Source organism: Idiomarina aquatica (assembly GCF_003987185.1).
In the GTDB taxonomy this organism is placed as follows: Bacteria; Pseudomonadota; Gammaproteobacteria; order Enterobacterales; family Alteromonadaceae; genus Idiomarina; species Idiomarina aquatica.
The window spans coordinates 1-57,671 of sequence record NZ_PIPS01000004.1; the positions used below are offsets into that span (position 1 = coordinate 1).

The 57,671-nt window shown below is 50.0% G+C and carries 55 protein-coding genes and 2 tRNA genes (1 of these 57 running past the window's edge); 29 read left to right on the forward strand and 28 right to left on the reverse strand.

Annotated features, from left to right (window positions below; all coding sequences use genetic code 11):
- Positions 1 to 512 precede the first annotated feature (512 nt).
- Positions 513 to 1,616, forward strand: a complete 1,104-nt coding sequence (trmA, locus tag CWE23_RS11065; protein WP_105307335.1) for a tRNA (uridine(54)-C5)-methyltransferase TrmA — start codon at positions 513 to 515, stop codon at positions 1,614 to 1,616.
- Here the strand turns inward: trmA and CWE23_RS11070 are convergent.
- From CWE23_RS11070 to efp, 3 genes are all read right to left on the reverse strand, one after another.
- Complete coding sequence (locus CWE23_RS11070; protein WP_105307336.1) at positions 1,597 to 2,019, reverse strand: MerC domain-containing protein; 423 nt, start codon at positions 2,017 to 2,019, stop codon at positions 1,597 to 1,599. The two genes, trmA and CWE23_RS11070, sit on opposite strands and share 20 nt — an antisense overlap.
- A 96-nt stretch (positions 2,020 to 2,115) precedes the next feature.
- Positions 2,116 to 3,087: an elongation factor P--(R)-beta-lysine ligase gene (epmA, locus tag CWE23_RS11075; RefSeq protein WP_105307337.1), complete on the reverse strand. Its 972-nt coding sequence runs from the start codon at positions 3,085 to 3,087 to the stop codon at positions 2,116 to 2,118.
- Between the two features lie 12 nt (positions 3,088 to 3,099).
- Positions 3,100 to 3,669: an elongation factor P gene (gene efp, locus CWE23_RS11080; RefSeq protein WP_126820295.1), complete on the reverse strand. Its 570-nt coding sequence runs from the start codon at positions 3,667 to 3,669 to the stop codon at positions 3,100 to 3,102.
- A gap of 105 nt (positions 3,670 to 3,774) precedes the next feature.
- On the opposite strand from efp, the gene epmB reads away from it, so the two are divergent.
- On the forward strand, positions 3,775 to 4,824 hold the full coding sequence (gene epmB, locus CWE23_RS11085; protein ID WP_316042234.1) for an EF-P beta-lysylation protein EpmB: 1,050 nt from the start codon (positions 3,775 to 3,777) through the stop codon (positions 4,822 to 4,824).
- Positions 4,825 to 4,837: 13 nt separating this feature from the next.
- Positions 4,838 to 5,158, forward strand: a complete 321-nt coding sequence (locus CWE23_RS11090) for a hypothetical protein (protein WP_105307340.1) — start codon at positions 4,838 to 4,840, stop codon at positions 5,156 to 5,158.
- Here CWE23_RS11090 and CWE23_RS11095 read toward each other — a convergent pair.
- The 3 genes from CWE23_RS11095 to CWE23_RS11105 all read right to left on the reverse strand — a co-directional run bounded on the left by CWE23_RS11095 (position 5,133) and on the right by CWE23_RS11105 (position 7,822).
- Positions 5,133 to 5,669 carry a DUF3016 domain-containing protein gene (locus CWE23_RS11095; protein WP_105307341.1) on the reverse strand — a complete coding sequence of 179 codons (537 nt, stop codon included), beginning with the start codon at positions 5,667 to 5,669 and terminating at the stop codon, positions 5,133 to 5,135. The two genes, CWE23_RS11090 and CWE23_RS11095, sit on opposite strands and share 26 nt — an antisense overlap.
- Positions 5,670 to 5,820: 151 nt before the next feature.
- Positions 5,821 to 7,464, reverse strand: a complete 1,644-nt coding sequence (groL, locus tag CWE23_RS11100) for a chaperonin GroEL (protein WP_105307342.1) — start codon at positions 7,462 to 7,464, stop codon at positions 5,821 to 5,823.
- A gap of 67 nt (positions 7,465 to 7,531) precedes the next feature.
- Positions 7,532 to 7,822, reverse strand: coding sequence for a co-chaperone GroES (locus CWE23_RS11105; RefSeq protein ID WP_105307343.1), 291 nt, complete (start codon positions 7,820 to 7,822; stop codon positions 7,532 to 7,534).
- Between the two features lie 236 nt (positions 7,823 to 8,058).
- On the opposite strand from CWE23_RS11105, the gene cutA reads away from it, so the two are divergent.
- The 12 genes from cutA (at position 8,059) to CWE23_RS11165 (ending at position 20,620) form a co-directional block, all read left to right on the forward strand.
- A complete protein-coding gene (gene cutA, locus CWE23_RS11110) occupies positions 8,059 to 8,361 on the forward strand; it encodes a divalent-cation tolerance protein CutA (RefSeq protein WP_241970626.1) in 303 nt (100 codons plus the stop codon).
- Positions 8,358 to 10,091, forward strand: a complete 1,734-nt coding sequence (locus CWE23_RS11115) for a protein-disulfide reductase DsbD (protein WP_105307345.1) — start codon at positions 8,358 to 8,360, stop codon at positions 10,089 to 10,091. The genes cutA and CWE23_RS11115 overlap by 4 nt, the downstream gene beginning before the upstream one ends.
- A 163-nt stretch (positions 10,092 to 10,254) precedes the next feature.
- Positions 10,255 to 10,713 carry a type II 3-dehydroquinate dehydratase gene (aroQ, locus tag CWE23_RS11120; protein WP_126820296.1) on the forward strand — a complete coding sequence of 153 codons (459 nt, stop codon included), beginning with the start codon at positions 10,255 to 10,257 and terminating at the stop codon, positions 10,711 to 10,713.
- Positions 10,714 to 10,731: 18 nt separating this feature from the next.
- Complete coding sequence (accB, locus tag CWE23_RS11125; protein ID WP_105307347.1) at positions 10,732 to 11,187, forward strand: acetyl-CoA carboxylase biotin carboxyl carrier protein; 456 nt, start codon at positions 10,732 to 10,734, stop codon at positions 11,185 to 11,187.
- A 49-nt stretch (positions 11,188 to 11,236) separates the two neighbouring features.
- Entirely contained in the window at positions 11,237 to 12,586 is a 1,350-nt protein-coding gene (gene accC, locus CWE23_RS11130) for an acetyl-CoA carboxylase biotin carboxylase subunit (protein ID WP_105307348.1), read from the forward strand.
- Positions 12,587 to 12,590: 4 nt separating this feature from the next.
- Complete coding sequence (gene prmA / locus CWE23_RS11135; RefSeq protein ID WP_105307349.1) at positions 12,591 to 13,472, forward strand: 50S ribosomal protein L11 methyltransferase; 882 nt, start codon at positions 12,591 to 12,593, stop codon at positions 13,470 to 13,472.
- Between the two features lie 140 nt (positions 13,473 to 13,612).
- A complete protein-coding gene (gene dusB, locus CWE23_RS11140) occupies positions 13,613 to 14,584 on the forward strand; it encodes a tRNA dihydrouridine synthase DusB (RefSeq protein ID WP_105307350.1) in 972 nt (323 codons plus the stop codon).
- A 7-nt stretch (positions 14,585 to 14,591) separates the two neighbouring features.
- On the forward strand, positions 14,592 to 14,885 hold the full coding sequence (gene fis / locus CWE23_RS11145; RefSeq protein WP_105307351.1) for a DNA-binding transcriptional regulator Fis: 294 nt from the start codon (positions 14,592 to 14,594) through the stop codon (positions 14,883 to 14,885).
- 80 nt (positions 14,886 to 14,965) lie between these two features.
- Entirely contained in the window at positions 14,966 to 16,528 is a 1,563-nt protein-coding gene (purH, locus tag CWE23_RS11150) for a bifunctional phosphoribosylaminoimidazolecarboxamide formyltransferase/IMP cyclohydrolase (protein WP_105307352.1), read from the forward strand.
- 86 nt (positions 16,529 to 16,614) lie between these two features.
- Complete coding sequence (locus CWE23_RS11155; RefSeq protein ID WP_126820297.1) at positions 16,615 to 17,478, forward strand: class I SAM-dependent methyltransferase; 864 nt, start codon at positions 16,615 to 16,617, stop codon at positions 17,476 to 17,478.
- An 8-nt stretch (positions 17,479 to 17,486) separates the two neighbouring features.
- Positions 17,487 to 18,767 (forward strand): phosphoribosylamine--glycine ligase, encoded by a 1,281-nt coding sequence (gene purD / locus CWE23_RS11160; protein WP_126820298.1) that lies wholly within the window; start codon positions 17,487 to 17,489, stop codon positions 18,765 to 18,767.
- A 125-nt stretch (positions 18,768 to 18,892) separates the two neighbouring features.
- Positions 18,893 to 20,620: a bifunctional diguanylate cyclase/phosphodiesterase gene (locus CWE23_RS11165; RefSeq protein WP_126820299.1), complete on the forward strand. Its 1,728-nt coding sequence runs from the start codon at positions 18,893 to 18,895 to the stop codon at positions 20,618 to 20,620.
- 6 nt (positions 20,621 to 20,626) lie between these two features.
- Here the strand turns inward: CWE23_RS11165 and CWE23_RS11170 are convergent, their stop codons facing one another.
- The 3 genes from CWE23_RS11170 to CWE23_RS11180 all read right to left on the reverse strand — a co-directional run bounded on the left by CWE23_RS11170 (position 20,627) and on the right by CWE23_RS11180 (position 24,409).
- The gene (locus tag CWE23_RS11170; RefSeq protein ID WP_105307356.1) at positions 20,627 to 20,998 is read right to left on the reverse strand and encodes a MaoP family protein; all 372 of its coding nucleotides are present in this window, start codon (positions 20,996 to 20,998) and stop codon (positions 20,627 to 20,629) included.
- A 109-nt stretch (positions 20,999 to 21,107) separates the two neighbouring features.
- Complete coding sequence (locus CWE23_RS11175) at positions 21,108 to 22,322, reverse strand: Nramp family divalent metal transporter (protein WP_126820300.1); 1,215 nt, start codon at positions 22,320 to 22,322, stop codon at positions 21,108 to 21,110.
- Positions 22,319 to 24,409 carry a tetratricopeptide repeat-containing diguanylate cyclase gene (locus CWE23_RS11180; RefSeq protein ID WP_126820301.1) on the reverse strand — a complete coding sequence of 697 codons (2,091 nt, stop codon included), beginning with the start codon at positions 24,407 to 24,409 and terminating at the stop codon, positions 22,319 to 22,321. Before CWE23_RS11180 ends, CWE23_RS11175 begins: the two co-directional genes overlap by 4 nt.
- A 106-nt stretch (positions 24,410 to 24,515) precedes the next feature.
- Here CWE23_RS11180 and CWE23_RS11185 point away from each other — a divergent pair, with 106 nt between their 5' ends.
- Positions 24,516 to 26,360, forward strand: a complete 1,845-nt coding sequence (locus tag CWE23_RS11185) for a GNAT family N-acetyltransferase (protein WP_126820302.1) — start codon at positions 24,516 to 24,518, stop codon at positions 26,358 to 26,360.
- The gene (locus tag CWE23_RS11190; RefSeq protein ID WP_126820303.1) at positions 26,360 to 27,292 is read left to right on the forward strand and encodes a histone deacetylase family protein; all 933 of its coding nucleotides are present in this window, start codon (positions 26,360 to 26,362) and stop codon (positions 27,290 to 27,292) included. Before CWE23_RS11185 ends, CWE23_RS11190 begins: the two co-directional genes overlap by 1 nt.
- A gap of 4 nt (positions 27,293 to 27,296) precedes the next feature.
- Here the strand turns inward: CWE23_RS11190 and CWE23_RS11195 are convergent.
- The 3 genes from CWE23_RS11195 to orn all read right to left on the reverse strand — a co-directional run bounded on the left by CWE23_RS11195 (position 27,297) and on the right by orn (position 28,136).
- Positions 27,297 to 27,372: transfer RNA gene (locus CWE23_RS11195), tRNA-Gly, on the reverse strand.
- Between the two features lie 38 nt (positions 27,373 to 27,410).
- Positions 27,411 to 27,486: transfer RNA gene (locus CWE23_RS11200), tRNA-Gly, on the reverse strand.
- A gap of 83 nt (positions 27,487 to 27,569) precedes the next feature.
- Positions 27,570 to 28,136, reverse strand: a complete 567-nt coding sequence (gene orn / locus CWE23_RS11205; RefSeq protein WP_105307360.1) for an oligoribonuclease — start codon at positions 28,134 to 28,136, stop codon at positions 27,570 to 27,572.
- Positions 28,137 to 28,208: 72 nt separating this feature from the next.
- Between orn and rsgA the strand changes: the two genes are divergently transcribed.
- Genes rsgA through CWE23_RS11220 form a run of 3 tightly spaced genes read left to right on the forward strand, consistent with a single transcriptional unit; the run spans position 28,209 to position 30,868 of the window.
- The gene (gene rsgA / locus CWE23_RS11210) at positions 28,209 to 29,252 is read left to right on the forward strand and encodes a small ribosomal subunit biogenesis GTPase RsgA (RefSeq protein WP_105307361.1); all 1,044 of its coding nucleotides are present in this window, start codon (positions 28,209 to 28,211) and stop codon (positions 29,250 to 29,252) included.
- A 14-nt stretch (positions 29,253 to 29,266) separates the two neighbouring features.
- Positions 29,267 to 30,136 (forward strand): archaetidylserine decarboxylase, encoded by an 870-nt coding sequence (gene asd, locus CWE23_RS11215; protein WP_420809962.1) that lies wholly within the window; start codon positions 29,267 to 29,269, stop codon positions 30,134 to 30,136.
- Positions 30,137 to 30,868, forward strand: a complete 732-nt coding sequence (locus CWE23_RS11220) for a glycerophosphodiester phosphodiesterase (protein WP_105307363.1) — start codon at positions 30,137 to 30,139, stop codon at positions 30,866 to 30,868.
- Positions 30,869 to 30,885: 17 nt separating this feature from the next.
- On the opposite strand, the gene CWE23_RS11225 is transcribed toward CWE23_RS11220, so the two are convergent.
- From CWE23_RS11225 to nudC, 4 genes are all read right to left on the reverse strand, one after another.
- Entirely contained in the window at positions 30,886 to 33,984 is a 3,099-nt protein-coding gene (locus CWE23_RS11225) for an efflux RND transporter permease subunit (protein ID WP_126820305.1), read from the reverse strand.
- Between the two features lie 3 nt (positions 33,985 to 33,987).
- Positions 33,988 to 35,043: an efflux RND transporter periplasmic adaptor subunit gene (locus CWE23_RS11230; RefSeq protein WP_126820306.1), complete on the reverse strand. Its 1,056-nt coding sequence runs from the start codon at positions 35,041 to 35,043 to the stop codon at positions 33,988 to 33,990.
- A gap of 127 nt (positions 35,044 to 35,170) precedes the next feature.
- Positions 35,171 to 36,247 (reverse strand): uroporphyrinogen decarboxylase, encoded by a 1,077-nt coding sequence (gene hemE, locus CWE23_RS11235; protein ID WP_126820307.1) that lies wholly within the window; start codon positions 36,245 to 36,247, stop codon positions 35,171 to 35,173.
- A 44-nt stretch (positions 36,248 to 36,291) separates the two neighbouring features.
- The gene (gene nudC, locus CWE23_RS11240) at positions 36,292 to 37,098 is read right to left on the reverse strand and encodes an NAD(+) diphosphatase (protein ID WP_105307367.1); all 807 of its coding nucleotides are present in this window, start codon (positions 37,096 to 37,098) and stop codon (positions 36,292 to 36,294) included.
- 93 nt (positions 37,099 to 37,191) lie between these two features.
- Here nudC and rsd point away from each other — a divergent pair, with 93 nt between their 5' ends.
- Positions 37,192 to 37,668 (forward strand): sigma D regulator, encoded by a 477-nt coding sequence (rsd, locus tag CWE23_RS11245; protein ID WP_105307368.1) that lies wholly within the window; start codon positions 37,192 to 37,194, stop codon positions 37,666 to 37,668.
- Positions 37,669 to 37,722: 54 nt separating this feature from the next.
- Here rsd and fkpA read toward each other — a convergent pair whose 3' ends face one another.
- Positions 37,723 to 38,487 (reverse strand): FKBP-type peptidyl-prolyl cis-trans isomerase, encoded by a 765-nt coding sequence (fkpA, locus tag CWE23_RS11250; RefSeq protein WP_105307369.1) that lies wholly within the window; start codon positions 38,485 to 38,487, stop codon positions 37,723 to 37,725.
- Positions 38,488 to 38,581: 94 nt separating this feature from the next.
- Between fkpA and CWE23_RS11255 the strand changes: the two genes are divergently transcribed.
- Genes CWE23_RS11255 through CWE23_RS11265 form a run of 3 tightly spaced genes read left to right on the forward strand, consistent with a single transcriptional unit; the run spans position 38,582 to position 40,759 of the window.
- Entirely contained in the window at positions 38,582 to 39,571 is a 990-nt protein-coding gene (locus CWE23_RS11255; protein ID WP_126820308.1) for a WD40 repeat domain-containing protein, read from the forward strand.
- Between the two features lie 3 nt (positions 39,572 to 39,574).
- On the forward strand, positions 39,575 to 39,805 hold the full coding sequence (locus tag CWE23_RS11260) for a SlyX family protein (RefSeq protein WP_105307371.1): 231 nt from the start codon (positions 39,575 to 39,577) through the stop codon (positions 39,803 to 39,805).
- Between the two features lie 54 nt (positions 39,806 to 39,859).
- Entirely contained in the window at positions 39,860 to 40,759 is a 900-nt protein-coding gene (locus CWE23_RS11265) for a phosphoribulokinase (protein ID WP_105307372.1), read from the forward strand.
- A 12-nt stretch (positions 40,760 to 40,771) separates the two neighbouring features.
- On the opposite strand, the gene CWE23_RS11270 is transcribed toward CWE23_RS11265, so the two are convergent.
- The 10 genes from CWE23_RS11270 to rpe all read right to left on the reverse strand — a co-directional run bounded on the left by CWE23_RS11270 (position 40,772) and on the right by rpe (position 49,838).
- Positions 40,772 to 41,632 (reverse strand): 23S rRNA (adenine(2030)-N(6))-methyltransferase RlmJ, encoded by an 861-nt coding sequence (locus tag CWE23_RS11270; protein ID WP_105307373.1) that lies wholly within the window; start codon positions 41,630 to 41,632, stop codon positions 40,772 to 40,774.
- Positions 41,629 to 42,048 carry an OsmC family protein gene (locus tag CWE23_RS11275; protein ID WP_126820309.1) on the reverse strand — a complete coding sequence of 140 codons (420 nt, stop codon included), beginning with the start codon at positions 42,046 to 42,048 and terminating at the stop codon, positions 41,629 to 41,631. Before CWE23_RS11275 ends, CWE23_RS11270 begins: the two co-directional genes overlap by 4 nt.
- A gap of 7 nt (positions 42,049 to 42,055) precedes the next feature.
- Positions 42,056 to 42,397: a DUF3802 family protein gene (locus tag CWE23_RS11280; RefSeq protein ID WP_105307375.1), complete on the reverse strand. Its 342-nt coding sequence runs from the start codon at positions 42,395 to 42,397 to the stop codon at positions 42,056 to 42,058.
- Between the two features lie 12 nt (positions 42,398 to 42,409).
- Positions 42,410 to 43,879 carry a succinylglutamate-semialdehyde dehydrogenase gene (gene astD, locus CWE23_RS11285; protein ID WP_105307376.1) on the reverse strand — a complete coding sequence of 490 codons (1,470 nt, stop codon included), beginning with the start codon at positions 43,877 to 43,879 and terminating at the stop codon, positions 42,410 to 42,412.
- Between the two features lie 15 nt (positions 43,880 to 43,894).
- Positions 43,895 to 44,917, reverse strand: coding sequence for an arginine N-succinyltransferase (gene astA, locus CWE23_RS11290; RefSeq protein WP_126820310.1), 1,023 nt, complete (start codon positions 44,915 to 44,917; stop codon positions 43,895 to 43,897).
- A gap of 12 nt (positions 44,918 to 44,929) precedes the next feature.
- Entirely contained in the window at positions 44,930 to 46,135 is a 1,206-nt protein-coding gene (locus CWE23_RS11295) for an aspartate aminotransferase family protein (protein WP_105307822.1), read from the reverse strand.
- Positions 46,136 to 46,369: 234 nt separating this feature from the next.
- Positions 46,370 to 47,545 (reverse strand): HDOD domain-containing protein, encoded by a 1,176-nt coding sequence (locus CWE23_RS11300; RefSeq protein ID WP_105307378.1) that lies wholly within the window; start codon positions 47,543 to 47,545, stop codon positions 46,370 to 46,372.
- Positions 47,546 to 47,563: 18 nt separating this feature from the next.
- Positions 47,564 to 48,145: an anthranilate synthase component II gene (locus CWE23_RS11305; RefSeq protein WP_126820311.1), complete on the reverse strand. Its 582-nt coding sequence runs from the start codon at positions 48,143 to 48,145 to the stop codon at positions 47,564 to 47,566.
- A gap of 6 nt (positions 48,146 to 48,151) precedes the next feature.
- A complete protein-coding gene (gene trpS, locus CWE23_RS11310; RefSeq protein ID WP_105307380.1) occupies positions 48,152 to 49,159 on the reverse strand; it encodes a tryptophan--tRNA ligase in 1,008 nt (335 codons plus the stop codon).
- 1 nt (position 49,160) lies between these two features.
- Complete coding sequence (gene rpe, locus CWE23_RS11315) at positions 49,161 to 49,838, reverse strand: ribulose-phosphate 3-epimerase (RefSeq protein ID WP_105307381.1); 678 nt, start codon at positions 49,836 to 49,838, stop codon at positions 49,161 to 49,163.
- A 145-nt stretch (positions 49,839 to 49,983) separates the two neighbouring features.
- Here rpe and CWE23_RS11320 point away from each other — a divergent pair, with 145 nt between their 5' ends.
- Positions 49,984 to 50,310 carry a hypothetical protein gene (locus CWE23_RS11320; RefSeq protein ID WP_126820312.1) on the forward strand — a complete coding sequence of 109 codons (327 nt, stop codon included), beginning with the start codon at positions 49,984 to 49,986 and terminating at the stop codon, positions 50,308 to 50,310.
- Positions 50,310 to 50,522 (forward strand): DUF2970 domain-containing protein, encoded by a 213-nt coding sequence (locus CWE23_RS11325; protein ID WP_105307383.1) that lies wholly within the window; start codon positions 50,310 to 50,312, stop codon positions 50,520 to 50,522. Before CWE23_RS11320 ends, CWE23_RS11325 begins: the two co-directional genes overlap by 1 nt.
- A 9-nt stretch (positions 50,523 to 50,531) precedes the next feature.
- On the opposite strand, the gene prlC is transcribed toward CWE23_RS11325, so the two are convergent.
- Positions 50,532 to 52,577 carry an oligopeptidase A gene (gene prlC / locus CWE23_RS11330; protein WP_126820313.1) on the reverse strand — a complete coding sequence of 682 codons (2,046 nt, stop codon included), beginning with the start codon at positions 52,575 to 52,577 and terminating at the stop codon, positions 50,532 to 50,534.
- A 180-nt stretch (positions 52,578 to 52,757) separates the two neighbouring features.
- Between prlC and CWE23_RS11335 the strand changes: the two genes are divergently transcribed.
- The 3 genes from CWE23_RS11335 to CWE23_RS11345 all read left to right on the forward strand — a co-directional run.
- Positions 52,758 to 55,046, forward strand: a complete 2,289-nt coding sequence (locus CWE23_RS11335) for a S9 family peptidase (protein ID WP_126820314.1) — start codon at positions 52,758 to 52,760, stop codon at positions 55,044 to 55,046.
- 125 nt (positions 55,047 to 55,171) lie between these two features.
- On the forward strand, positions 55,172 to 56,524 hold the full coding sequence (gorA, locus tag CWE23_RS11340) for a glutathione-disulfide reductase (RefSeq protein ID WP_126820315.1): 1,353 nt from the start codon (positions 55,172 to 55,174) through the stop codon (positions 56,522 to 56,524).
- Positions 56,525 to 56,693: 169 nt separating this feature from the next.
- On the forward strand, positions 56,694 to 57,671 hold the beginning of the coding sequence (locus CWE23_RS11345; RefSeq protein ID WP_126820316.1) for an insulinase family protein. 1,908 nt of this gene lie beyond the right edge of the window; only the first 978 of its 2,886 coding nucleotides appear in the window; the start codon lies at positions 56,694 to 56,696; its stop codon lies beyond the right edge, outside the window.

Consider the following 57,671-nt stretch of genomic DNA (forward strand, 5'->3'; position numbering starts at 1 on the left):
TCAAACTCTTCAATTAAAAGTAGTTCAATCAACTCAATGAATTACGCGTTTTTGCTTAGCTTCAAATTTGAAACCTTGCTGAACACTCATTCAAAAGTTGCAATACATAGTTCGTTTTGCTTAACTTCTGCAAGTGCCCACACAGTTTGCTTGGCTTGATATATTGTTAAAGAGCGTTTCTCAGCAGCGCTGCTGCGAGAGGTGCGTATTCTACACACCTGAAGTTTTCCGTCAACACTTTTTTGAAAAAAGATTTTTTAGAAAACTTCTGTTTTCGGCGGCTTCGTTGCCTGCCTCGAACGTGGAGCGCATTTTAGAGATTTATCTCGCACCGTCAAGGCCTTTTTTGCAATTTTAACTGGTTTTATTGCCGTTTGATTACTTCATCAGCAAATGTGATCAAAATTAACATCATTCGCTGTTTTATTGCTCGTTTACGCCACTCGCAGCGGCCTTTTATATACCTTACAATAGACTGATATTAATTCGCTTTATCACAGCAGGCAGGAATAATGACGCATAAAGCCATTGGCGAGCTCGACTATCAGCAACAACTAAATGCTAAGCGCGACAGCATGCGCCAACAGTACCGCAAAGTCGGGGTAACGGATTTTGAGGTGTTTCCATCCGCTCCCGTCCATTACCGTATGCGTGCCGAGTTTCGGCTTTGGCACGAAGGGGACGACCTCTACTACATTATGTTTAACCCAGAGACGCGTGAAAAAGTGCGTATGGATCAGTTCCTGCCGGGCAGTGAGCTCATTAATCGTTTGATGCAGGCCGTACGCGATTACGTCATCGATAAACCATTACTCCGGCGCAAACTGTTTCAAGTCGACTTCTTAACCACGACCACTCAACAGGCTATTGTCTCTGTTCTCTATCACCGTCCTCTCGATGACGAGTGGCAAGCAGCCGCGGCAGGATTACACCAACACTTACAAAGCTATGCCGATGTTGTTCATCTGATTGGCAGAGCACGAAAGCAGAAAGTGGTATTCGGTGAGGAGTCCGTTACCGAACGCGTTACTGTGAATGGCAGAGATTACCAATCGATTCAAACCGAAAACAGCTTTACCCAACCGAATGCCGGTATCAATCAGCAAATGATTGAGTGGGTAAGTCGGCATGCGGGTAACGCCCAACACGATTTATTAGAACTTTACTGCGGTAATGGCAACTTCACGTTGCCGTTAGCACAGCAATTTCGGCAGGTACTGGCAACCGAAATCAGCAAGAGTTCTGTGCACGCGGCACGCGAGGGTGCAAGGCTTAATGAGATCGATAATGTTACGGTGGTAAGAATGTCGGCGGAAGACTTTAGCCAGGCCATGCAGGGAAAACTTGCGTCCAAACGCGCTGCCGACGCACAACTTGAGCGGTTTAATTGCCAGACCGTCTTAGTAGATCCCCCGCGCGCAGGGCTTGATCAGTTGGCCTTAGAGCTAGTCGCCCAGTATTCACGGATCATATACATATCGTGCAATCCGGAGACGTTAATTGAAAACATCGAGGCGTTAGGTGAACAGTTTGAAGTAACCGCAGCAGCGATATTTGATCAGTTCCCGTACACTGACCATATTGAAGCTGGTGTCATTATAGAGAAGAAGAGCTAACTTCTGGCATCGCGCCGGTTGCGGCTGCGATGCGACTCTGCTTTCGCGAGCGTTGCAGGTTGCTCCAATGAGCGTAAATGATAAGACCTGCACCGAACAAAATAATGAAAGGTTCGCCGATATGGCCAAATACGTCCCGCTGGGAATAAATGACGGCTCCTGCCAGCAGTGGAATCAATAGGCGCCATTCACCATGTTGGCGAGCCCCTCCGACTAAAGACCACAAGCCAACCACAACGCTTAAACCCAGTATGGTGTTTTCCAACAGGTCTTCACCGATGAATGCCATACCGGTCAGTGCCAACAAAGGCAAAATAAGAGGCAATAACAGACAGTGGATCGCGCAAAGTGTGGTGATCCACATCCCCGCCCTGTCCAACTTTTTCTGTTTTGATAGTGTCATAACCGCCTCGCTTTACTTAATGCTGTTATATTATAACATACGCTTTCGACTGCCAAGAGGATCGGTTAAGTTTTTATCGAAGTGTTTGATCTGGCGCTAACAATTAGCAACAGAAAACGGCTGAACTTGAGCAATATGATCGGCACCGGTCGCAATCATCAACAACCGGTCAAAACCGAGGGCAACCCCAGCACACGTTGGCATGCCGTGTTCTAATGCCGCCAATAATCGTTCATCCGGTGCTTTCATCAATTTCGAATGCGCTTGCCTGAGCTCATTATCCTGAGCAAAGCGTTGTGCCTGCACGGCGGAATCGATCAACTCATCATACCCATTAGCCAGCTCAATCCCCTGGTAATAGATTTCGAAGCGGAGCGCGACTCGATCATCGGTTTCACTTAACCGAGCTAGTGCCGCCTGTGTCGCAGGAAAGTGAGTAATCGCAACCGGACGATCAGCGGGTAAGTTCGGTTCAACCCATAAATAAAACGCAAGTTGCAACATGGTATCGGTGTCTGTTTCCGCCTGCATCCAGCTTGCCGTGTCATCGCGTTGTTTTAACCGCTGATGTAACGCATCTCGACCAGCGGCCGTCAGTGGATCACACTGTGTGTGTTCAAGAAACGCCTGTTGGTAGGTGATGATATCAGTCGCAGGCGCATTAATGCAGTCGGTTAATAGCTCGGCCACTTCAGCGATCAAATCATTCATCGAGAAACCGATGCGATACCACTCCAGCATCATAAATTCAGGGTTATGGTGTCGGCCAATTTCGTCATCCCGAAAAACATGACTTAATTGGTAAATGCTGGTTTTATACTGAGCTAAGAGACGCTTCATAGCGTACTCTGGCGATGTTTGTAAGAACAGCTCGAGCGCCTGGCCGGTTGCATCGGCAGAGAGGGTTGTCACGAGGTTTTCCAAATGACAGTCGGTTACTCCCCGTTGACTCAGCGCTGGCGTGTCAACTTCGAGCACCTTTCTGTCATAAAAAAACTGGCGAACTCGGCGCATCAGCTCTGCACGCTGTTGCAGAACCTCAATTGATGCCTGAGATCGCCAGTCCATTATCCGCAACGCTTATTTCTGTACACGCGAAACGTATTCACCTGAACGGGTATCAACTTTTATCACTTCACCAATTTGCACGAACAGCGGAACACGGACCACCGCACCTGTGCTCAAGGTTGCAGGTTTACCACCAGTACCCGCCGTATCACCTTTCAAACCAGGATCGGTTTCGGTCACTTCCAGTTCCACGAAGTTCGGCGGCTGGACATTAATTGGGTTACCTTCCCACAGCGTCAAAGTACATACGTCCTGTTCAACCAGCCACTTTTCTGCCTCACCAACCGCTTTGGCATCTGCAGCAACTTGTTCAAAGGTCTCATTATTCATGAAATGCCAAAACTCGCCGTCGTTGTACAGATACGCCAGTTCCAGCTCAATAACGTCCGCGCCTTCAACCGACTCACCGGATTTGAAGGTCTTCTCAACCACTTTGCCGCTAATCAACTTACGGATTTTTACGCGGTTAAATGCCTGACCTTTACCAGGTTTCACCATTTCATTCTCGATAATGCTGCACGGCTCGCCGTCCTGCATGATCTTAAGACCACCTTTAAACTCGTTGGTACTATAATTTGCCATGATATCGTTCCTTTAATCGATAACTCTGTTGGCGGCAATAATAAAACAATCAAGGAAAATTTTCAGGTAAAATAATGACCCAGTCGATCAAATAATGGGGGAATTTTGAATCAAGCTCGACTTTTGACTCGTCCGGACTGGCGTATGGAGCTGCAGCGGGCTTTCACTCGCCCTGACGAACTGTTACGCGCGGTCGCGTTAGATCCTGCCGATTTTTCCGCCGACGTTAAAGCTCGGCAACTGTTTCCGTTGCGTGTTCCACGCCCGTTCGTACACTTAATGGAAGCCGGCAACCCCCACGACCCACTGCTGCGTCAAGTGCTTCCGCTGCGGCAGGAATTTCATGCGCCAGCAGGCTATAGCACTGACCCGCTGCATGAGCAGTCTGCTGATACCGCTAAAGACGAAGCTAAAGGGCTGCTGCATAAATATCGTTCTCGGGTTTTGATCATATTAAAGGGCGGCTGCGCGATTAACTGTCGTTACTGTTTTCGACGGCACTTCCCGTATGACGAGGTTCGTTTTGACCAGCATCAGTTAGAACAGACACTGGCTTACCTGTCTAACCACCCCGATGTCAACGAAGTCATCCTGAGCGGGGGCGATCCTTTGATGGCCAGCGACCACCAATTACAACGAATCATTGCAGCGCTAGCCGACATACCAACGCTGAAGCGAGTCCGGATTCACAGTCGTCTGCCGGTCGTTATTCCAGCACGTATCACTCAGGAACTGGTGGTCGCTTTAACCGCGACAAGATTAAAAGCATCGTTGGTGATTCATGCTAATCACGCGAACGAAATCTCGCCCTCACTGGGCGAATCGATGGCTGTACTCCGTCAGGCAGGCGTTCATTTGTTCAATCAGAGCGTCCTGTTAAAAGGCGTCAATGACACTCCGGACGCCTTGGTTAACCTGAGTGAACGTCTATTTGATATTGATGTGTTACCCTATTACCTGCACCAACTGGACAAGGTAATCGGTGCTGCGCACTTTGAAGTTACGGATACTAAAGCGCAATATTTATGGCAACAAATGAACATTCGTTTACCCGGCTTTTTGGTACCAAAACTTGTACGAGAGGTCGGTGGAGAACACAGTAAGACGCCCATCATGCCAGACGGCAACGTAACTAAGTTATCAGCTTTTGAATAAATGAAGGAATGTTATGAGCGAAGCAATGAATCAAGTCGAGCAAAAACTGCAGCAACATTTACAGGTTGTTTACCGCCAGACGGTGGACGCTGATGCCTATCTCGACGGACTGCGCCAGCAAGGTAAAGCGAAGTTTCAGGATGTTTTTGCTGAACAGAGTTGTTTCAAAACCAAAAGCAACCGGTTCCAGCCGTACCTTCAGGAAGTTACCGAGAACGTTGAGTTATGGCAACAACAGAAAAACGATGAAGAGCTGCTGCAAACAATCGTACAGCAGCTCCAGTTAATGACCGAGACGCTCGCCCGCCTTAAGCAGATTCGCCAGGCTGGTTAGTCTTTAGATGCTCAGAGAAGGTTTCATCAAACCAGCTTTTGAGCATTTTCTTCTCATAGTATAAGTCGTCGTTTTGCGAGCGTTTGGTTGCCATACTGCCAAAATCGAAACTCATGTCTTTTAATTTAACCTGATCTTCTTTTATGACAGCGCCATCTGCGCCATGCAACTGATAGTTAAAATGTAACACCGGGAAGTCGATCGAACGGACAACCCGGATGAAATTCGAGCCACCTTCGCCAAAAGTTGGCTCCAGACGTCCAGTCAAATCAATATCCGTTACCGTTACGTTTAGCACCTGATCTTTCGGTAGTTGCTGTGACAGCTCGTTAAAATACGCCGTTAATTCGTCCATTTGACGCTTTTGAAAACGTTCCTCAATACCACTGGCCGGCTCGAAGTCGGTATAATCTTCTACTTTTTCAAAACTTACTTTCGCTTCTCCCGCGATAGCTGTGGTCGACAGTAGTGCGAGCGCAGCGGTAGCGGCAATCATTGGAATTGTTCGCATAGTCACCTCCTGACTAAACTTGTTATCACTCCTAAGACAAAGAGATAGCATAAAAATTCCACAGCTCAAGGGAATTAACTGAAGATTTACGGTTGCCAATAAAAAAGGAGCCCGCAGGCTCCTTTTTAGAGATAAGGCCAGTAGGCCGGCATTACATCATGCCGCCCATACCACCCATACCGCCCATGTCGCCGCCCATAGCGCCGGCGTCATCGTCTTTTGGCAGGTCAGCAACCATTGCTTCGGTGGTGATCATCAGCGCACCAACAGAAGCAGCGAATTGCAGTGCTGAACGAGTTACTTTGGTTGGATCCAAGATACCCATTTCCAGCATGTCGCCATAAGTGTCGTTACCCGCGTTGTAACCGAAGTTGCCTTCGCCGTCACGAACGTTGTTAGCGACCACAGAAGCTTCTGCACCAGCGTTAGTCGCGATTTGACGCAGAGGCGCTTCCATCGCGCGCAGTGCCAAACGGATACCAACGTTCTGCTCTTCGTTGTCGCCACGCAGGTCAGCCAGTTTGCTGGCCGCACGTACCAGTGCGACACCGCCACCTGGGACTACGCCTTCTTCAACCGCAGCACGGGTAGCGTGCAGTGCATCTTCAACGCGAGCTTTCTTCTCTTTCATCTCAACTTCGGTAGCAGCACCAACTTTGATGACCGCAACACCGCCAGCCAGTTTCGCCAGACGTTCTTGCAGCTTCTCACGGTCATAATCAGACGTGGTTTCTTCCATTTGCTGCTTGATTTGCGTTACGCGGCCTTCAATCGCTGCATCGTCGCCGTTACCGTCAACCACGGTGGTGTTATCTTTAGTGATAACAACGCGCTTCGCCGTACCCAGGTCTTCCAACTGAGTTTTTTCCAGCTCCATACCGATTTCTTCAGAAACAACGGTACCGCCAGTCAATACAGCAATGTCCTGCAACATGGCTTTACGACGGTCGCCGAAGCCAGGCGCTTTAACCGCAGCAACTTTAACAATGCCACGCATGTTGTTTACCACTAAGGTTGCTAACGCTTCGCCTTCAACATCTTCAGCGATGATCAGCAAAGGCTTACCGGCTTTTGAAACGCCTTCTAATACCGGCAACAACTCACGGATATTAGAGATTTTCTTGTCAACCAACAGGATGAACGGGTTATCCAATTCAACCGAACCGCTCTCCTGGTTGTTAATGAAGTAAGGAGACAGGTAACCACGGTCGAACTGCATACCTTCAACAACGTCCAGTTCGTCAGTCAGTGCCTGACCTTCTTCAACAGTGATAACGCCTTCCTGACCCACTTTATCCATCGCTTCAGCAATGATTTGACCGATGGTTTCATCGGAGTTAGCAGAAATAGTACCTACTTGAGCGATAGCTTTGCTGTCGGCACATGGCTGAGAAATTTTCTTCAGTTCTGCAACCGCGGCGATGACGGCTTTGTCGATACCACGTTTCAGGTCCATCGGGTTCATGCCTGCCGCAACGGCTTTCAGGCCTTCATTGACGATGGCTTGTGCCAACACGGTAGCAGTAGTCGTACCGTCACCGGCTTCGTCGTTTGCTTTAGACGCAACTTCTTTCACCATTTGTGCGCCCATATTTTCGAACTTGTCTTCCAGTTCGATCTCTTTTGCAACAGAAACACCATCTTTAGTGATGTTCGGAGCGCCAAACGACTTGTCCAAAACAACATTGCGGCCTTTCGGACCTAATGTAACTTTTACTGCGTCAGCCAGAACGTTGACGCCTTTCAGCATTTTTTGACGCGCTGTGTTACCAAACTTAACTTCTTTAGCTGCCATTTTTGCTTTCCTCTTAAATACGGTTTAACGATTGTGCGTGTAACTTGCTACGACCCAAGACAGCGGCTTACTCTTCTACCGCCAGAATGTCGCTTTCGCTCATGATTAAGTACTCTTCACCGTCGATTTTTTCAGTTTTCACACCGTAACCTTCGTTGAACAGTACTTTGTCGCCGACTTTTACGTCCAGCGCGCGCACTTCACCGTTATCCAGAATGCGGCCATTGCCTACTGCAACAACTTCACCGCGAGTAGACTTTTCTGCCGCCGAACCGGTCAATACAATACCGCCCGCCGATTTTGCTTCGACTTCGATGCGTTTAATAATGACTCGATCGTGTAAAGGACGAAGTTTCATCGTTGATAACTCCTCAACCTGTTATGTTTGTGGTTAATACCCCTTCGGGGCGTTTAAAAATGAATGTGCACTATAGATGGGGTAAGAAATTGCGTTATCAAGGTCTTGATGAAAATTTTTATAAAAAATTTGTGCCTGAGCACGAACCCCTTCTGTAACTGTGTTATTTTGACGGCGTGCGTTTTTGGCTATTGACCGGACTTGAGTAGAGGTAAACCATGTCACATGCAACCCGAATGCTATTTTGCACATGTGCCGATAATGATGAAGCCGGCCGCTTGGCTCATCTGCTGGTTGAGCAGCGTGTTGCGGCCTGCGTGAACATTGTGCCGCACGTTCGTTCGGTTTACGAATGGCAGGGAAAAATCGAAGACGATAGCGAAGTCCTGCTGATCATCAAAACCTCGAAACTAAAACTTGAGGCGTTAAAAGAAGCGATTCAGACACATCACTCCTATGAGTCTCCTGAACTCATAAGCTTTGAAATTGACGATGGTTTACCGGCGTATTTGGATTGGGTTGAGGCACAGACAAAATGAAGAAGTGGTTTTGGGTATTCGGAATTTGGCTCGTTTTAGGAGTCTGCTCTGCCGCACAGGCACAATCGGAGTTTTCACAGTCCAATAACCCGTTCCAGTCGGAGCCCGAATTTTTGCCCGTTGAAGAGGCTTTTTCACCAGAACTGCGTGAAGATAAGGGTGAGCTTACCGTAAGTTTCAACGTTCAACCCGGCTACTACTTGTATAAGCATCAATTCAAAGTAAAGCCAGCGGATGCGTTAGCTCAGCCCATTAATTTCCCGCCCTCGGAATCTCATGTCGATGAGTTTTTCGGCGAAAGTCAGATCTTTCGTGATTACCTTGAATTCCAGGTACAGCTGTCGTCAGACTACCAAGGCAGTAGGGTTGAACTACAATATCAGGGCTGTGCTGACGCCGGTTTATGTTATCCACCGACCACAATCACTCTGGCCGGGGCGGACCAACAACGTTCTGCAGCGGCACCGGCTGCCGCACCTGCAACCTCGTCTGGACCAGGCTTGTTTGGCCTTGAACAACAGTCGTTATTGCTATCGCTGGCATTGTTTTTCGCGCTCGGTATTGGTTTGGCCTTCACCCCTTGTGTGTTCCCGATGTATCCGATTTTGTCATCGGTGGTGATCGGCGACAAGCCGCGCACCTTCAAAAACGCATTATGGCTTTCTTTTATTTACGTACAGGGCATGGCGATCACTTACTCATTATTGGGGTTACTGGTTGCGATGGCCGGAATGCAGTATCAAGCCTACTTTCAACATCCCGCCGTGTTGATCGTTTTGAGCGTTGCGTTTGGTATCTTTGCACTTAGCATGCTGGGCTTATTTACCCTGCAGTTACCAAGTTCATGGCAGAGTAAATTACAGCAAATCAGTGGTCAGCAGCGCGGTGGTAACGTCGCCGGTGTCTTTGTCATCGGCATGATTTCCGGTCTGGTTGCCTCACCCTGCACAACGGCCCCATTATCCGGTGCGCTGCTCTATATTGCGCAGTCCGGCGATGTCATGTCCGGCGCTGCAATCTTATACGCACTGAGCCTGGGCATGGGCGTCCCACTGATGATCTTCGGGGTATCCGGCGGTAAGTTATTACCCAAAGCCGGTGCCTGGATGACCGCCATCAAGCACGCCTTTGGTTGGTTACTACTGGCGGTGGTGGTGGTGCTGATAGAGCGACTGCTGTCCACACAACAAGCATTCTGGTTATGGATTGGTTATTTTGTCGCACTCGCCGTTTTTATGGGTCAGCATTTACAAACCCTGACTCATCGCGGCGCCCAAACCATACTGTTTGTGGTTTTGGTCAGTGGCACCGTCGGCGGTATTTTCTGGCAGGTTGATAAACTCGAGCGCGCTGAACAGTCTCACGCCTTATTCACCGCCGTTAACTCATTAGGCGATATTGAACAGCAGCTTGCCAAGGCAACGGAAAATGGTCAGTGGGTGATGCTGGATCTCTATGCGGACTGGTGTGTCGCCTGTAAGGAGTTTGAACAATACACGTTCAGCAACGCCGAAGTACAAGCTGAGCTCAGCTCGATGCGACTACTCCAAGCCGACGTCACCAAAAACGACGCCGTCGATCAGCAAATCCTGACGCACTATCAGGTTATGGGTCTACCCACGGTGCTGTTCTTTAATCCACAGGGAACTGAGTTAACCGGTTGGCGTGTCACAGGCTTTCAGGACGCCGAGCGATTTTTAGAGCACCTCGAAGCCATGAAAGCCGATTAATAATCGGGAACTTGCGGCTAAAAGCGGTGATAAGACCAGTATTTTACTGCAATCACCGCTCAGTGTTCTATAATGCGGAACATAGAAACTTTTTTTGTTTTGAATAGTCGACATGTTAACCATAGACTATTAAGTCGACACGTTCGCAACATTTGGCAGCAAAATGAACCCAAAAACGTCTCAAAAAGCTAATATCCTGGTGCTTAACGGACCCAACTTAAATTTGCTGGGCACACGTGAGCCGGGCATTTATGGTGCCGAAACGCTGAGTGACATTCAGCAGCAACTGGAATTACTCGCACAACAGCACTCGCTGACCCTCAGTTGCTTTCAGTCCAACAATGAAGCCGAACTGATAGACGCCGTTCATGCTGCGCGTGGCACTGTTGATTACATTATTATTAATGCGGCAGCCTACTCGCATACCAGTATTGCGTTGCGCGACGCCCTGACGGCGGTTGCCATCCCCTTTTATGAAGTACATATCTCTAATATTTACCGACGCGAAAGCTTTCGTCACCATTCGTATTTAGCCGATGCCGCAGAAGCCACGTTAAGTGGTTTTGGCAGCTACGGTTATTCGTTGGCGTTACTCGCGATCATCAAACAATTACAATCCTAATTGAGGCAAACGGTTATCATGGATATTCGTAAAATTAAAAAACTGATCGAACTTGTAGAAGAATCCGGTATCGCAGAGCTTGAAATCACTGAGGGCGAAGAGTCGGTGCGCATCAACCGCTACAGCGCACAACCTGCACCTATGCAATATGCGGCACCACAACCAGCACCCGCAGCAGCTCCTGCGGCGGCACCGGCAAACCAGGACGCTGCAGCAGCTCCGGCAACGGAAGAACCAAGCGGTCATATCGTGCGCTCACCCATGGTTGGCACCTTCTACGAAGCTCCTTCTCCTGACGCCAGCCCGTTTGTCACTGTAGGTTCAAAAGTGAATGTCGGCGACACACTGTGTATCGTTGAAGCAATGAAAATGATGAACCAAATCGAAGCCGATAAAAGCGGCGTTGTTAAGCAGATTCTGGTCGAGAACGAAGAGCCGGTTGAGTTTGACCAGCCTCTGTTCGTCATCGAATAAGCCAAGCAACATTAACCGCTAAACAACGACCAACGTTCAGGAATTTATCATGTTAGATAAAGTGGTTATCGCCAACCGTGGCGAAATTGCCTTACGAATCTTGCGGGCGTGTAAGGAGCTAGGGATTAAAACCGTAGCCGTGCACTCGACCGTAGACAGAAATTTAAAGCACGTACTGCTGGCTGACGAGTCCATATGCATCGGTAAAGCACCGGCATCGGAAAGTTATTTGAACATTCCACGCATTATCAGTGCCGCCGAAATCACCGATGCGGCAGCCATCCACCCAGGTTACGGTTTCCTTGCAGAGAACGCGGACTTTGCCGAGCAAGTTGAGAAATCCGGTTTCGTTTTTGTCGGACCGACCGCTGACGTCATTCGCTTGATGGGTGACAAAGTATCCGCCATTAAAGCCATGAAAAAGGCCGGTGTTCCTTGTGTACCTGGCTCAGACGGTCCTCTCGATGACGACGACGAGCGCAATATTAAGTTGGCCAAACGCATTGGTTATCCGATTATTATCAAAGCGGCCGGCGGCGGTGGTGGCCGTGGTATGCGTGTTGTGCGTCAGGAAAGTGAACTGTTGAGCGCGATCACCATGACCCAGAACGAGGCGCGGGCAGCGTTCGGTAACCCTGTGGTTTATATGGAGAAGTTCCTGGAAAACCCTCGTCACGTCGAAGTTCAGGTGTTAGCCGACGGCCAGGGCAACGCGATTCACTTGGGCGAACGTGACTGTTCTATGCAACGTAAGCACCAAAAAGTCGTGGAGGAAGCTCCAGCACCAGGTATCACGCCGGAAATGCGTAAATTTATTGGTGAACGCTGCGCGAAAGCCTGTATTGAAATTGGCTACCGGGGTGCCGGTACCTTCGAATTCCTGTATGAAAACGGCGAGTTCTACTTTATCGAAATGAATACCCGAATTCAGGTAGAGCACCCGGTCACTGAGATGGTGACAGGTATCGATCTGATCAAAGAACAACTGCGCATCGCAGCCGGCCGTCAGTTGTCGATTAATCAGGAAGATGTGGTGATTCGTGGTCACGCGATTGAGTGCCGTATCAATGCTGAGGATCCCGATACGTTCATTCCTTCACCGGGCCAAATCACTCGCTTCCACTCGCCAGGTGGATTTGGTGTACGCTGGGACTCTCACGTTTATGCCGACTACACCGTGCCGCCTAACTACGATTCAATGATCGGTAAGCTGATCACATACGGAGAAAACCGTGATATCGCTATCGCTCGTATGCGTAACGCACTGAGCGAACTTATCATTGAAAACATTAAAACCAACGTGCCGTTACAGAAAGACATCATGGCCGATGAAAACTTCCAGCATGGTGGTACCAACATCCACTATCTTGAGAAAAAACTCGGTCTTGGAGGGCATTAGGCCGGTGCCTTGGATCCAACTTACCCTATCAAGTACTGAAGAGCATGCCCCGCAGGTCGGGGACATGCTCATGGCTAATGGTGCTCAGGCCGTCACGTATCGCGATGCGGCGGATAATCCCATTTTCGAACCGCCGCTTGGCAAAGTGTTATTGTGGAAGCACAGTCTGGTTACCGGGCTGTTCGACGCCGCCGTCGATATGAAACCGGTTATCGCCAACCTCGAAAAGGCGAAAGTGCTACCCTCACCGCTACAATACAAACTCGACGGTCTGGAAGACAAAGACTGGGAACGAGAATGGATGGACAAGTTTCACCCGATTCAGTTTGGTGAAAGGCTTTGGATTTGCCCCAGTTGGCGAGAGGTTCCTGAGCCGAGTGCCGTCAATATTTTGCTCGATCCCGGCATGGCTTTTGGTACCGGTACGCACCCCACTACGGCCATGTGCTTACGTTGGCTCGATGGAAACCCGCCAACGAACGCAAGTGTGGTCGATTTCGGGTGTGGCTCAGGCATTTTGGGCATCGCTGCGTTGATGCTTGGCGCCAAGCACGCGATTGGCATTGATATTGACCGTCAGGCACTGATCGCAACCGTTGAAAATGCGGAACGTAATGGCGTCGCTGATGCGTTTGATGTGTACCTACCGTCTGAACAACCGACCGCGAAAGCGGAGCTGGTGCTGGCAAACGTGCTGGCAGGGCCTCTGCGCGAGCTTGCTGCAGTCATCCTTGACTATGTAGCACCAAAGGGTCGCTTAGTGATGTCAGGCATCTTAGAACGCCAGGCTGACGATGTTATGGCGGCGTATCAGCATGCCATTGACTTTGACCCTGTGGTTGTCGATGGCGATTGGGTGATGTTATCGGGAGTACGCTCTCGCTAGGCGTTATGGCTTAGCCATCCTCTATTTTTGTCAATAGTAAAAACTTAAAAAAAGGCTAAATTTGCATACTTTTTAGCCTTTTCTTTAGGCGTTAAATTCCATAAAATTCTTCACCCTTTTCGCTGCGTAGTTTTTGACCGATGCGGATTGGCCAATACCAATTAATCAACAATGTGATCCTTGCTCCGATGGCCGGTGTGACTGACCAGCCGTTCCGGCAGTTATGCCATGAACTGGGGGCTGGAATGACCGTTTCGGAAATGCTTTCCAGCAATCCGAAGGTTTGGCATACCGACAAATCGCGGCAACGCATGGATCATTCTGGTGAGCTAGGTATTCGAGCTGTTCAAATAGCGGGTTCTGAGCCGCATTTGATGGCCGAAGCTGCGCGCGTGAATGTCGCGATGGGCGCCCAAATTATTGATATCAATATGGGCTGTCCGGCGAAAAAAGTGAATAAAAAACTGGCAGGGTCTGCGTTAATGCAACATCCAGCGTTGGTTGAGAAGATTCTCACCGCGGTGGTCGAGGCAGTTGATGTTCCGGTGACCTTAAAAACCCGTACAGGGTGGGATCCAGAGCATAAGAACGGCATCGAAATCGCACAAATCGCAGAACGTTGTGGTATTCAGTCACTTGCCATACATGGTCGCACACGCGCCTGTATGTACAAAGGGAACGCTGAATACGACACCATCCGGGCGATAAAACAAGCGGTTTCCATTCCGGTTGTTGCAAACGGAGATATTACCTGTCCGGAACAAGCAAAATCGGTATTAGATAATACCGGAGCAGATGCCATTATGATTGGTCGCGGAGCCCAGGGAAACCCGTGGTTATTCCGTGAAATTGATCATTACCTCCGACACGGAGAGCACCATCCAAAGCCATCAAACGATGAGGTGGCTGAGACAGTGCTCAAACATGTCAAACGATTGCACCAGTTTTACGGTGATTATCAAGGGGTCCGTATTGCCCGTAAGCATGTGGGATGGTATCTGAATGAACGCCCTGGCGGTCGCGAAATGCGCCAACAGTTTAACCAAATCGAGCAGCCTAACGAGCAGCTCGATACGCTAGAACATTATTTTGTCACTGTAGAGAAGAGATAAGCGCACTATGTTTGATCAAAATCCTAACCGTGAGAACACATCACCTTTAACTACCATTGGTAATAACTCACAGCCGAAGCCTTTACGCGATTCGGTAAAGCAAGCGCTCAACAGCTTTTTACGTCAACTTGACGGTCAAGACCCTGAAGAATTGTATGAGCTGGTGCTGTCTGAGGTAGAAGCTCCGTTGCTGGAAGAAGTGATGACTTACACTCGCGGCAATCAAACCCGCGCCGCTACTATGCTAGGCATTAACCGTGGTACGCTTCGCAAAAAGCTGAAGAAATACGGAATGAACTGATCCCTGTGATTAAGAGCGCCTTTTGGCGCTCTTTTTTTTATAATGTTTTTAATATTACGACAGAAAGTTAAGGTTAAGTGATGCAAAGCCAACCGATTCAACGCGCTCTCATAAGTGTTTCTGACAAAACTGGTATCGTCGAATTCGCGACGCAACTGGCGGCAAAAGGCGTAGAAATCCTCTCAACCGGAGGTACTGCTAAACTTCTTCGTGACGCCAACATCGATGTTAAAGATGTATCAGAACACACTGGCCAGGTAGAAATCATGGGGGGGCGTGTCAAAACACTGCACCCAAAAATTCACGGCGGTATCTTAGGGCGTCGTGACGTCGACCAGGATGTCATGAAAGAGCAGGGAATCGCTGCCATCGATTTGGTTGTGGTTAATTTGTATCCCTTTAAAAAAACCGTCGCTGCGCCTGACTGCACCTTAGCGGATGCCATTGAAAACATTGATATCGGTGGCCCAACCATGGTTCGCGCAGCGGCTAAAAACCATAAAGACGTCACCATCGTGGTTAACAGCGATGACTATCAACGCGTACTCGACGAAATGTCAGAGAACGCCAACGCGGTATCGGCGGAAACACGCTTCAAGCTGGCCGTTGCCGCGTTTGAGCACACCGCTCAATACGATGGCATGATCGCCAATTACCTAGGTGGTAAGTTAAGCGGTGAAGCTGATTTCCCCAACACTTATAATATGCAGTTTCAACACAAACAAAGCCTTCGTTATGGTGAGAACAGCCACCAAAAAGCAGCTTTTTACACCGAAGCGGAGAGTCCATCGGGTACGGTTTCCAGCGCCAAGCAATTGCAGGGTAAAGCGTTATCCTTTAATAACATCGCCGATACCGATGCCGCACTGGAATGCGTGAAAAGCTTTACGCAGCCGGCCTGTGTCATCGTTAAACACGCCAACCCATGCGGTGTAGCCATTGGCGAAAGCATTGCCGATGCCTATCAACGCGCATTTATGACCGACCCGACTTCGGCTTTTGGCGGTATTATCGCCTTCAACCGAGAACTTGATGCAGCCACCGCAAAAGCCATCATCGATAAACAATTTGTCGAAGTGATCATCGCGCCTAAAGTGACCGACGAAGCCGTTCGTATCGTTGCCGAGAAGAAAAACGTGCGCTTACTGGAGTGTGGGCAGTGGCAACCAACTGACGCTCAGTGGGACTTTAAGCGGGTTAACGGTGGCTTATTGGTACAACAAGCCGATCTCGAAGACTTTAACCCGGACGAACTAAAAGTCGTCAGTAAGGTACAGCCGACCGAGACACAGCTGGCGGATCTTAAGTTCTGCTGGAAAGTCGCCAAGTTCGTCAAATCAAATGCGATTGTGTATGCCAAAGACGGCATGACCATCGGCGTTGGTGCCGGTCAGATGAGCCGTGTCTACAGTGCCAAGATTGCCGGCATCAAAGCCGCTGATGAAGGCTTACAAGTCGAAGGCTCCGTGATGGCTTCGGATGCGTTCTTCCCGTTCAGGGACGGTATTGATGCCGCCGCCGCAGCGGGTATCAAAGCCATCATCCAACCCGGTGGCTCAATTCGGGATGAAGAAATCATTGCCGCCGCGGATGAACATGGTATCGCGATGGTCTTTACCGGAATGCGCCATTTCCGTCATTAATGCGTAGTGATAAGTGATGTTATTTGCCGCCCCGAACATTCGGGGCTAATCTTACCAACACTTATAACAACTAAAGAGGCAGTTATATGAAATATTCTGCAATCGCATTAACCATGACGTCATTGCTCGCTTTATCAGCCTGTGACTCGGCGCCACAATCTGCGGCGCCCGCCAGTACCGAACAGGGCGCCGCCATGACCATTGAACAGGCGGTCAGCCACAGTGACCGTACGCCGGCATTCGTTCAACGAGACGCTTTCCGGCATCCCGCTGAGACGCTCGCATTTTTTGAACTGGAACCCTCCATGACTGTGGTAGAAATTTGGCCCGGCGGTGGTTACTACAGTGAAATCCTGGCTCCTTACCTAGCCGAGGAAGGTACATTTTATGCGGCTCACTTCCCTGAAGAGAGCGACAGCAACTACTATCAGCGTTCACTCAGCAAGTTTAAAGAACGCCTTGCCAGCGAAGCGGTGTTTGGTAATGTGCAATTAACCCAGTTTTCACCGGTGACTCAGCTGAGCTCGGATATCGCACCGCCAAACAGTGCCGACCGTGTATTAACCTTCCGTAACCTGCACAATTGGTACATGAATGGTGGCGAAGAAGCGGTATTAAATGCCTTCCGTCAATTCCATCAGGCTCTGGTACCAGATGGCATGCTTGGTGTGGTTGACCATCGCTTACCGGAGTCAGCCGACGATGAGGCCATGGCAAACAGTGGTTACATCAAAGAGAGCTGGGTGATTGAACTGGCGCAACAGGCGGGCTTTGAGCTGGTCGAGCGCAGTGAAATTAACGCCAATCCGAAAGATACGGCAGACCACCCCAATGGGGTTTGGAACTTACCACCGACACTGAATGTGGAGGAAGGTGATGACGCAGAAATTTATAAGGCGATTGGTGAGAGTGATCGCTTCACATTAAAATTCAGAAAACCGATAGAATAAGGATACCCATGAAAGTTTTGGTTGTCGGCGGTGGTGGCCGCGAGCACGCCCTGGCGTGGAAAGCGGCGCAGTCGCCAAAAGTGGATGAAGTCTTTGTTGCTCCCGGCAATGCAGGTACCGCAACAGAGCAAGGCTTGCAAAATATTGACATTAACGCAGAAGATGTCGATGGGTTACTGGCATTTGCACAACAGCAGGCGGTTGATCTGACCATCGTCGGTCCTGAGGCGCCGCTTGTCGCCGGTATTGTTGATCGCTTTACCGAAGCGGGCCTTGCGATTTTCGGGCCGACTGCAGCAGCGGCTCAGCTTGAAGGCTCAAAAGCGTTCAGTAAAGACTTCCTGCAGCGTCATAACATTCCAACCGCCGCCTACCAGAACTTTACCGACCGTGATGCTGCTAAGGCTTATGTTCGTCAACAACCGTTACCGATCGTCATTAAAGCCGACGGTTTGGCTGCGGGTAAAGGCGTCATCATAGCCGAAACGCTTGAACAAGCCGATTCCGCCATTGACGATATGTTGGCCGGTAACCGTTTCGGCGAAGCCGGTCACCGTGTGGTTATTGAAGAATTTCTACAGGGTGAAGAAGCATCGTTTATTGTCATGGTTGACGGTAAAGACGCCGTTGCTTTTGCCTCCAGTCAAGATCACAAAGCACGTGACAACGGCGACAAGGGTCCCAACACAGGTGGTATGGGCGCTTACTCTCCTGCCCCTGTCGTTACCCCGACGGTACACGATTGGGTGATGCAACACGTGATTAAGCCAACCGTTGATGGTATGGCAGCGGAAGGTCATCCCTATACTGGCTTTCTGTACGCTGGCTTGATGATTGCCGAAGATGGCAGTGCCAAAGTGCTTGAATACAACTGCCGTTTCGGAGACCCGGAAACTCAGCCAATCATGATGCGCCTGCAGTCCGACCTGGTTGAACTGTGTCAACTGGCGATTAACGGTGAGCTTAAGCAAACACCAGTTGCGTTTGATAACCGCGCCGCGGTTGGTGTGGTCATGGCCGCAGGAGGCTATCCAGAGAGCTACAACAAAGGCGATGTGATAACCGGTATTCCGGCCGCTACCGAAGACAGCAAAGTATTCCATGCCGGCACGGCCATCAAAGACGGTCAGGTCGTTACCAGCGGCGGACGTGTTTTATGTTGTACCGCACTTGGTGATAACGTAACCCAGGCGCAACAGCGTGCTTATCAACTGGTGCAACAGATCCAGTGGGATAACGTCTACTTCCGCACCGACATTGCCCATCGTGCCATTGCCCGCGAACAATAATCAACACCTCCGGCACAGCCTTTGCTGCTGTGCCGGCCTCGCCTTTACCTTTAGCTGTAACAGCTCTGTCACAGAAATTAAGTAAACTGCCCTCTGCCATTAAATTAACAAACCGCCTGAGGGTTATGAATTCTGCGCGCGAACTGCTCAAACTTATTGAATCCAAACAGCTGTTTCCGCTGTTCCAGCCAATAATCGATACCGCAGAAGAACACATTATTGGTTATGAAGCACTGATTCGTGGTCCGCAGGGTCATCCCCTCGAATTTCCTGATGCGCTGTTCAGTGCCGCGCAACAGCATGATTTACTGTCAGAGCTGGAGCTGGCCTGCCGCGAAGCCGCAATAAGGGAATTCTTACTGTTAGATACCGACGCGCGCTTATTTCTGAACGTAAATCCTAATGTCTTACAGGATAGTGATCATCCTCACGGTACCACGCTGAGGCTCTCCCAGCAGCTGGGGATTGACCCTCGCCGTATTGTCATTGAATTATCTGAACGCTACCCAATACAGCAGCCTGAGCTGCTAAAGGAGGCGGTACTCCATTACCAACAATTAGGTTTTTTAGTCGCCATTGACGACTTAGGCGCGGGCTATTCGGGCCTTAAACTGTGGTCGGAAATTAAACCTGATTTTGTCAAAATCGACCGCTACTTCATCAGTGACTTAAACAACCAGCCGACCAAGCGTGAATTTGTACAGTCGATTACCTCTTTAGCCCGCAAGGTAAATGCGAAAGTCATTGCTGAAGGTATTGAAACCATCGAAGAGTTTCACCAACTGCACCACCTTAATCTTTTCCTTTGTCAGGGTTTTTTGTTTGCCAGACCCACCAAAAATCCACCACAAACATTGCCCGTTGAGCACTTATTGCCGCAAGCCCGTAACACCATTGCGCCCAACCCGGATACCATTGCCAGCGTTACTCGCGATGCCATTACGTTATCGCCTTTTGACAAAGCCCATAATGCGTTGGAGTTGTTCAGTAACCGTAGGACCTTGTGTTCAATTCCGATCGTTGACAATGGCAAAGCGGTCGGCATGTTACGTCGGGAGTCATTAATGGAGCTGTTTTCAGGCTCCTATGGGCGGGCGCTTTATGCGAACAAGGAGGTTTCAAGGGTGATGGACAGCAACCCGGTTGTCGTTGACTGTAACACCCCCATTGATACCGTATCGACCATTATCACCGATGACGATGACGTCGATATATTCCGCGAGTTTATCGTTACTCAAAAGCAACAGTTTTTAGGCGTTGCATCCGTTCGGGATCTGTTAAAGCGCATTACTGAACTGCGCATACAGAACGCGCGTTACGCTAATCCACTGACGTTACTGCCGGGTAACGTTCCCATTCATCAGCACCTGGATGAACTGCTGGCCGCTCGCCAATCGTTTGCCATCGCTTACTTTGATATTAATCACTTTAAGCCTTTCAACGACAATTATGGCTATGCCAAAGGTGACGAAGTCATTCGTCAACTCGGCCAACTACTGGTTCAGTATGCGGACAGCCCGTATACCTTTATTGGCCATATCGGGGGTGATGATTTTGTGGTGATTTTCCGTAAAACAGAGGTCGCCGAAGTCATATGCAAACAGGTCATCGACGCCTTTGAACAACACATTACGACCTTTTATTCAACGCAGGATAAGCAACGAGGGTATGTGTTGGCGACCGGCCGTAACGGTCAACAGCAGAGTTTTCCGCTAACGTCATTGGCGGTTGGGTTGGTGATTGTCAGTGCTGACACGATTCAATCGCATCATCAGGTAGCGGCTCTGGCCAGCGAGGCCAAAAAGCAGGCAAAACAGGAAAGCGGCAGTTACTGTTACGTTGACTGCCGCTGACCTCAATTAATCTTCAACGATCAAATCGTCTTCACTGTCCTCAGCGGAACCCGAACCAAAACTCTCATCGGCAAACTTACCCCGGCCATACATGCTGGCCACTTTGGGGCGATGAATGCGCGCCTGATATTTGGCCCACGCTTTTTCAACCAATGTCTGTGGCGCCTGTTCACCGCGAGCCGAAGCCAATAAAGCCTCATCCTCTTGGTTCTGAGGCTGGTAATCACCGTTCAGTAATGCCGTAATCAGACAGCCGTATTGGGTCAAAGCATCACTTTCGCGAATAGAGAAATCACCGGAGCGAGAAAAGCCGTAAGGATAATTACGAAAGTCATTAAATGATCTCTTTAACAGAGACTCACGAGTCATAGTGGTCATGGCAAGCCCTTCCTACAGACTAAAACCGAACAAAAAGTCTGTCGCTCAGAAACGACAAAGACGATATAGAGCGATATTCAGACTTTGTCAATTAAAATATGTGAAGGACCTAAAAAAAAGCCGCCATCAGGCTCTTACCACTGAGTAGCAGTGACACCAACATGATAACGCCAGCCAATAGATTCTGCCGGGTATTGTTGCGGTAACTGCCCAAATGTGGCTTATTGCATAACCACCAGATGAAGCCGGCCATTACTGGCAGCAAAATGCCGTTAGCTACCTGCGCCAGCCAAATCACGCTGACAGGCTTGATGCCTGCGCTACTGATAACAATCCCGATCAGTAAGATAATACTCCAGGTGGCCCGGAACGAACGGCTTTTTAAGTGACCTGACCAACCCATAATACCGCTGAGGGCGTAGGCCGATGCCAACGGCGCCGTGGTAGCAGAGGAGATCCCAGCCGCAAACAGCCCTATCGCCATCAGATACTGAGCTCCGACGCCAAACAGCGGTTCCAACGATTGCGCCAGATCAGCGGCGCTGTCGATGGTGCTCTCGCGACCAAAGAAAGCCGATGCCGCAGTCGCCAACACCGCCATCGAAATTAACCCGCCCAACGGAATCGACAGCAGACTGTCTTGTTGTGCCTGTTTCAGCTGTGACGCTGTTTGCCACTTTTTAGCGGCACTGGATGCGTGCAGAAAAAGGTTGTAAGGCACCACTGTGGTACCAATCAACGCCACTACCGTGAGCGTTGCGCCGCTTGGCATTGACGGGATAAAAAGTCCTTTCAACAGCCCCATCACGTCAGGCTGGGTTAATACGAAGGTGCCAATAAAAGCCAGACTCATTAGCAGTACTAAACCAATAAGTGCTTTCTCAATGAGCCTCGCACTACCACTCCACAGCACCGCGAACGCTACCGCACCTACCGCCACTGGCCATGCATTTTCAAGCCCTAACGACGTTAAGCTGAAATCCCCCAACAGTCCGGCCAGGCCCAGGCTGGCGCCCGATAAGTTACCGCCCTGATAGACGCTGTTACCAACGACAACGGCCGCAAAAACCAAGGCGATGAAAAAACCGCGACTGGCGGGATGCGTTAAATTTTCCCGAATATTCTCACCCAGCCCTTTTTGCGTAATCACACCAACACGTAACGCCATCTCTTGCAGGATCAGACAGGCGAGCACGGAAAACAGCAAAGCCCATAGTAGCGCGTAGCCGAAATTGGCGCCCGCCAACGACGCCGTTACTACCGTTCCCGGACCAATGAAGGCTGCCGCTACCAGCGCGCCCGGACCAAACTGCGACAGTTTCATTGTTGTGGCCCTTCGATCACCGTCAGCGTGATCCAGTTGTTGTTCATGGCTTCATTTAAGTCGTGTTCGAGTGCATTGCACGCCGTATCATAATCAACCAGCAACTCGGTAACGCCACACGCTCGATTACGGCCTCTTGCCTTGCAGGTGTAGAGCGCCATATCGGCAATCTGTAGTGCGCGTTCCCAGTCCACTTGCTGTTCGCTGAGATCAGCAAACGGCAGTTCAATAAACCCTATGCTGGTGGTGATACTGATCAACTCATCATTTATTTTAATTGGGTTCTCGGCAACCGTACGCAAAATACGTTCGGCCAGTTGGAGCAGGCTACTCTGTTTAATGCCTTTCACATAAAACAGAAATTCCTCTCCACCCCAGCGCACCAGAATGTCTGAATCGCGGCAGATGTTTTGTAACCGCTTGCTTAATTCGGTGAGAACCTTGTCACCACCGGCGTGGCCATGCCGATCATTAATCTGCTTAAAACGATCAATATCAAGCAACAGTAAGCCATCCTGACTCTTGTCTAGGGAACGAGCGCGGTCGAGCATGCGCTCTTGCAGCGCTCGTCGGTTCCAAAGACCGGTCAACGGATCCTTCAATGATTGATCGGCCAGTTGCTCATTAGCGCGATTTAACTGTTGATTGGCACGCTTCGATTTGCGGTACAACAAAAATACCAGCACCAGACAAACGGCAGAAAATGCGGTAAACAAGATCCATACAATGCGTTGTTGTTCACTATTTTTAATGATTTGCTCTTTTAATTCATTCTGCTGTTCCAACAGCTCAATCTGCTGTGCATCGTCGCGTGATTTGTAGACGGCTTGCAACTCCGTCATTTTTTCTAATTGCGCGTCCTTCAGAATGCGCTCTTTCAACTTGATACGCTCACGCAAAATCTCAGCCTCGGCTGCATAGTCACCTATCAATGCATAGGCCTGAGCTAATTCACCGAGCACCATCTCGAGTTCCGATTGCGACAAGCTGTCACGAAAGATCTGGGTCGCTTCTTCCATCTGCTTGATGCCCAGACTGTCTCCCTGTTTCACTGCAATGAAACCAAGATTAAAATCGATGGTACTGAGCATTTCATCAAATCCCAGTGCTTCCGCCTTATCACGAGCTTCCAGCAAATGCTCACGCGCCTGCTCAAACCGATCCAGCCGGAGATAAGTATCACCGAAGTTATTGAGAATGATGACTTCCTGGTAATCAGCTTCCAGTTCCTGCGCCAGCTGGTAAGCCCGTCTTAATGACTGCAGTGCCCGCTCGTAATCGCCAATCGAAATTTCGGCATAATATTTCGAAAACCACAAATCATAAGCGAGGCCCTGATAGCCTTTTTCCACGGCTTCTGGCACGGTTTCCTCAACCGTTAAAATAGCAGCATCCCACTGTTCCAATGAGATTTGAATGTTGGCAATGCGACTGAGCAAATACAGCCGCCGGCCCTCATTCAGCGATGAATCCATTTCTCCCAACGCCTGCTGCGCCTGCAGTAAGTGCTGAAGCGCTGAATCAAAACGCTCCCAGTCAACATAGATAGAGGACAGCAAGTTATGGCCGTAATAGCGAATCCGTGGCGTGCGTGTCTCGTCCAGCAGTCGTTCCAACCTGGGCACCAGTAAAAAAGCATCGCCGCGTTTACCCTCCATCACCAGGAAGTCTATGCGTGAGGCCAGTATTTCGGCTTGAGCATCTGCCAACCCAACTTGATTAGCCGCCTGTCGGAGGTCATCCAACAGCGCATAGGCCTGTTCAAAACGCTCTTCATAAGCCAGTTCGCTCGCTTGATAAGCTATCGCTCTTACGCGCGTAATCAGCGGCGTATCCGTAGAAACCTGCGCCACAATGTCTGCCAGTAAAGCTTTCGCCTGCGCTTCAGACTCGCCTGCCACGGCAAGATAGTTATCCAGCTTATCTTCCAGACGTGCATCAAGAAATTGCTCGTGTACGACTTTTTGGGCATAGCCATACATACTGAACAGGAGTATAAAAATGTAGAGTAATGACTGCGTGACTGGACGCAGCCGTGAGCCGTGCAAAGGGGGCTGGTGGAGCCTGTTTATTGTTTTTATTGTCATTGGCTCTTCTCGAGTGGCATTTGCGCTTTGATTAAAGTATCAGCAAATAATAACCGATTTTTAACATCATCACCAAGTACTCTAAACAGAATACTCTGAGGCTTATATGGCAGACAAGAAGCTCGATTGGTCAAAAATACTGAAGTCCGGACAGCGCATCTTTATTGGTTCCCATGCCGGCGTACCGACAGCGCTCATTAAAGACCTGATTGCCCACTCGAAAAACTTGCATGATATCGAAATCGTCCAGCTAATGACGTTGTCCGATAACGAATGGGCCAAGCCAGAACATCAACAGTTGTTCAAGGTAAATACGTTTTTTATTGGTGGTGAAACAGTTAGAACCGCGGTTAATGAAGGGCGCGCTGATTACACACCCTGTTTTATCTCCGATATTCCTAACTTGTTCGAGAATGGCATTTTGCCCCTCGATGCGGCATTGATCATGGTCAGCCCGGCCGATCAATACGGCTATCACTCGATGGGCGTTTCCGTGGATGTGGTTTCAGCAGCGGCCAAATTCGCCAATACGGTTATCGCGCAGGTCAATCCGCAGATGCCAGTCACTTACGGCCAGTCCTTTCTGCACAAACGTCAAATTGATTACTTTTGGGAACATGAAGAGCCATTACCCACGCTTGAACCACCGGCGACGGAAGACAGCAAGATCATCGAGCGTATCGGACAATATATTGCCCTACTGGTGCGTGATGGCTGCACCTTGCAAATTGGTGTCGGGCGCGTCTGTGCAGCGGCATTAAGATACCTCAGTAACCATAAAGATTTGGGTGTACACAGCGAACTGATTACCGACGACATCATGGAACTGATGCTAAAAGGGGTCATCAATAACCGCAAGAAGACATTTCACCCCAACAAAATCGTCACCAGTTTTTGCATGGGCACAAAAAAGCTCTATGATTTCGTACATCAAAACCCACATGTCGGCTTTTACCCGAGCGAATACGTTAATTCACCCACCAATGTTGCTCGAAATGACAATCTCATTGCCATCAACAGTGCCATTGAAGTGGACTTAACTGGGCAGGTCGTGTCCGACTCCATCGGTCACCAATTTTACAGTGGTATCGGCGGACAAGTTGACTTTAGCCGTGGTGCGTCACTGAGTAAAGGTGGAAAGCCTGTGGTTGCGCTACCTTCTACAACGGCGGATGGTAAAGTGTCTCGTATCGTTGCACACATCAAGGAAGGTGCCGGTGTGGTTACGTCACGCGGCCACGTTCATTATGTGGTAACCGAGTTCGGCGTCGCCTCACTGCGCGGCAAAAGCATCCGCGAGCGGGCGTTGGAGCTTATTCGTGTTGCCCATCCGAAGTTCCGCCAACAGTTGCTGCAACAGGTACGCCAACATTACTGGGTACCTCATTATCAGCAACAGACACCGGTCGACGTGCCTGAACTGGGCGCAATAGGTTTTAAAAAGATCCAGTTTAAAGGGGAAGAATTTGATCTGCGACCACTGTACCCGTCGGATGAACGACGCTTGCAGGAGTTTTTCTATTCGCACACCAAGGAAACCCTGCAGCTCAGGTACAACGCCGTACCAACCAGCATGAGCCGGGAGAAGTCCTGCACCCTGGTCAGCATCGATCAGTCAAAGGATCTCGCCCTCTGCATTGTGCGCCAAAAAGGCTCGGCCGCCAAAATTATGGCCGTTGGTCGCTATTACTTCATCGAATCACAAAACAGCTGTGAGGTAGCCTTCGTAACCCGTGAGCATTACCAGGGACAAGGTATGGCCAGCATGTTACTGCATGAGATGATACGTATCGCCAAATCTCGCGGCCTGCAGAGTATGCAGGCAGTCGTACTGGCAAATAATACGCCCATGCTTAACGTCTTTGAGAAAGCCGGGTTTAAACGTTTACCGGCTGATGAGCCCGGCGAAGTTTTGCTGAAACTGTCGTTGCATGATGACAAGGAAGAGTAATGTCAATTACGTTGTTTTCTCATAAAGATTGTGCGCTGCATAATCCTGACCCACACCATCCGGAATGTCCCGCTCGACTGGATGCCATTAACGATCAAATCATTCGTTCTGGCCTTGATTTTGTTATCGTCCGCGAACAAGCAACCGCCTCCGGTTTGGCGCCCATCTATCAGGTACATGATCGTGCTTATGTTGATGGCCTATTCGCTAAAGTTCCTGCCGACGGCCACATCTGGCTCGATCCAGATACACCAATGACGTCCCAAACCCTGACGTCGGCATTGATGGCGGTCGGCGCCAACATCAATGCGGTTGACCATGTCATGTCGCATACAAATCATCAGGCATTTTGCGCCGTCCGTCCACCAGGTCACCATGCCACGCGTAATCAGGCCATGGGCTTTTGTGTTTTTAACAACATCGCCATTGCCGCTCGTTATGCCATCGATCATTACGGCCTTGAGCGGGTGGCTATTGTTGATTTTGACGTACACCACGGTAACGGCACCGAAGATATTTTTGAACACGATCCGCGGGTCTTATTCTGTTCCTCGTTTCAGCAACAACTTTACCCATTTGTGGATGAAAATCACAACAACGAGCACATTCTTAGTATTGGTTTACCACCAAGCTGTAAAAACTATGAATGGCGGGAAGCGGTTTACCAACGCTGGTTCCCCAAAATTGATGCGTTCAAACCGCAACTTATTCTGATCTCGGCCGGTTTTGACGGCCACATTGAAGACGAGATGTCCCAATTCTTGTTGAAAGAAGACGATTACTATTGGGTCACCGAACAACTCAAACGGCTCGCTGATAAACACTGCCAGGGGCGGATCGTTTCAACGCTGGAAGGCGGTTATGCGCTCAGTGCGTTAGGACGTAGTGTCGTCGCTCATCTCAAGGGGATGTTGGGTAGTGATGCGTATTAGAAATTGGAGCGGGAAACGAGATTCGAACTCGCGACCCCAACCTTGGCAAGGTTGTGCTCTACCAGCTGAGCTATTCCCGCGTCTTTACTAGGTATTGCTATTCGTTGGAGGACTGACTTGGAGCGGGAAACGAGATTCGAACTCGCGACCCCAACCTTGGCAAGGTTGTGCTCTACCAGCTGAGCTATTCCCGCTTCGTCAGTGCGGCGTGTATTCTACCCATTACGCCGCATTCGTCAACACTTTTTCTGCAAAATTAACGCCACTTGGCGAACATTTAGTCAGACGGTTGCGCAAGCTTTAAAAAGTTATCGCGATAATGACGAAGTTCAGCGATGGATTCGCGGATATCTTCCAGTGCCTCATGAACACCCTTCTTCTTGAAACTGTTCAACACCTCCGGGTTCCAACGTTTTGCCAGCTCTTTTAAACTGCTTACGTCGAGGTTGCGATAGTGAAAATACGCTTCCAGTTCCGGCATATGCCTGGCGAGAAAACGCCGATCCTGGCAAATGCTGTTACCACACATCGGGCTGGTATTCGGCTCAACCCATTCCTGCAAAAACGCAATCGTTGCTTGTACCGCATGTTGTTCGCTGTATTCACTGGCCTTGATGCGATCCACCAAGCCCGAGCCGGTATGTGTTTTGACGTTCCAGTCATCCATCCGATCAAGGTACTCCTGCGGCTGGTTAATCGCAATGACAGGCCCTTGCGCCAACTCATTCAGGTTGTGGTCCGTTACGATGGTCGCTATCTCGATAATATGGTTTTGCTCAGGATCCAACCCGGTCATTTCCAAATCGATCCAAATTAAGCGTTGGCTTTTCTCATTCTCACTCATAATCCCACTCTAAACTTATGTTATTTTCAGGTATGATAGCGTCAATTTAGAAACAACAACAGGTCGCAACGATTGGCTAAAAAACGTCGCCTCAATAAAGGTCAGCAACGACGCGTCAAGCTGAACCAGCGCAAACGGCTCGAACAGCCCGATGTCGACTGGGACAACGACCAACTCGGTCCCTCGCAGGAAGGCCGGGTTATCAGTCGTTATGGCCAACACGCGGACATCATGGACAACAGCGGGGACGTTGTTCGCTGTCATATTCGGCGTGCCGTGGATAGCTTGGTCTGTGGTGATAGAGTGCAGTGGCGCCGCGCCACTTCCTCTACGGATGGTATGCAAGGTGTGGTCGAAGCGGTTCATGATCGCGACTCACTGCTATCTCGGCCGGATTTTTACGACGGGTTAAAGCCAGTGGCTGCCAATATCGACCAAATTTTAGTGATTTCCAGTGTGCTTCCCGCGTTCAGCTCACAAATTATCGATCGCTACCTTGTCGCCTGTGAAGATATTGGCATCGAACCCATTCTTGTTTTAAACAAAACCGATCTCCTGGCGACACTGGATAGCGAATTACAGCAGGAGATCGAAACCTGCCTAAGTTATTACGCCAGTATGGGTTACCAGGTCTTGCGCGTCAGCAGCGCCACAACCGACGGCCTGAGCGAGTTAATCGCACAATTACCCGGACACACATCCATTGTCGTAGGCCAGTCGGGCGTTGGTAAATCCTCATTGGTGAACAACATACTGCCCGATGTCGATACGATCACTAACGACGTTTCGGACAACTCCGGACTGGGTCAGCACACCACCACCGTGGCCACCTGGTACGAATTGCCAGAAGGCGGCGCACTGATTGATTCTCCGGGAATTCGTGAGTTTTCCTTGTGGCATTTGGAGAAAGAGCGGGTGGCCTGGGGCTTTAAAGATTTTCGTGACGTCTTAGGTGGGTGTAAATTCCGCGACTGCAAACATCAAAACGATCCCGGTTGCGCCTTGCAGGAAGCCGTGGAAGCTGGAAAAATCGCGAGCTGGCGATTACAGAACTATCATCGAATTATTGAGTCTATGAACTCACAAAAGCCCAATCGGGCCATGCAACGAGGTTAAATCACGTGTCATCCATCGACAAAATCAAGATTGCGGCACAGTACGCAATGCCAAAACATCTCCTGTCCCGCTTAGTCGGGTCATTTGCGGCCGCCAAAGCCGGTGTTTTTACGCAATTGTTTATTCGCTGGTTTATTAAACAGTATGGTATCGACATGAGCGAGGCGATCGAAGAACAGCCATCGGCTTATAAAACCTTCAATAGCTTTTTTACCCGCCGCCTCAAGCCTGAGCTGCGCCCTTTAACGGCAACCCATGGTCAGCTCGCTCATCCTGTCGATGGAACCGTCAGTCAACTTGGCGCGATTCACAGCGATCGTATCTTCCAGGCTAAGGGTCACGATTACTCATTACAGGCTCTGCTAGGCGGTCAGCAGCAAGATGCTGAGCCATTTATGGACGGTGATTTTGCGACCATTTATCTGGCGCCGAAAGACTACCACCGCATTCATATGCCGTGTGACGGAACGCTGAAGAAAATGATCTACGTGCCGGGTGACTTATTTTCCGTGAATCCACTGACTGCTGCCAATGTACCGAACCTGTTTGCCCGTAACGAGCGGGTTGTGGCTATTTTTGACACTGAGGTTGGGCCAATGGCGATGGTGTTGGTGGGCGCAACCATCGTAGCCAGTATTGGCACCGTATGGTCGGGCACCGTTACACCACCGACCGCTAAGCGCGTACATTCCTGGTCTTACCCCAGCTCCGGGCCGGAAGCGATTGAGCTCAAAAAGGGGGAAGAAATGGGTCACTTTAAATTAGGCTCAACCGTGGTTATGACCTTTGCCAAAGACAGTATTCGGTTTGACGAGTCACTCGAAGCTGGCTCTGTCACCCGCATGGGTCAGGTTATGGCGTCCATCAACGGCAGCAGTGACTAAATGAAAATCTGGGCGCACCGTGGTGCCAGCGCGGAGGCGCCGGAGAACACTCTGGCGGCCTTTTCACGCGCGATGGACGCGCAGGTTCACGGTATTGAACTGGACGTCTATGCCATTGACGGCGAGCGCTTCGTGTTCCACGACCGTTACCTTGAACGCCTTACAGCAACCCCGGGCCGTCTGAAAGACCTTAGCCAACAACAGATCCGCGAATTGCGGGTGTTTGGGCAACAAGCCATTCCGACGCTGCGCGAAGCGCTCATGCACATCAACGGTCGGTGTCACGTCAATATCGAGCTTAAAGGGGATGTCCCCAGCCCGGAATTGCTGTCTGATATCGACTACGCCCTTGCCAACACGCAATTTGAATTAACACAGATACTGGTTTCTTCGTTTAATCATCATTGGTTACAGCGCTTAAAACACCGCCGTCCTGAGGTGAACATTGGCGCACTCACTACCTGCTGCCCATTGGATTACTGCGCGTTCGCCAGCCGTCTGAGCGCCGTTGCCGCCCACATCGACGTTGATTTTGTGACTCAGGAGCTGGTCGATGACGGCCATCGCCGTAATCTTGAAGTGTATGTCTTTACCGTTGACGAACAGCACGACATTGAGGAGCTTCACGCCATGGGCGTTGACGGCATCTTTACCAATAATCCTGTATTTGCCCAGAATATATTAAAGGGGCTGTCACCGCGCGGTAACGAGCCCCTTTATCACTATCGCTAATCTCGCTCAGCGACGCGTTAATGGCGATGATCCGGATAATCTTCCTGCATGGATTCAAGCTGGCGTGTCAGCGCCAATGGCGAGGTTGTGCGTTTTGCCATTAATAAATACAGAGCCGGAATCACAAACAGCGTTAAGAAGGCTGACACCGCGACGCCCGAGAAGATAACAATACCAATCACCATGCGGCTTTCGTGACCGGGTCCCGAGCCCAGAATCAGCGGTAACGCACTCATTAACGTGGTAAAAGCGGTCATGACAATGGGTCGTAGCCGTTGTTGCGATGCGCGCAGCACCGACTCTTTAAAATCCAATCCGGTGTCACGCAGCTGGTTAGCAAACTCGACGATCAAAATGCCATTCTTAGCCGCCAGCCCGATGAGCATGACAATACCTATCTGAGAGTAGATATTGATGGTCTGCCCGGTGACATAAAGGCCAATAAAGGCACCGACAATCGCCATTGGTACCGCCAGCATAATCACTAACGGATGCACGAAGCTTTCAAACTGCGCTGCCAGGACCAAGAAGGTAATGACTAATGCCAGGCCAAACACAAAGATGATCGAACTGCCACTTTCCTGATAAAGCTGGGATTCACCTTTGTAATCAATTGAAACGTCATCCGGTAATTTGTCATCGACAACCCCTTCCAGAAACGCTAACGCTTCACCCAGTGAATAGCCTTCTGCCAAATTCGCTTCGATGGTAACGCTGCGCATGCGGTTATAGCGGTTCAGTTGTCCGGACGTCGCCCGCTCACTCACATTGACCACATTCGACAGTGGGATCAATTCGCCACTACGGCTCGACCGTACGTAAATGTTATCAATCGCTGCAGGGCTACGATAATCCGCTTTTTCCCCTTCCAGCATCACGTAATACTCTTCACCTCGGTCAAGATACGTGGTGACGCGTCGTTGTCCCAGAATCGATTGCAAGGTGATGCCGATATCCTGTACGGAAACGCCCAGATCAGCGGCACGAGCTTCATCCACTTCAACCAACAGCTGCGGTAGCGTTTCTTTATAATCGCTATCGACCTCCTGCAGGCCTGGGTTCTTCATGGCTTCTTCTATCACCACATCGCGGTATTCAGCCAATTGTTCATAGGTATTCCCCTGTAACACAAACTGCACCGGCCGGCCGCCGCCACCGCTGATACCGCTGCGCATAAAGGCAAATGCCTGTACACCGACAACTTGGTTTAACTTGGTGCGCATTTCCTCCATCAACTCAAAGGTTGACCACTCACGCTGTTCAAATGGAATGGCACCGACAATCGCGATACCCGCTGAGCCACCCCAGCCCGGCGCTCTTACAATCACCCGATCAATTTTATTTTGATCGATGTAAGGCAATAGGATCTGCTCGATTTCATCCATATGCCGCGAGTTGGATTCAAAACTGGCACCTTCAGCTCCACGGATACTGATATAAAAGGTTCCCCGGTCCTCCGGCGGCGCAAATTCTTGGGGGATAAGTTTTAACGCACCAAAACTGACAACACCGGCGAGGATCACCAATATCAACGCAAACACCGGGCGAGCGACGCTGGCTTCCAGCAGTTTTCGGTAACCATTTTCCAGCCAGGCGAAAACGGCATCAAACGCTTTACCAAACTTACTGGTTCGCTCTTTATGCGAAAGCACCTTAGAGCTTAACATCGGCGTCAGGGTAAGCGCGGCAATACTGGAGAATGCGACCGCAGCGGCAATCGCCAGCGCAAACTCGGTAAACAGTTTACCGATATTGCCTTCCAGAAAAGCCAAGGGGACAAACACCGAGATCAATACCAGAGTGGTTGCGACGACCGCAAAACCAACCTCTCGCGCACCGCGGTAGGCAGCCAATAACGGCGGTTCACCGGATTCAATACGACGATAAATGTTTTCCAACACCACGATCGAATCATCAACCACTAAGCCAATCGCTAGCACCAACGCCAACAAGGTCAGCAAGTTAATTGAAAAGCCTAGGGCAAACAGCACGATATACGAGGCTATGATCGCAACCGGTACCGTTAACGCCGGGATGATGGTTGCGCGGACATTACCGAGGAACAGGTAAATCACCACCACCACCAGACACATGGCCACTAACAAGGTGTTGTAAACTTCGTCTATCGAGCCTTGTATAAATACCGATGAGTCGTAACTGGTAGCCAGATACATGGTTTCCGGCAAGGTTTTTTCCAGCCGCTCCATCTCCGCGCGTACGTTTTCGACCACCGCCAGCGTATTCGCCTTCGACTGTTTGATGATGCCGATACCGACCATGTTTACGCCGTTACCGCGGAAGTCGGTTTTATCGTTTTCTGCACCCAGCTCAACCCGTGCGACCTCACCTAACCGCACCAAATAACCGTCATCGCCGCGACGAATCACGAGGTTTTGGAAGTCTTCCTCAGACAAGTACGAACGTGCCATACGTACGGAGAACTCGCGCTCGGTTGACTCGACTTCTCCGGCAGGTAACTCGATGTTCTCTTCCCGTAACCGGTTAACAATGTCGGTTACCGTAACTTCTCTGGCCGCCATCGCATCGCGATCCAGCCAAACCCGCATCGCGTAGCGGCGATCACCACCGATACGAACCCGCGCAACACCGTCGACAACGGCCAGACGGTCGACAATATAGCGTTCCGCATAGTCAGTGAGCTCCAGAATCGACATGCTTTCACTACGCAAATTGTACCAAACTACGGTCGTTTCATCGGACGACGCCTTGGATACCTCAGGTGGATCGGATTCTTCCGGTAAGTTATCCAATGCTCGGGATACACGCTCCCGCACGTCGTTTGATGCGGCATCAATATCACGGGTCAGATTGAATTCGATGCTGATGTTGGAATAGCCCGGGCGACTGCTTGAGCTGATGTTTTTTATCCCCTCAATGCCGCTGATACGTTCTTCAATAAGCTGAGTAATTTGCGTTTCCACGACTTCCGCGGAAGCGCCGGGATAATCCGTACTGACGCTGACGACCGGCGCATCGATATCGGGGAATTCGCGTAACGGCAACATGGTAAACGCAACGATACCGAAAATGAGTAATAGGACATTAATGACCGTGGCAAAAACCGGTCGTTTTACCGATACATCTGATAAAAACACGCGTTAGTCCTCCTGCACGTCTACGGGAACACCATCGCGCAGGCGCACTAGCCCCTCTACGATCACTTGATCACCCGGTTTTACCCCGTCGGTAATTTCAACAATACCTGGTTTACGTCGTCCAATGGTTACTTCAACACGCTGTGCCCGGCCATCCGGTGTTAATTTAAACACGTACTGCCGGCTTTGAATCGGCATCACCGCTTTTTCTGGGAGCAACAAGGTTTCATCGATGCTCCGCAGCAGTGTGATTTCCAGTAGCATACCAGGGCGTAATAAGTCACCGTCATTCGGCAGTTGTGCCCGAACCCGGACCGAGCGAGTAACCGGGTCGACACGCGAGTCAATACTGCTGATACGACCAATAAATTGCTGTCCAGGGTAGGCACTGTTTCGTGCAATCACTTCCTGATTCACGGCCAGGCTGGCAAAGTAACGCTCCGGCACACTAAAATCGACTTTAATCGGACTGATGTCGTCCAGTGTTGTAAATACATCACCCGGAGCCACTAATGCGCCCGGACTGACTTCCCGAATACCGACTCGACCGGAAAACGGTGCATAAATCTTCATTTCAGCCAAGGTAGCTTCAGCTACCTCGAGCTCCGCCTGTAGCCCATTCACAGCAACCTGCTGCTCTTCCAACTGCTGTTGAGACGCCGCATTGCCTCGGCGCAACTCGGTAAGACGATCCAACTGACGTTGCGCTTCTCCTAAACTGAATTTCAATTGCTGTACCCGGGCGACCTCTTTGCGCGCGTTCAGCTCTGCCATCAACTGACCTTGCTCAACGAAGTCACCGCTTTCAAAATAAATCTTCTCAACCACGTCCTGGGTTTGTGCGGTGATGGCGACCGTTTCGTTGGCTTGTGCTGTGCCCAGTGCCTGAATCACATCGCGAAACTCACTGAGTTCAGCAACCTGCACACGTACTGGCACACTCGGCTGTTGCCGCTCTTGCTCTTGCTGTTGTGGTGGAAATCCAAAAAAGTAAATCGCTAACGCAATAAGAACGAGAACGATAACGGTCAGTGGGTTGATCCAGGAACGTCGGGCCATGTTTACCTCTTGGCATCAGGAGACAATTAAAACATAGCCCATTGTACGGAAAACACCGCCACGGGGGCGGTGCATCTAACGAGGATAAGTGGGTATTAATCGCAAAAGTAAGTGTGCGTCAGACCCTTTAGTCCTGCTCATGGTAGCGCGGGCTATGCTTATGTATCGCTTCAATAAAGGCGCCGGCATGTTCCGGATCGACTTCCGGATGAATACCGTGACCAAGGTTGAACACGTGGCCAGTACCCTGACCATAACTGGCCAAAATGGTCTGCACTTCTTCCTCAATGCGGGTCGGGCTGGCGTAGAGCACACTCGGATCCATATTGCCTTGCAAGGCTACTTTACTACCGACACGTGCACGAGCGTCGCCCAAGTCGGTTGTCCAGTCAACGCCTAACCCATCGGCTCCGGTCGCTGCCATGGCTTCAAGCCACTGACCACCGTTCTTGGTAAACAAGGTGACCGGCACCTTGCGTCCCTCGGAGGTCTTGGTCAGGCCTGCAACAATCTTTTCCATATACGCCAGCGAGAACAATTTGTAGTCTCGTGGTGACAGTACCCCGCCCCAAGTATCAAACACCATGACGGCTTGTGCGCCGGCGTCAATTTGCGCGTTCAGGTAATCAATAACCGAGTCTGCTAACACCGTCAGTAACTTGTGCATTGCTTCTGGTTCGGCAAACATCAGACGCTTAACCTTGGAGAAATTCTTGGTGCTGCCGCCCTCAACCATGTATGTCGCCAGCGTCCAAGGACTGCCCGAAAAGCCAATCAGTGGCACCTTACCCTGCAACTCCTGACGAATTAAGCTAACCGCATCGGTCACGTATTTTAAGTCGCTGCCCATATCCGGCACACTTAAGCGCTCAATTTGCTCAATCGTTGTTACCGGTTTCGCAAACTTTGGACCTTCTCCGGTTTCAAAATACAATTCCAATCCCATAGCATCAGGAATGGTGAGGATGTCGCTAAACAGAATCGCCGCATCCAGATCGTAACGACGTAAGGGTTGTAAAGTAACTTCACATGCCAGTTCGGTATTGCGGCACAGCGACATAAAATCACCGGCTTGCGATCGCGTGGCTTTATACTCTGGTAAATACCGGCCTGCCTGACGCATCATCCACACGGGAGTGCGATCAACAGGTTGCTTTAGCAGGGCTCTTAAGTAACGATCGTTTTGTAACGCCGGTTTTTGCATGTGATTGATTCCATTAGCACAACAATAAAGCGGTGATTTTACCACTATTGCGAATCTTTGCCGATAGCCTTTTCTATTAAGGTTCGTGCGATCGTACCATGCGGGGGAATGGTTGGCAGTTGATCAAACGCAAACCAGTCACCGGTAACCAGTTCGTGCGGATCAATATGCAGATCGCCGGCCGCCCATTCGGCGGTGAAGCCCATCATTAGCGAATGGGGAAACGGCCATGGCTGGCTTAACTGATACTGGATATTTTTTACGGTAATACCAGCCTCTTCATGAACTTCCCGTTCAAGTGCCTGTTCAAGCGACTCACCCGCTTCTACGAAGCCCGCCAGAATGGAGTACATACCTTCTTTGTGACGTTTCCCTTGTGCCAACAATATACGGTCACCACGGGTAATCGCAACAATGACACAGGGCGACACGCGCGGATAACAGCGATGCTGACACTGATGACAATGCATCGCTAATTCCCAGTCGACGGCTTGCATGCGTGTGCCACAGCGGCCACAAAACCGATGGGTGCTCAGAAAATCACTAAACTGACGAGCGCGTCCCGCCAACGCGAACTTCTCCAGATCCTGAGTGTCGAGCAACGCTCGCAACGATTGGAAGCTACCATCCGCAAAGCTGTCATCAAGATAATCCGCTACCACCAGGTAACATGAACGCTCACGCAGTTCGCCAATAAACACGGTGGTGTAGTCGTTTAAATCAGGAAATGACATATCCTGTAGACAGCCAAAGGGTAAATCATTATCTTCAGTAACTAAGATCTGATCCGAACTGACCACGCACCACCAAGCCGGTTCGTCGTCAGCAGGTCGTGAATAAGGCTTTACCATTGGACTCTCCTATGATGAGATAAGAGCGATGACGACTTTTTACGTCATGTGAGAGTAGTGATTGTGACAGATAACGGATGTTCGGAGAAGCACATGTTAAGGAAAGGCGAACAAGCCCAGCGAAAATGGGGTGGAGCCAACGACAGTATTGACCAGTGGTTGACTGAACGTCAGGATCTGTTGGTCAATTACTTTAAACTTGCGGCGCTGCCGCCCTACGAAACCGTACGTAACGGCCTACCGGATATTTCCGACATCCGCGAATTTTGTGGCCAATTGGTGGATTACGTTTCCAGTGGCCATTTCGAGATATACGGCCAGTTAATCAAAGCCGGTAACGATAAACACATCAAGCTCGATGATTTGATGGATGACTTGTTTCCGCTTATTTCTGATACGACGGACATTGCCCTCGATTTTAATGACCATTATGGCGAGATCGATAACACCACCGAGCTGAACAAATTTGATCGCGACCTCTCAGCACTGGGGGAAGCACTTGAACTACGGATGGAATTTGAAGATCAGCTGCTCAATCATCTGCACGAGCATGAACTGATTAAAAGTTAAAAGCACGTATTAAAAAGCCGGCTCGAAGCCGGCTTTTTAGTGATTTAAGCACCATTAGTTATTTTGCTCGGTGCCGTCCGCATTCTCTGCTTCGTCGTTTTTCACATCAAGCAGCTCAACGGTAAAAATCAACGTTGAATTAGGTGGAATTTGACCGCCACCCACTTCACGGTCACCGTAAGCCAATTCAGCCGGTATCACGAAGCGATACTTCGCGCCTTCTTTCATTAGCTGCAGGCCTTCGGTCCAGCCTGGGATCACTCGGTTTAATGGGAACACGGTCGGTTCGCCACGCTCATAAGAGCTGTCAAATACTTCACCGTTAACCAAGGTACCTTCATAGTGAACTTCGACGGTATCGTCCGCCGCAGGGCTGACACCCGAGCCTTCTTCCAGCACTTCATACTGAAGTCCTGATTCCGTTACGGTTACGCCATCTTTCTTCGCATTTTCCTGCTGATAAGCCGTACCTTGCTCTGCCGCCTTGGTACCCAATACATTTTGACGTTGCTCCATAACCGTCGAACGGAGGTCATTCAGCAATTTCTCTGCTTCTTCCTCATTCAACTTCACTTCACCTTTCACCGCGTCAACAAAACCTGCAATCACCATGTTACGATCCAGCATAACTTCGGCTTCTTCTTGCTGGTCGAGGTTACGGCCAACAAAACGACCCACGGATGAGCCGAGCGCGTAGGCTTGTTTTTGTTCTTCGGTTTTTAGCTCTTCCTGACTGACTGGGTATTGCTCTTGCTGTGAGCAGGCCGCCAGCGCTAACGTCAGAGCAGACAGCGCTAAAGGCTTTATCACTCGATTCATGTTTTTCTCCAATTTGGTCCCGTATTGCTACGGACTATGCCATAATTCCTAAATGAGGTCAGCACCATACTACACAACCACAGGAAGCTTGCCCATGACTTTTCGCGACAAACTCTACCTTGTGGCCCTGGCTTTAGTTGTGACAGGCTGCAGCCCGGCACCGGATAAAGTGCATCAAAAAATTCATGCACAACAGGGAACCTATGTCGCTGATATAGCAGATGATGGCTCCTTCAGTGTCGTGTCGACCAATGAGAATGGTATCTTACTTTGGCCACGCTATGCGAATGATGCCAAATTTCAATGGCAACATGATGACCAGACCTCCCAAATTATCGCGGTAGACGCAAGCTTTGATGGCAGTGTTGTCGCCACCTCGACCCGGGTGGAGTTCGCGTTGTGGGACGCAAAAAGTGGCGAGAACCTTGGCTTTTGGAAAATCGGCAGTGGTGGTATTCAGGACGTTGCAGTAAGTAACGGCGGTTCAACCATCGTTTTAGCAAAGCGGGATGGTACGCAAATCGCCTTTAATCCGAGCTCAGGTCGGCGTATCGAATTTTACGGTCATACCGAGCGCGTCAATGTCGTGGATATCTCTGCAAATGGTTTTTACGTACTCAGCGGCAGTAATGACGCATCGGCCATTTTGTGGGATACCCGCAGCGGCCAAATTGTCCACAAGTGGGAACATAAAAACCGCGTAACTCAGGTAGCTCTTCACCCTAACGCAAAGTATGTATTCACTTCCGGAAGTACCGATAACGCCAAAATCTGGCAGTTGCCCGACGGCAGTGAGTACAGCCGGCTGCAATTTATTGATCGACAAAAAATCTTCAGCAGCGCGCGCTTTAATCAAGATGGCAGCGTGCTGATAACAGGTGCACCTTCACGCCGAATCACACTGTGGGACACCCAAACCGGCAAGTCACTGAAACACTGGAATGTGGGTTTGGTCGAAGAACGTAACCCCAATAGCGCCGTCGTATTGGCGGTACATTTTTATGACAATGAAAACATCGTTCTGAGCGAGAGCTCAGCCGGGCTGGCCGAATGGTGGCAACTTGAATCAAATTGGAATGAGTAAGTAATGACCGATATCCACGAACTTCTCTCACGTCTAGAGAGTTTAGAAACGCAGCTAGCTTTTCAGGAAGATACCATCGAATCCTTAAACCAGTTGGTAACTAAACAAAATAATGAATTGAAGACAATGAGCGAGCGCATGCGCTGGCTCGGCCGTAAACTGAATCAGTTGCAAAATAATGAGTCAGGGCCTGATGCCGACCCAAGTCAGGAACCGCCTCCACCGCATTATTGAAACAACGACGTCTGTCATGTATAACAGATGTTCACTTTTTGTTAATGGAACATTATGTCTGCAAAGCACCCCATTATTGCGGTGACCGGTTCTTCCGGCGCCGGCACAACCACGACCGGACAGGCAGTTCGCCACATCTTCCGGTCGCTGGAGATTGCCGCCGCCTTCGTTGAAGGCGATAGCTTTCACCGATACTCGCGCCCCGAGATGGAGCTCGAGATCCGTAAAGCGCAGGAACAGGGTAAGCACATCAGTTATTTCGGTCAGGAGGCCAACGACTTCGAGCGTTTGCAGGAGCTGTTTCGTTGCTATGGCAAATCTGGGCAAGGGCAAATCCGCCGATACTTGCACACCTTCGACGATGCCGTGCCCTACAACCAAATGCCGGGTACTTTTACCCCTTGGGAAGATTTACCCAGCGATACCGACGTGTTGTTTTATGAAGGCTTGCATGGCGGTGTTTCCGGTGAAGGTTATGATGTTGCACAGCACGTCGATTTGTTGATTGGCATGGTTCCCATTGTAAACCTGGAATGGATTCAGAAACTCATCCGCGATACTCAGGATCGGGGCCACTCACGTGAAGCCGTCACCACCAGTATTGTGCGCAGTATGGAAGATTACATTCACCATATCGTGCCGCAGTTCTCCAGAACACACATCAACTTTCAACGGGTACCGACGGTAGATACGTCCAACCCATTCAGTGCCAAAGACATTCCCTCACTTGATGAAAGCTTCGTCGTGATCCGCTTTCGCGGTATCAAAAACGTTGACTTCCCCTATTACCTGCAAATGATTGAGGGCTCTTTTATGTCGCGCACGAATACCTTGGTGGTGCCCGGCGGTAAAATGGCGCTGGCCATGGAGCTCATTCTAACGCCATTGATCGAACAGATTATGGAGCGGAAACTCAAAGCCAGAACCCAGCTTGACTGGATCAGCTCCAAATAAGCTCCAATGCCGTCAGGATTCTGCGACCAGCCACCGATAATCGCTGCTGGCACCGTCACTCTGAGCCAGTAGCCGCGTCAGATAAGGCAGGATTTCGTTGAGTTCGTTAACCATGCCAAAGGGTGGGTTAATCCAGACAAAACCGCAGCCACTTAGGCCTTTCGCTTCATCCGCTGAACGAATCATCAGTTCTATCGCTAATGTTTTCGGCACATCCGGTATGGCAGCGACCGCATCATAGAAAGCGGCGATTTTGACCGGATCTTTGATGGGAAACCACACCGCATAACTGCCGGTCTGCCAACGCTTTAAACCTTGCTCAAGCGCCGTAGTTACCTGATCGAACTCATCGACTTGTTCAAACGGCGGATCAATCAACACCAGTCCGCGTTTCTCATTCGGCGGTAGCTTTGCACTCAGCGCTTGGTAGCCATTTTGGGGCGCCAGAATTTGTAATTTCTTACTATCACCCAAGGTCACTAAGTTTTTGCGCAGGGTGACCGCATCCTGCTGATGCAGTTCACACACCACAAGCCGATCTTGAGTTCGCATCAATGCATGAGCAAGCCAGGGTGAGCCCGGATAATGAGCGGGGTCTGCCGAGCCATTATTCAGCGCATTCACGCAAGCAACGTAGTCGTCTGTAAATGCCGGGCGATGGTCGTCAGCGAGCAAGCGACCGATGCCGTCGCGGTATTCATTGGTTTTTTGCGCTTCTTCCGTGGCAAAATCATAACGGCCAATACCACCATGAGTGTCCAGCACCAGGTAAGGCTTGGCTTTCTGATTTAAATAGCTAATTGCGCGGGTTAGCAACAGATGTTTGAAAACGTCGGCAAAGTTACCGGCATGATAAATATGGCGATAATTCATGCGGCACGAATGACATAACTGTGTGTCATTGCAACACTTGCTTCTAGCATTTTGGCGACGGAACAATACTTATCGGCTGACAGCGCAACCGCGCGTTCAACGTGCTTTTCTGCGACATCGTGTCCGGTCACTATAAATTCCAGGTGTATCGCTTTAAACACATTCGGTGTTGCACCAACACGCTCACCTGTAACGGTGCATTCACAGCGCACCACCTTTTGGCGGGCTTTTTCAAGGATACTGACCACGTCAACCGAGGCGCAACTGCCCGCTGCCATCAGTATCATTTCCATTGGGCTGGGCGCTGTTCCCGGACTGTTGCCGTCCAACACCGTTTGGTGTCCGCTGCCGGATTCGGCGACGAAGGTAAGCCCATCAACCCACTTTACCGAGGCTGTTAAACGATTGTCTGCCATGGGAACCCTAACTGTTTAATTTCTGATCAAAAAGATTTTTCACGAGTCCGACGAATTCAACCACAAATTCCTCTTGCTCGGTGGTGGGATGATTGTTGAGGACACTCGACAGGACTTCCTCTAAATCATACATGATGGCATCTGCCTCACGAACGATATCAAGCCGTGTTTCCTGCTCCAACTGGTTCTGCTCAAACACCGTGATCATGCTTTCGCCCAGCTTTTCTTCAAGCAGTTCGCGCAGGGTATAATCCGCGGTAGACGTAGTACCGGTATTCTGCGCAAACAGCGGTAGCTGGCCCGTTAAATACTGGACCAGCTCAATATACCCGTCGGTGTCAACAATCATAAAAGGCCTTGATTAAAATTTTAATCCCGGCGCCAGGCTCTCGGGCATTGTCATGCTCGATGCTTCAACGGATGCGACCGGATACGAGCAGTAGTCAGCCGCGTAATAGGCACTGGCGCGGTGGTTACCACTCGCTCCGATACCACCAAACGGGGCAGCACTGCTGGCTCCTGTAATCGGTTTATTCCAGTTCACAATACCTGCCCGGATGTGCTTGAAGAAGTAACGATAGGTTGCCTCATCATCACACAAAATGCCTGCAGATAAGCCATAGCGCGTGTTATTTGCTTCTTTAATCGCCTCATCCAGTGATGAAAAGCGATAAACTTTTAGCAATGGTCCAAAATATTCTTCATCCGGAATATTTTCAACACCCGTAACGTCAACGATACCTGGTGTGACAAATCCAGTTTGCGGATCCCGGTGCGTCAACTTAACCAATGACTTACCGCCTAACCGCAACAACTCACTTTGTGCATCGGCCATTCCAGCAGCAGCTTTAGCTGAAATCATGGCACCCATAAAGGGTTGTGGATCAGCCTCGTAGTCATCAACCACAATATTCTTGGTGACTTCCACCAAACGATCGAGTACCGCCTGACCTTTTTCGCCGGCTTCGATAAACAGACGGCGCGCACAGGTACAACGCTGACCTGAGGTAATATACGCAGATTGCACGATATTGTGTACCGCGGCATCGACATCCGACACATTGGTTACGATGAGTGGGTTATTACCGCCCATTTCCAACGCCAGAATTTTGTCCGGGCGGCCGCCAAACTGTTTATGCAACAAATGCCCGGTATTGGACGAGCCGGTAAAGTACAGCCCATCAATTTGCGGGTGCACGGACAATGCCTTACCGGTTTCAACTTCACCCTGCACCAAGTTTAAAACGCCAGCAGGAATACCCGCTTTTTCCCAGAGTTTAACGCTGAATTCAGCCACTTTTGGGGTCAGCTCTGACGGCTTAAATACCACGGTATTACCGGCGATCAGTGCTGGCACAATGTGTCCGTTGGGTAAGTGACCAGGGAAGTTGTAAGGACCATACACTGCAACGACACCGTGTGGCTTATGACGAATAAAGGCTTTCGCACCAGGCATATCATTCTCAACCGTGCCGGTGCGTTCATGATACGCTTTTTCAGAAATTGCGACTTTGCCGATCATAGCGCCCACTTCGGTGCGTGTTTCCCAAATCGGTTTGCCCGTCTCTTCTGCCATCGTGCGCGCGAGAGCTTCCTTGTTTTCGCCAAGTAGCTCTGAAAAGCGTTTACAAATCGCCAGGCGTTCGTCAAAACTGCGCTGTGACCATTCAGGGAACGCTTTGCGCGCCGCCATAACCGCAGCGTCCACTTGGCTCTCGTCAGCCGCCTCGCCAGACCAAACGACTTCGTTACGAGCCGGGTCAATCGATTTAAACAATTTGCCTTTACCGGCAGCCCAGCTGCCGTCAATAAACTGTACACTGGAACTCATAAAATGAATCTCCTGTTACATGGCCACGATGCGTGCATCGTCGCCTTGTTCTAATTGTAAATGCTGTGCCTGTTCTGCGGTAACTTGTAGCGTTTCAGCGCCGGGCTGACACATAAGCTGCGCCGCACGGAAGTGTTCAAGCTGTGTATTACAGACAATATGCGGCTCTAAACCTTGCTCGGGTAGCCGCGCGACAATTTCAACCGGTACCAGCCTGCTATTGCGCACACTTTTTAGGTTACACACTTCAGCTTCTACCGTAGGTCCGGCGTCAAAAATGTCGACAAAACCTCGGAAACGTAATCCTTCCGCCTCCAGTAACCGCAGTGCCGGACGTGTATTGTCATGCACCTTACCAATAACCGCACGTGCCTCATCCGACAGCAACGCCGTATAAATCGGAAAACGTGGCATCAACTCGGCAATAAAGGTCTTGTCGCCGACACCACTGAGGTAATCAGCTTTTGGAAAGTCCATCGAAAAGAAGTGCTGCTCCAACCACTGCCAAAACGGCGAGTCACCATTTTCGTCAGAAACACCGCGCATTTCAGCAATAACCCAATCACTGAAACGTTGTTTAAACTGCGCCAGGAACAACATCCGAAAACGCGATAACGTACGCCCATTCATACTATGACGATAGGGTTCGCGTAAAAACAGCGTGCATAATTCCGATACGCCAGTGTAGTCATTACACAACGTCAACGTTTCTAAGGAATTATAAATATTCAGCTTTTCCGAGTGGTGAACGGCTTTACCCAATCGATAATGCCAAAACGCTTCGGTTAGGCCGACTGCTGCTTCGATCCCACTCACGCCCGCAATTTCACCGGACTCGGTGTCTTCCATCACAAATAAGTAACTTTCATCGCCCGGTGTTACCACGTCTTTTTTGGTAAACGCCTGCTTGGCTCGAGCGATTCTTCGCTCGAGCAAGGCTTGATCTACCGGCAGCGAGGTAAAGCCATGGCCTGATTCTACGGCGCAGCTGTATAGCGCCTCATAATCAGCTGACTCAATCGGTCGGATCAGCAACATAGCTCAGCTCCTTTATTCGCCGATGACTTGCGCGACCGCTTTCTCAAAGCGCTGAAGACCTTCTTTGATGTCTTCTTCCGGAATGATCAACGATGGTGTCAAACGAATAACGTTCGCACCGGCAACCAGAACCATCACACCGTGTTCCTGTCCTGCCAGTAAAAAGTCACGCGCACGGCCTTCAAATTTGTCGCTCAGCTCAGCGCCCAGCAGGCAGCCTTTACCGCGCACGTCTTTAAAAACACCGTACTTTTCACCGATCGCCGTTAACTGTTCTTTCATCCATTGCTCGCGTTGTTTGACGCCATTGAGCACCTGTTCGGTGTTAACCACATCCAACACTGCTTCCGACACCGCACAAGCCAATGGGTTACCACCGTAAGTGCTGCCGTGGGTACCCGGCTTCAAGTGCTCTGCAATTGCCTCAGTTGTCAGCATGGCACCAATCGGGAATCCACCACCGAGCGATTTTGCACTGGTCAAAATATCCGGCGTCACACCCAATTGCTCGTAGGCATATAACGTACCGGTGCGACCAAAGCCGGTCTGAACTTCGTCAAAAATCAATAGCGCATTATGTTGGTCACAGAGTTCACGAACGGCTTTTACAAAGTCCATATCCGGAGGCACTACACCGCCTTCACCTTGTAATGGTTCCATCATGACGGCGCAGGTCTTGTCAGAAATCAACGCTTTCAGTGCGTCGATGTCATTGTAAGGGACATGATCGATAGCGCCTGGCTTTGGACCGAAACCTTCTGAATAGGCCGGCTGCCCGCCAACGGTAACGGTGAAGAAAGTGCGGCCATGGAAGCCTTTGCTAAACGCAATGATCTGTTGCTTATCTTCGCCATGAACATCCAACGCCCAGCGACGAGCCAGTTTTAATGCCGCTTCATTGGCTTCTGCTCCCGAATTGGCGTAATAAACGCGGTCGGCAAAGGTTGCTTCCGTCAGTTTCTTTGCCAGACGAATAGCAGGCTCGTTGGTAAATACGTTACTCAGGTGCCAAAGCTTCTTACTTTGTTCATGCAATGCAGACACCATTGCCGGGTGACAATGACCCAAACAATTTACCGCGATACCACCGGCAAAATCGATGTATTCTTTACCTTCCTGGTCCCAGACACGTGATCCTTCACCTTTCACTGGAATCATACTTGCCGGGTTATAGTTAGGCACCATAACTTCATTAAACAAGTCACGGGTGACTGAAATTGCGTTGTGGTTGTCGGCCATTGCTCACTTCCTTATCGCTTGTGCGAATTAATTGATAAGAGTCATGGATTAATAGAGTAGCCCGTAATTATGCCAAATTTTAATCAGTTTGTCTGTTTTAATTAGGCGCTGACGCCAGACTATGCGCGGCCTCGGGCGTTTTTTCAAAAGAACGGAATAACTATTCAGCCATGCGCCATTACGGCGCATGATTAGTCATAAACAGAAGGGAACTTATTCAGGAACAATCACTTTGGGACGTTTTAAATTAACATTATTCAGCGTTTTGACGCGCTCGGCACCAATGTCGTGTTTCTTCAGTAAGATCAAACCTTCTTCAACCGAAGCAAGATCAACCTCGCGTAATAAACGAAACTCACAAAACGCGTTAGCCTGACCCAACACACGGGCATAATCGGTGTAATCGTCCTGCGTCTTCGCCTGGGTGAAACTCAACAGGTGCTGGCTTATCGGAACTCGTTGTAAGCCCCAGCCCTCAGCCACCAAGTAGCTCACTTTCTTATCTTGCTCGAGCATTAAATTACGTAAAAAACGTTCATCCGGTTTCAACTCGACCAGGGCATTGTGTTTATCAGGCGTACTGTCCTTGATTGACTTCATCGCCATTTCGCGTTGAGTGTCATCAAATACCCGCAAATACAATTTGGTGAGTGCAATTTTACCCAGTTCATGGAACATCCCCAGGGTGTACGCCAGTACCGGATCTTTCAGGCCGTCTTGAGTCGCAATTTCATGCGCAAGAATGGCTGTGCCTAAACTGTGATCCCAGATCTTCCGGCGGAATAACGTAAACGGGTGGGTTGATGGCGGCAACCAATATTGCATCACGTACGCGGGCGTTAGAATTCTTAGATTCTCCGGCCCCATAAAGCTCATTGCGGTGCGCAAATTTTCTACTTTAACTTGCTTTTGTTTACGCCGTTTGTCGATAAAAGGCGGTTGGTTAACCGTTTTTAAAACGCCGTTATGGAACCAGTCGAGTCCCTGTACGACGTTTTCGATGCGCCGCATTGACGCCGCCTTAGTGCTGAGAATATCCAGTAATTCGGGCAGTTGTTCAGGAAGCGGAATTAACCGTTCACGCACGTAAGTGGCGTCCTCAATACGCTCCAATATACGGTGGTAAATGGCTTCATGAAGCTCGTCGGAAACGCGATCGGCGTAACGTTGGCGTGCCTGCTTAAGACGTTCCCGTTCATCATGATTAATCTGCTCAACCTGCAACAAGCGTCGCCGCTGTTCCTGCTTTTCCTCTTCCTTGCCGTCCGCTTTATCGCGGCCTTTGCGGGCAAAAGGCAGACTGATCAGATAGTTGATGAAGCGTTTTTCAAGCCGGATGGCAGGATCTTTGCTGCCCCCTTCTGTTGATACTGCAAAAAAATCGTACATTTACGCGTGACGCTCCCGCTAATTCCGTGTTTCGAGAAAATTTTGCAACAATTGATGCCCTGCCTCTGTCATGACTGATTCGGGATGAAACTGCACACCGTATAACGGCAACTCGGTATGACGAATTGCCATGATTTCCCGACCGAACTGCATGCTATCAACCCAAGCATCGACGCTAAAACAGCTAGGCAGTGACGATGGTTCAACCACCAGCGAATGATAGCGCGTGACCGTCAGCGGCGCCGGCAAATTGTTAAATAGTCCTTTAGATGTATGCGTTACCCGTGATGTTTTACCATGCATCACACGCTTTGCTCTAACAACCTCGGCACCAAATACTTGTGCCAGAGCCTGATGACCGAGACACACGCCTAAAATTGGCAGCTTCCCGGCAAAAGCTTCGATAGCCGCCAATGAAACGCCCGAATCGTTGGGCGTGCAGGGACCCGGCGATATCACCAACGCGGTCATAGCCAGATTCTGCAACTGCGACACCGTCACTTGGTCATTACGATACACCACAACCTGCTCACCGAGTTCTCTAAAGTAGCGAGCCAGGTTGTGTGAAAACGAATCGTAATTATCAATTAACACCAACATGGTGTATTAGCCCGGGTAGGGGACAAAGCCTACGGCTTTATAGACCTCTGCCAACGTTGTGGCCGCTTTGGCACGTGCTTTATCCGCACCTTGCTTCATCACTTGTTGCAGAAACGCCGGATCGTTACGCATCTCCTGATAGCGCTGCTGGATAGGTTCAAGCATCGCCACAACAGCGTCCGCAACATCCGTCTTCAAGTGGCCGTACATTTTATCTTCGTACTCCGGCACAAGCTCGTCAATTGCTCGTCCACTCGCCGCCGACAAGATACTCAACAGGTTGGAGACTCCTGCTTTTTCCGCAGGATCAAAATAAATTCTAGCCTGTTCATCAGAGTCAGTTACCGCACGCTTTATCTTCTTCGCGATCTTTTTCGGATCTTCCAGCAGACCTACATAGTTATTAGGGTTATCGTCCGATTTCGACATTTTTTTAGTGGGATCCTGCAACGACATCACCCGCGCGCCGACTTTCGGAATCATTGGCTCAGGTACGGTAAATACCTCGCCGTATAAATTGTTAAACCGCTCTGCAACATTACGCGCTAGCTCCAGGTGCTGCTTCTGATCATCACCAACCGGAACTTCGTTCGCCTGATAAATCAGAATGTCCGCCGCCATCAGCGCAGGGTAGGTAAACAGACCTGCATTGATGTTGCCCGAATGACGCTGGGATTTGTCTTTAAACTGCGTCATCCGGTTCAGCTCACCCATTTGCGTGTAGCAGTTGAGTACCCAGGCGAGTTCAGCGTGCTCGGGTACGTGCGACTGAATGAACAAGGTGCTTTTATCCGGGTCAAGTCCGCAAGCCAGGTACAAGGCAAGGCCATCCAGAGTGGCTTCAGTCAGCTTTTGTGGTTCCTGGCGCACCGTTATGGCGTGTAAATCAACCAACATGAATTTGCAGTCGTGCGTATCCTGCATTTTCACCCAGTTACTGATTGCACCAATATAGTTACCGATTGAAAGCTGCCCTGAGGGCTGACATCCACTGAGTACTACGGGTTTTGACATCTTAGTTTCCTGAACTTGACTGAGAAATTTTTTGACGCATTTGTTGAATCACGTCAGCATAATTCGGTTGATTAAAAATTGCGGAGCCCGCCACAAACATGTCGGCACCCGCTGCAGCAATTTCGCCGATGTTATTGACGTTAACCCCACCATCGACTTCCAGACGAATATCGCGGCCACTGGCATCAATACGTTGACGCACCTGACGGAGCTTATCCAGCGTTGACGGAATGAACGACTGCCCGCCAAAGCCCGGGTTCACCGACATCAGCAGGATCACATCCAGCTTATCCATCACATGATCGAGATAGTGCAAGGGTGTCGCTGGGTTGAACACCAACCCTGCCTGACATCCGTGCTCGCGGATCGTTTGCAAGGTTCTGTCGATGTGCTCTGACGCTTCCGGATGAAACGTAATAATGGACGCCCCGGCATCGGCAAAGTCAGGGATGATACGATCCACCGGTTTTACCATTAAATGTACGTCTATGGGCGCCGTGATGCCGTAATCCCGAAGCGCTTTACACACCATCGGGCCGATGGTTAAATTTGGCACGTAGTGATTATCCATCACATCAAAGTGAATAACGTCAGCCCCGGCATCTAACACCGCGCTTACTTCTTCACCTAAACGGGCGAAGTCGGCGGATAAAATTGATGGCGCAATCCATGGTTGCATGCTCATGCCTCTTCGGTAACCTTCCTAAAAATTGTGCGCGGATTATAGCAGGTAAACTGCGACAAAAAAATTTCTCTTAAATTGCTAGTAATTGTAACAAATCGCTGATAAATTAATCAGCACTAGACACAGGAGAAAGATAGCGATGTCTACTACGATAAAAACCATAACAATCACGAGCGCCGCGCTAAGCCTTGCTGCAGCCGGATTTTTGTTGTGGGCGCCAGCTTCTCCAGTGACCTCCGTCAGTAATTCTACACAGCAATGTGAGAAGTTATTGTCATCCTCTGAAACGCAACATACCGCGGCACAATGCCAAGCGCCATCAAACCAGGTGACTTGGAGTAATTGGGCTAAGGGTGAAAGTCGTTCTGCACAATTTCACTTTATTGATTTGTTTGAGTTGCTGTTCAGCAGTTCAGACTCTGCCAAAAAATCGACCGAACGTTTTAATCAACAATCGTCTCTGTGATGTCTGAGCGGAAGTCACGCCCCGGGATCATCAGCGCAATATTGAGTGTTATTGCCGCCTTTTTTGGGGTGCAGAGTGAGTCCAATCGCCAACGCGACTTTCAGCATGGAAACCCACTGATCTACATCGTTATTGGCGTGGTTCTGGCCGTTATTATGGTGTTGGGACTGGTCGGCATCGTCAATTGGGTGCTTGCCGCCAGCCCCAGTTAGGATCAAGGCTTATGCCGCGATACCGCTGTGTCGGAGTAATGGCGTTACTTCCGGCTCGCGGCCACGGAATTCGACAAATAAGTCAGCAGCACTGCGACTGCCACCGCGTTCGAGAATACACGTTAGGAAATCACGTCCGGTTGCAGCACTAAAGATACCTTCTTCCTCAAACCGAGAAAAAGCATCTGCGGAGAGCACTTCAGCCCACTTGTAACTGTAATACCCTGCGGCATAACCACCGGCAAAAATGTGTCCAAAACTGTGCTGAAAACGGTTGTAAGACGGTGGCATGCGTACGGCAACTTGCTCTCTGACTTGTTGCAGTACGTCATTAATACGTGCTCCCTGCTGTTCGTCGTATTCGCAATGCAGGCGCATATCAAACAGCGAAAACTCAAGTTGTCGAACCATTTGCATGGCCGACTGGAAGTTTTTTGCAGCCAGCATTTTCTCCAGCAGTTCTTCTGGCAACGGTTCACCGGTTTCGTAATGCCCGGAGATATAAGCCAGCGCCTCGGGCTCCCAACACCAATTTTCTAAAAACTGGCTTGGCAACTCGACGGCATCCCATTCCACGCCATTAATCCCAGAAACGCCCGCGGTATCAATTTGCGTGAGCATATGATGCAACCCATGGCCAAATTCGTGGAATAATGTCACCACCTCATCGTGAGTGAATAGCGCCGGTTTACCGCCCACGGGCTTATTGAAGTTACAGGTTAAAAAGGCAACCGGGTTTTGTAGTTCGCCATCCGGCTTTTTACGACGGCCAACGCAGTCGGCCATCCACGCCCCGCCACGTTTGCCGGCGCGTGCGTATAAGTCAAGATAGAAGCTACCGCGCAGTCTGCCATCGGCATCATGAATGCGGAAAAAGCGCACGTGCTGATGCCACTTATTAACGTCTTTTTGTTCGCTGACCGTCATACCGAACAGCCGCTTAACCACCTCAAACAACCCATTTAAAACTTGTTGCTCAGGAAAGTAAGGCCGCAACACTTCATCAGAAATGGCATAACGTTGCTGTTTTAGTTGCTCACTGTAATAGGGCACATCCCAGGCTTCTAGTTCTGTCACCCCTTGCTCAGCAGCGTACTGTTCAACTTCAGCGTATTCTTGTTTCGCCTGCGGTAATGATTTGTCGGCGAGGTCGTTTAGGAACGCCAGCACCTGTTCAGGACTGTCTGCCATTTTCGTGTGCAGCGACATCTCGGCATAGTCATTAAAACCCAGTAACTTGGCTAACTCATGCCGCAATGCCAGTGTTTCGTTCATGATCTCTGTATTATCGAACTGTCCACCGTTTGGTCCGGTCTCGGATGCCCGGGTTGTGAACGCGTAATACATTTCCCGCCGTAATTCCCGATCCTCGGCATACAGCATCACCGGTAGATAACTTGGAATGTCCAAGGTGAATAACCACCCACCCTGCTCCCCGGCGGCTTCTGCAGCAGCTTCTTTGATGCTGTCCGGGAGACCGGCTAGGCGTTCCTCATCGGTAATGTGACAGGTCCAGGCATGGGTCGCATCGAGCAGATGATTACTGAACTGCGATGACAACTCCGACAGCCGGCTGGTGATTTGTGCATAACGTTGCTTATCAGCGTCGTCGAGATCAACGCCCGACAAATGAAAATCACGCAGGGTATCGGTAATCAGCTTTTGTTGCGCCTCGCTCAGCGTTTCAAACTCATCACTGTGACGCAACGACTGATACGCATCGAATAGGCCCCGATGCTGACCGACAAAAGTGCTGTAGTCCGATAGTAGCGGTAAACAGGCATCATGAGCCTCGCGCAGCTCTGCCGTACTTACCACGGCATTAAGGTGCGATACAGGCGCCCACACTTTTTCAATAGCTTCGTCGGCATCGGTCAATGGTTCCACTAACCCGTTCCAGCTAAAGTCACCGGCCGCCAGCACATCGTCAATCGTACCTCTGGCCTCTGCCAAGCGTTGCTTAACCGCTGGCACGATATGTTCCGGTTTAATGGCTTCAAAATCCGGCAGGCTCTCGCCGCTTTCGTGCACCGCTAACAGTGGGTTATCGCTCATCTTTGCCTCATCAATTTATCTAACGTAATAATCTACGGATTAACTCTGGATATTGGGCTATTTGTCTCATCTTCAAGTCAAGCCTCTGACTTTCGCGTTCGGTTAAGCTATCATCATAGGCACAAAAATTTCGACACCCATGTGCCAACTATCGTTTTCTAATAATAAAAAGGCTTACCAATGTCCGTTTGTAAACCATTTATTCTTCCTTTGCTGGCCGGTGCTTTTACGGTTATCTCGCTGAGCGGCTGCAGTAGTACCGATACGGTGCCAGTCACTGAGATCGCTCAGACTGACCGCCAGCCCCTGAACATTGAGTCCATTTATGCCAGTGATACTTTCCGCTTAGAGTATCCGGCGCCCACTCGCTGGTTGGAAGATGGCTCAGGCTATACCACTCTCGAAGCGTCAGACTCTGCTAACGGTCGGGATATTGTTCGTTACCATCCGGAAACCAACCAACGCGATGTTCTGGTCAGTGCCGAACAACTGACACCTAAAGAGGCTGAACGAGCCCTTGATATCGCCGATTATCAGTGGTCTGCCGACGGTAGCAAAGTATTAATTTTTACCAACACCAAGCGTTCATGGCGTACTCATACACTGGGTGACTACTGGGTTCTTGATCGCAACAGCAACGAGCTCCGGCAGTTAGGTGGTAACGCACCCGAATCAACGCTACAGTTTGCTAAATTTAATCCGCAGGGTGATAAAGTCGCCTACGTGATGCAGAACAACATTTACGTACAGGACCTGACTGACTTTAACATTACGCCGATAACCGCGGATGGCGATGAGTTTATCGTGAATGGCACATTTGATTGGGTGAACGAAGAAGAGTTTTTCCTTCGTGATGGTTTCCGCTGGAGTCCCGACGGTGAGCATATTGCCTATTGGCAGTTGAATACCGAAGGCACTCCGTTATTCACCATGATCAACAATACCGATGAGCTCTATCCGACGCTCAAGCAGTTTCCTTATCCGAAAGTGGGTGAGGTCAATGCATCAATGCGCATCGGCGTCGTTGACGCCAATGGCGGTGATACCACCTGGATGCAAACGCCCGGTGACCCACGCCAACACTATTTAGTTCGTATGCAGTGGGCGGGCAACAATCAGCAACTCCTGATTCAACAGCTAACCCGGAAACAACACATTAATCGCGTATTTCTTAGCGACATTAACAACGGCAAAACCCAGGAACTGATCCGCGAAACCACAGAATCATGGGCAGAGTATGTCGATGACGTTAAATTTATGGACAACGGTGAGCGTTTCACCTGGCTGTCCGAACGCTCGGGTTACCGCCACCTCTACGTGGTCAATAAATCTTCGGGCGCAATGACGGCGGTAACCCAGGGCAAATGGGATGTGGTTGAAGTCCTGCGAATCAATGAGTCCAGTGGCTGGGTTTATTTTATCGCGTCACCGGAGAACCCTCTTGAGCGCTACTTATTCCGGGCGACCTTAGACGGCAGCGGAGTGCTACAGCGGTTAACTCCGGATCAGGCTGGCACCCATGCGTACAGCATTTCTCAGGACGGTCGCTATGCCGAGCACACGTTCAGTGCCGTTGACCAGGTACCGCAAACCCATATGGTTCGACTGCCTGAACACGACGTCATTCGTCCGGTTGTTGTTAACCAGGACGTACAGCAAGCTGTCGATAACATCCAGCGTCAGCCACTCGAGTTTTTCCGCGTCGAAGCGCGCGATGGCGTTGCGCTGGACGGCTATATTATGCGTCCGGCAGATTTTGATCCCAGCAAAAAATACCCCATTTTGTTTTATGTTTACGGCGAGCCCTGGGGTCAAACCGTCGCCAATAAATGGGGAGGATCAACCTACCTGTGGCACACCATGCTCACGCAACAGGGCTATATTGTTGCCTCCATAGACAACCGCGGTACTAAGTCTCCACGCGGCTTTGAATGGCGCCGTTCCATTTACAAAAATCTTGGTGTTATCACCGTACGTGATCAGTACGACGCCTTGCAGGCAATGGCCGAGCGCTGGGAATTTATCGATACTGACCGAGTCGGTATTTGGGGTCATAGCGGTGGCGGTTCACAAACCCTCAATGCGCTATTCCGTTATCCCGACACCTATCACATGGGCATGGCGCTGGCTCCGGTACCGGATTTAACGCTTTATGACACCATTTATCAGGAACGCTATTCCGGCTTGCTACCGGAATCGGCCGAACGCTATAAAGAAACCTCGGCGATCACGCATGCCGAACATTTACAGGGCGACTTGTTACTGGTACATGGCACGGGGGACGATAACGTGCACTTTCAGGGTTCTGAACGACTGGTCAACGAGCTCATAAAACACGGTAAGCAATTTGAGTTTTTTGCGTATCCAAATCGTTCACATGGTATTTACGAGGGTGAGGGAACCGTCCCCCATTTACGCACCATGATGACCGAGTTTGTGCAGGAGCATTTGCCTGCCGGCGGCCGTTAACCGCTGATCTTTCGATAACCGCAATCGGTATTAACACATAACATCACCCCGTATCTGCATTGCATGATGCGGGGTTTTTCTTCAAGATAAGCGCATTTATAGGTTTTTTACAGGAGTTAAGCAGTATGAGCAGACATTATGACTACCTTGCAATTGGTGCCGGCAGCGGCGGCATTGCATCAGCCAACCGCGCCGCTATTCGTGGTGCTAAAGCGGCGGTTATCGAAGCCAAAGCGGTTGGCGGCACATGCGTTAACGTAGGGTGTGTTCCCAAGAAAGTCATGTGGTATGGCGCTCATGTTGCAGAAGCTCTGAAATACTCACCAGCCTATGGTTTCGACGTCGAGCAGAAAGGATTCGACTGGGCCACCATGGTGAAAAATCGTGAAGCCTACATCGAACGAATCCATGGTGGTTATCATCGTGGCTTTCAGGGTAACGGGGTTGAGTTTATCGAAGGCTTCGCAAAATTTGTCGATCATCGTACCGTAGAAGTGAATGGCGAGCACATCACCGCCGATCACATTACCATCGCAACCGGTGGCCGTCCTCTGATTCCTGAGATCCCTGGTGCGGAATACGGCATCGACTCAGATGGCTTCTTTGCTCTCACAGAACAGCCCAAGAAAGCCGCTGTCGTAGGCGCGGGCTATATCGCCGTGGAAATCGCCGGCGTGTTTCACGCGTTAGGTACTGACACGCATTTACTGGTACGTCGTGATCGCCCGCTACGGAATTTTGACAAATACATCACCGATGGCCTGCTCGAACGGATGAAACAAGACGGTCCCGAGTTGCATACCGAAACCACGGTCAAAGAGGTGGTGAAAGAAGCCGATGGAACACTGACACTGCACTATGAAAATGGACAGTCACTGCAAGGCGTTGATTGTCTGGTTTGGGCCATCGGCCGAGTTCCGGCAACCGACAGTATTAATATCGAGTGTACGGGTGTAGAACTGGATGCCGACGGCTTTATTCAGGTTGATAAGTACCAGAATACCAACGTCCAGGGTATTTATGCCGTTGGTGATAATACCGGAGCTGCCGCGCTGACCCCGGTCGCAATCAAAGCTGGCCGGCAATTGGCTGAGCGACTGTTCAATGACATGCCGGATGCGCACATGGATTACGACAATATTCCAACCGTCGTTTTCAGTCACCCCACCATTGGTACGGTAGGACTGAGCGAAGAAGATGCTATCGTTAAATACGGCGCCAGCAATATCAAAGTGTATACGTCATCGTTCGCCGCCATGTACAACGCGGTCACACCTCACCGTGCACTCAGTTATTTCAAGTTGGTGTGCTACGGTCCGGAAGAAAAAGTGGTTGGCATTCATGGTATCGGCGAAGGTATGGATGAAATCTTACAGGGCTTCGCCGTAGCGGTGAAAATGGGCGCCCGCAAATCCGATCTGGATGCTACGGTTGCCTTGCACCCGACCTCTGCCGAAGAGTTCGTAACGCTGCGCTAAGCCGCACTCCTCGTTGTCACAAGCCGGCTATAATGCCGGCTTTTTATTGCCCGTAAGGCGTTGTTAAAACTCTGTTACAAAGTTTCTGCCAGAAGCACTGCGATTGTCTAAGCCTTAATGCTAGAGTCATACTAACCACTATGACCCCATGTATTGAGAAACCATCATCATGAAAAAACTAGTACTTGCTACTGCCATTAGCAGCGCATTGTTAGCCGCTGGTTGTGCACCCACCGATAGTACAACCGCACAAAACGCATTAACCACCGCTCCAGAGGCTGTCGAGAGCGTCATTAAAAGCCCGAATGACCAACGCGAATACCGCACCATCACATTAGATAACGAGCTACAAATCCTGTTGGTGTCTGACCCCTCGACCGAAAAATCAGCCGCCTCGCTGAGTGTCGATGTCGGTTTGTTACACGACCCCATGACCCAGCAAGGTATGGCGCACTATCTCGAACATATGTTGTTCCTGGGCACCGAAAAATACCCGGATACCAACGGTTACAGCGAGTTCATGAGCAGTAACGGCGGTAGCCAGAACGCGTACACATGGTTGGATATTACCAACTACATGTTTAAGGTGAACAACAACGCCTATGACGAAGGTCTTGATCGTTTCTCCGACTTTTTTAAAGCACCGATGCTTTACCCGGAATATGTTGATAAAGAGCGTAATGCCGTTAACGCTGAGTGGTCAATGCGCCGCGAAATGGACTTCTTCGGTCAGTTTAAACTGGGCCGCGCACTACTGGGCGATCATCCCGCTAACCGGTTCCTGATCGGAAACCTGGAAACGTTAAGCGACAAAGAAGACAGTAAGCTACACGAAGAAACGGTAAAATTTTACAACCAGTATTATTCCGCCAATATCATGACAGTTGCCATGCTGAGCAACCGTTCGTTGGATGAAATGGAAGCACTGGCTCGTAAACATTTTGCCAGCATTGAAAATGATGACATCGAAAACCCTGAAGTAACCGATGCCATCGACTTTACCGAAGTGGGTTCAAAACGCATTCACTATGTGCCAAACGAAGACGTCAAACAGCTTAAACTGGAATTTATTATTGGTAACAACCAAGATCAGTTTGCGGTTAAGCCCAACCGATACGTCACTTACTTGCTCGGCTCTGAAATGCCT

Bases quoted from the DNA above. Each gene is read 5' to 3' on its own strand.
- CWE23_RS11300 (WP_105307378.1), bottom strand. From the start codon at position 47,545: ATGTACGATTTTTTTGCAGTATCAACAGAAGGGGGCAGCAAAGATCCT.
- CWE23_RS11090 (WP_105307340.1), top strand. From the start codon at position 4,838: ATGAGCGAAGCAATGAATCAAGTCGAGCAAAAACTGCAGCAACATTTA.
- CWE23_RS11325 (WP_105307383.1), top strand. From the start codon at position 50,310: ATGTCTGAGCGGAAGTCACGCCCCGGGATCATCAGCGCAATATTGAGT.
- efp (WP_126820295.1), bottom strand. From the start codon at position 3,669: ATGGCAAATTATAGTACCAACGAGTTTAAAGGTGGTCTTAAGATCATG.
- CWE23_RS11180 (WP_126820301.1), bottom strand. From the start codon at position 24,409: ATGACAATAAAAACAATAAACAGGCTCCACCAGCCCCCTTTGCACGGC.
- nudC (WP_105307367.1), bottom strand. From the start codon at position 37,098: ATGGTAAAGCCTTATTCACGACCTGCTGACGACGAACCGGCTTGGTGG.
- CWE23_RS11070 (WP_105307336.1), bottom strand. From the start codon at position 2,019: ATGACACTATCAAAACAGAAAAAGTTGGACAGGGCGGGGATGTGGATC.
- fkpA (WP_105307369.1), bottom strand. From the start codon at position 38,487: ATGAATCGAGTGATAAAGCCTTTAGCGCTGTCTGCTCTGACGTTAGCG.
- CWE23_RS11220 (WP_105307363.1), top strand. From the start codon at position 30,137: ATGAAAATCTGGGCGCACCGTGGTGCCAGCGCGGAGGCGCCGGAGAAC.
- aroQ (WP_126820296.1), top strand. From the start codon at position 10,255: ATGAACCCAAAAACGTCTCAAAAAGCTAATATCCTGGTGCTTAACGGA.
- hemE (WP_126820307.1), bottom strand. From the start codon at position 36,247: ATGCAAAAACCGGCGTTACAAAACGATCGTTACTTAAGAGCCCTGCTA.
- epmA (WP_105307337.1), bottom strand. From the start codon at position 3,087: ATGGACTGGCGATCTCAGGCATCAATTGAGGTTCTGCAACAGCGTGCA.
- fis (WP_105307351.1), top strand. From the start codon at position 14,592: ATGTTTGATCAAAATCCTAACCGTGAGAACACATCACCTTTAACTACC.
- rsd (WP_105307368.1), top strand. From the start codon at position 37,192: ATGTTAAGGAAAGGCGAACAAGCCCAGCGAAAATGGGGTGGAGCCAAC.
- astA (WP_126820310.1), bottom strand. From the start codon at position 44,917: ATGTTGCTGATCCGACCGATTGAGTCAGCTGATTATGAGGCGCTATAC.
- cutA (WP_241970626.1), top strand. From the start codon at position 8,059: ATGCTATTTTGCACATGTGCCGATAATGATGAAGCCGGCCGCTTGGCT.
- trmA (WP_105307335.1), top strand. From the start codon at position 513: ATGACGCATAAAGCCATTGGCGAGCTCGACTATCAGCAACAACTAAAT.
- CWE23_RS11115 (WP_105307345.1), top strand. From the start codon at position 8,358: ATGAAGAAGTGGTTTTGGGTATTCGGAATTTGGCTCGTTTTAGGAGTC.
- CWE23_RS11275 (WP_126820309.1), bottom strand. From the start codon at position 42,048: ATGGCAGACAATCGTTTAACAGCCTCGGTAAAGTGGGTTGATGGGCTT.
- orn (WP_105307360.1), bottom strand. From the start codon at position 28,136: ATGAGTGAGAATGAGAAAAGCCAACGCTTAATTTGGATCGATTTGGAA.
- astD (WP_105307376.1), bottom strand. From the start codon at position 43,879: ATGAGTTCCAGTGTACAGTTTATTGACGGCAGCTGGGCTGCCGGTAAA.
- CWE23_RS11095 (WP_105307341.1), bottom strand. From the start codon at position 5,669: ATGCGAACAATTCCAATGATTGCCGCTACCGCTGCGCTCGCACTACTG.
- CWE23_RS11190 (WP_126820303.1), top strand. From the start codon at position 26,360: ATGTCAATTACGTTGTTTTCTCATAAAGATTGTGCGCTGCATAATCCT.
- CWE23_RS11305 (WP_126820311.1), bottom strand. From the start codon at position 48,145: ATGTTGGTGTTAATTGATAATTACGATTCGTTTTCACACAACCTGGCT.
- CWE23_RS11260 (WP_105307371.1), top strand. From the start codon at position 39,575: ATGACCGATATCCACGAACTTCTCTCACGTCTAGAGAGTTTAGAAACG.
- CWE23_RS11105 (WP_105307343.1), bottom strand. From the start codon at position 7,822: ATGAAACTTCGTCCTTTACACGATCGAGTCATTATTAAACGCATCGAA.
- accC (WP_105307348.1), top strand. From the start codon at position 11,237: ATGTTAGATAAAGTGGTTATCGCCAACCGTGGCGAAATTGCCTTACGA.
- dusB (WP_105307350.1), top strand. From the start codon at position 13,613: ATGCGGATTGGCCAATACCAATTAATCAACAATGTGATCCTTGCTCCG.
- CWE23_RS11165 (WP_126820299.1), top strand. From the start codon at position 18,893: ATGAATTCTGCGCGCGAACTGCTCAAACTTATTGAATCCAAACAGCTG.
- CWE23_RS11155 (WP_126820297.1), top strand. From the start codon at position 16,615: ATGAAATATTCTGCAATCGCATTAACCATGACGTCATTGCTCGCTTTA.
- groL (WP_105307342.1), bottom strand. From the start codon at position 7,464: ATGGCAGCTAAAGAAGTTAAGTTTGGTAACACAGCGCGTCAAAAAATG.
- trpS (WP_105307380.1), bottom strand. From the start codon at position 49,159: ATGTCAAAACCCGTAGTACTCAGTGGATGTCAGCCCTCAGGGCAGCTT.
- prlC (WP_126820313.1), bottom strand. From the start codon at position 52,577: ATGAGCGATAACCCACTGTTAGCGGTGCACGAAAGCGGCGAGAGCCTG.
- CWE23_RS11175 (WP_126820300.1), bottom strand. From the start codon at position 22,322: ATGAAACTGTCGCAGTTTGGTCCGGGCGCGCTGGTAGCGGCAGCCTTC.
- gorA (WP_126820315.1), top strand. From the start codon at position 55,172: ATGAGCAGACATTATGACTACCTTGCAATTGGTGCCGGCAGCGGCGGC.
- CWE23_RS11320 (WP_126820312.1), top strand. From the start codon at position 49,984: ATGTCTACTACGATAAAAACCATAACAATCACGAGCGCCGCGCTAAGC.
- CWE23_RS11185 (WP_126820302.1), top strand. From the start codon at position 24,516: ATGGCAGACAAGAAGCTCGATTGGTCAAAAATACTGAAGTCCGGACAG.
- CWE23_RS11270 (WP_105307373.1), bottom strand. From the start codon at position 41,632: ATGAATTATCGCCATATTTATCATGCCGGTAACTTTGCCGACGTTTTC.
- accB (WP_105307347.1), top strand. From the start codon at position 10,732: ATGGATATTCGTAAAATTAAAAAACTGATCGAACTTGTAGAAGAATCC.
- CWE23_RS11265 (WP_105307372.1), top strand. From the start codon at position 39,860: ATGTCTGCAAAGCACCCCATTATTGCGGTGACCGGTTCTTCCGGCGCC.
- CWE23_RS11170 (WP_105307356.1), bottom strand. From the start codon at position 20,998: ATGACCACTATGACTCGTGAGTCTCTGTTAAAGAGATCATTTAATGAC.
- purH (WP_105307352.1), top strand. From the start codon at position 14,966: ATGCAAAGCCAACCGATTCAACGCGCTCTCATAAGTGTTTCTGACAAA.
- rpe (WP_105307381.1), bottom strand. From the start codon at position 49,838: ATGCAACCATGGATTGCGCCATCAATTTTATCCGCCGACTTCGCCCGT.
- CWE23_RS11280 (WP_105307375.1), bottom strand. From the start codon at position 42,397: ATGATTGTTGACACCGACGGGTATATTGAGCTGGTCCAGTATTTAACG.
- CWE23_RS11230 (WP_126820306.1), bottom strand. From the start codon at position 35,043: ATGGCCCGACGTTCCTGGATCAACCCACTGACCGTTATCGTTCTCGTT.
- CWE23_RS11335 (WP_126820314.1), top strand. From the start codon at position 52,758: ATGTCCGTTTGTAAACCATTTATTCTTCCTTTGCTGGCCGGTGCTTTT.
- CWE23_RS11255 (WP_126820308.1), top strand. From the start codon at position 38,582: ATGACTTTTCGCGACAAACTCTACCTTGTGGCCCTGGCTTTAGTTGTG.
- purD (WP_126820298.1), top strand. From the start codon at position 17,487: ATGAAAGTTTTGGTTGTCGGCGGTGGTGGCCGCGAGCACGCCCTGGCG.